General features: G+C 47.8%; 41 protein-coding genes and 3 pseudogenes (2 of these 44 running past the window's edge). 23 read left to right on the top strand and 21 right to left on the bottom strand.

Going from position 1 to position 57,671, the window contains the following annotated elements; genetic code table 11:
• Positions 1-884, top strand: the 3' portion of a protein-coding gene (gene rluB / locus ACTG2W_RS06665; RefSeq protein WP_005347347.1) for a 23S rRNA pseudouridine(2605) synthase RluB. 40 nt of this gene lie to the left of the window's left edge; 884 of the gene's 924 nt are visible here — the last part of the coding sequence; its start codon lies off the left edge, out of view; its stop codon occupies positions 882-884.
• 153 nt (positions 885-1,037) lie between these two features.
• Here the strand turns inward: rluB and ACTG2W_RS06660 are convergent, their stop codons facing one another.
• A complete protein-coding gene (locus ACTG2W_RS06660) occupies positions 1,038-1,772 on the bottom strand; it encodes a substrate-binding periplasmic protein (RefSeq protein WP_159163172.1) in 735 nt (244 codons plus the stop codon).
• 172 nt (positions 1,773-1,944) lie between these two features.
• On the opposite strand from ACTG2W_RS06660, the gene tesB reads away from it, so the two are divergent.
• Complete coding sequence (gene tesB / locus ACTG2W_RS06655) at positions 1,945-2,811, top strand: acyl-CoA thioesterase II (protein WP_005359146.1); 867 nt, start codon at positions 1,945-1,947, stop codon at positions 2,809-2,811.
• Positions 2,812-2,889: 78 nt separating this feature from the next.
• Here tesB and aceK read toward each other — a convergent pair whose 3' ends face one another.
• The gene (aceK, locus tag ACTG2W_RS06650) at positions 2,890-4,617 is read right to left on the bottom strand and encodes a bifunctional isocitrate dehydrogenase kinase/phosphatase (protein WP_159163173.1); all 1,728 of its coding nucleotides are present in this window, start codon (positions 4,615-4,617) and stop codon (positions 2,890-2,892) included.
• Between the two features lie 206 nt (positions 4,618-4,823).
• Between aceK and ACTG2W_RS06645 the strand changes: the two genes are divergently transcribed.
• From ACTG2W_RS06645 to thrC, 4 genes are all read left to right on the top strand, one after another.
• Positions 4,824-5,531, top strand: coding sequence for a tRNA/rRNA methyltransferase (locus ACTG2W_RS06645; protein WP_021231205.1), 708 nt, complete (start codon positions 4,824-4,826; stop codon positions 5,529-5,531).
• Positions 5,532-5,781: 250 nt separating this feature from the next.
• On the top strand, positions 5,782-8,241 hold the full coding sequence (gene thrA / locus ACTG2W_RS06640; RefSeq protein WP_058057724.1) for a bifunctional aspartate kinase/homoserine dehydrogenase I: 2,460 nt from the start codon (positions 5,782-5,784) through the stop codon (positions 8,239-8,241).
• A 2-nt stretch (positions 8,242-8,243) separates the two neighbouring features.
• Positions 8,244-9,239, top strand: coding sequence for a homoserine kinase (thrB, locus tag ACTG2W_RS06635; protein WP_421275601.1), 996 nt, complete (start codon positions 8,244-8,246; stop codon positions 9,237-9,239).
• Entirely contained in the window at positions 9,236-10,510 is a 1,275-nt protein-coding gene (gene thrC, locus ACTG2W_RS06630) for a threonine synthase (RefSeq protein ID WP_440016124.1), read from the top strand. The genes thrB and thrC overlap by 4 nt, the downstream gene beginning before the upstream one ends.
• A gap of 88 nt (positions 10,511-10,598) precedes the next feature.
• Here thrC and ACTG2W_RS06625 read toward each other — a convergent pair whose 3' ends face one another.
• The 3 genes from ACTG2W_RS06625 to ACTG2W_RS06615 form a co-directional block, all read right to left on the bottom strand.
• A complete protein-coding gene (locus ACTG2W_RS06625) occupies positions 10,599-11,444 on the bottom strand; it encodes a DUF4435 domain-containing protein (protein WP_440016123.1) in 846 nt (281 codons plus the stop codon).
• Positions 11,437-12,687, bottom strand: coding sequence for an AAA family ATPase (locus ACTG2W_RS06620; RefSeq protein WP_440016122.1), 1,251 nt, complete (start codon positions 12,685-12,687; stop codon positions 11,437-11,439). Before ACTG2W_RS06620 ends, ACTG2W_RS06625 begins: the two co-directional genes overlap by 8 nt.
• Positions 12,688-12,915: 228 nt before the next feature.
• Positions 12,916-13,431, bottom strand: coding sequence for an REP-associated tyrosine transposase (locus tag ACTG2W_RS06615; RefSeq protein WP_263718726.1), 516 nt, complete (start codon positions 13,429-13,431; stop codon positions 12,916-12,918).
• Positions 13,432-14,031: 600 nt separating this feature from the next.
• Between ACTG2W_RS06615 and ACTG2W_RS06610 the strand changes: the two genes are divergently transcribed.
• Positions 14,032-14,409, top strand: coding sequence for a hypothetical protein (locus ACTG2W_RS06610; RefSeq protein ID WP_440016121.1), 378 nt, complete (start codon positions 14,032-14,034; stop codon positions 14,407-14,409).
• Positions 14,410-14,635: 226 nt separating this feature from the next.
• On the top strand, positions 14,636-15,217 hold the full coding sequence (locus tag ACTG2W_RS06605) for a DUF1349 domain-containing protein (RefSeq protein WP_440016120.1): 582 nt from the start codon (positions 14,636-14,638) through the stop codon (positions 15,215-15,217).
• Between the two features lie 80 nt (positions 15,218-15,297).
• Here the strand turns inward: ACTG2W_RS06605 and rimO are convergent, their stop codons facing one another.
• Positions 15,298-16,725: a 30S ribosomal protein S12 methylthiotransferase RimO gene (rimO, locus tag ACTG2W_RS06600; RefSeq protein WP_274161762.1), complete on the bottom strand. Its 1,428-nt coding sequence runs from the start codon at positions 16,723-16,725 to the stop codon at positions 15,298-15,300.
• Between the two features lie 1,441 nt (positions 16,726-18,166).
• On the opposite strand from rimO, the gene ACTG2W_RS06595 reads away from it, so the two are divergent.
• Positions 18,167-19,987, top strand: a complete 1,821-nt coding sequence (locus tag ACTG2W_RS06595; RefSeq protein WP_080768683.1) for a recombinase family protein — start codon at positions 18,167-18,169, stop codon at positions 19,985-19,987.
• A 615-nt stretch (positions 19,988-20,602) separates the two neighbouring features.
• On the opposite strand, the gene ACTG2W_RS06590 is transcribed toward ACTG2W_RS06595, so the two are convergent.
• The 4 genes from ACTG2W_RS06590 to ACTG2W_RS06575 are packed head-to-tail and all read right to left on the bottom strand — an operon-like array spanning position 20,603 to position 25,176.
• On the bottom strand, positions 20,603-21,082 hold the full coding sequence (locus tag ACTG2W_RS06590; protein WP_162517109.1) for a Mov34/MPN/PAD-1 family protein: 480 nt from the start codon (positions 21,080-21,082) through the stop codon (positions 20,603-20,605).
• Positions 21,069-22,790 carry a ThiF family adenylyltransferase gene (locus ACTG2W_RS06585; protein WP_164537386.1) on the bottom strand — a complete coding sequence of 574 codons (1,722 nt, stop codon included), beginning with the start codon at positions 22,788-22,790 and terminating at the stop codon, positions 21,069-21,071. The genes ACTG2W_RS06590 and ACTG2W_RS06585 overlap by 14 nt, the downstream gene beginning before the upstream one ends.
• A gap of 2 nt (positions 22,791-22,792) precedes the next feature.
• Positions 22,793-24,091: a CBASS cGAMP synthase gene (locus ACTG2W_RS06580; protein WP_042024857.1), complete on the bottom strand. Its 1,299-nt coding sequence runs from the start codon at positions 24,089-24,091 to the stop codon at positions 22,793-22,795.
• Positions 24,088-25,176 (bottom strand): CBASS cGAMP-activated phospholipase, encoded by a 1,089-nt coding sequence (locus ACTG2W_RS06575; protein ID WP_042024858.1) that lies wholly within the window; start codon positions 25,174-25,176, stop codon positions 24,088-24,090. Before ACTG2W_RS06575 ends, ACTG2W_RS06580 begins: the two co-directional genes overlap by 4 nt.
• A gap of 445 nt (positions 25,177-25,621) precedes the next feature.
• Between ACTG2W_RS06575 and ACTG2W_RS06570 the strand changes: the two are divergent.
• Together ACTG2W_RS06570 and ACTG2W_RS06565 are read left to right on the top strand one after the other, a co-directional pair.
• Positions 25,622-25,855 (top strand): annotated as a pseudogene (locus tag ACTG2W_RS06570) (DUF4172 domain-containing protein); the annotation flags it as partial.
• Positions 25,856-25,921: 66 nt separating this feature from the next.
• A complete protein-coding gene (locus tag ACTG2W_RS06565; RefSeq protein WP_224212420.1) occupies positions 25,922-26,749 on the top strand; it encodes a Fic family protein in 828 nt (275 codons plus the stop codon).
• Positions 26,750-27,146: 397 nt separating this feature from the next.
• Here the strand turns inward: ACTG2W_RS06565 and ACTG2W_RS06560 are convergent, their stop codons facing one another.
• Both ACTG2W_RS06560 and ACTG2W_RS06555 read right to left on the bottom strand, forming a co-directional pair.
• Positions 27,147-27,554, bottom strand: coding sequence for an H-NS family histone-like protein (locus ACTG2W_RS06560; RefSeq protein ID WP_042024860.1), 408 nt, complete (start codon positions 27,552-27,554; stop codon positions 27,147-27,149).
• 595 nt (positions 27,555-28,149) lie between these two features.
• Entirely contained in the window at positions 28,150-28,341 is a 192-nt protein-coding gene (locus ACTG2W_RS06555) for a hypothetical protein (RefSeq protein WP_042083548.1), read from the bottom strand.
• 108 nt (positions 28,342-28,449) lie between these two features.
• On the opposite strand from ACTG2W_RS06555, the gene ACTG2W_RS06550 reads away from it, so the two are divergent.
• The 4 genes and pseudogenes from ACTG2W_RS06550 (at position 28,450) to ACTG2W_RS06535 (ending at position 33,344) form a co-directional block, all read left to right on the top strand.
• On the top strand, positions 28,450-28,905 hold the full coding sequence (locus ACTG2W_RS06550) for an antitoxin Xre/MbcA/ParS toxin-binding domain-containing protein (protein WP_308218861.1): 456 nt from the start codon (positions 28,450-28,452) through the stop codon (positions 28,903-28,905).
• Positions 28,906-29,640: 735 nt separating this feature from the next.
• Positions 29,641-30,825 (top strand): annotated as a pseudogene (locus ACTG2W_RS06545) (SulP family inorganic anion transporter); the annotation flags it as partial.
• Between the two features lie 283 nt (positions 30,826-31,108).
• Positions 31,109-32,380 (top strand): substrate-binding periplasmic protein, encoded by a 1,272-nt coding sequence (locus tag ACTG2W_RS06540; protein WP_080768677.1) that lies wholly within the window; start codon positions 31,109-31,111, stop codon positions 32,378-32,380.
• 301 nt (positions 32,381-32,681) lie between these two features.
• The gene (locus tag ACTG2W_RS06535) at positions 32,682-33,344 is read left to right on the top strand and encodes a response regulator (RefSeq protein ID WP_080768678.1); all 663 of its coding nucleotides are present in this window, start codon (positions 32,682-32,684) and stop codon (positions 33,342-33,344) included.
• Positions 33,345-33,459: 115 nt separating this feature from the next.
• Here the strand turns inward: ACTG2W_RS06535 and ACTG2W_RS06530 are convergent, their stop codons facing one another.
• From ACTG2W_RS06530 to ACTG2W_RS06510, 5 genes and pseudogenes are all read right to left on the bottom strand, one after another.
• A complete protein-coding gene (locus ACTG2W_RS06530) occupies positions 33,460-34,419 on the bottom strand; it encodes a sensor domain-containing diguanylate cyclase (protein WP_257724783.1) in 960 nt (319 codons plus the stop codon).
• Positions 34,420-34,663: 244 nt separating this feature from the next.
• Positions 34,664-36,169, bottom strand: coding sequence for a histidine-type phosphatase (locus ACTG2W_RS06525; protein WP_042083550.1), 1,506 nt, complete (start codon positions 36,167-36,169; stop codon positions 34,664-34,666).
• 287 nt (positions 36,170-36,456) lie between these two features.
• Positions 36,457-38,334 carry a methyl-accepting chemotaxis protein gene (locus tag ACTG2W_RS06520; protein ID WP_042083552.1) on the bottom strand — a complete coding sequence of 626 codons (1,878 nt, stop codon included), beginning with the start codon at positions 38,332-38,334 and terminating at the stop codon, positions 36,457-36,459.
• Between the two features lie 404 nt (positions 38,335-38,738).
• Positions 38,739-39,704: pseudogene (locus tag ACTG2W_RS06515) on the bottom strand (IS5 family transposase).
• Positions 39,705-40,086: 382 nt separating this feature from the next.
• Positions 40,087-40,962, bottom strand: a complete 876-nt coding sequence (locus ACTG2W_RS06510; protein WP_080768715.1) for a LysR family transcriptional regulator — start codon at positions 40,960-40,962, stop codon at positions 40,087-40,089.
• Between the two features lie 99 nt (positions 40,963-41,061).
• Between ACTG2W_RS06510 and ACTG2W_RS06505 the strand changes: the two genes are divergently transcribed.
• Positions 41,062-42,123: a YeiH family protein gene (locus tag ACTG2W_RS06505; protein WP_052447232.1), complete on the top strand. Its 1,062-nt coding sequence runs from the start codon at positions 41,062-41,064 to the stop codon at positions 42,121-42,123.
• Positions 42,124-42,431: 308 nt separating this feature from the next.
• The gene (locus ACTG2W_RS06500) at positions 42,432-42,875 is read left to right on the top strand and encodes a CopD family protein (protein WP_042084603.1); all 444 of its coding nucleotides are present in this window, start codon (positions 42,432-42,434) and stop codon (positions 42,873-42,875) included.
• 152 nt (positions 42,876-43,027) lie between these two features.
• On the opposite strand, the gene ACTG2W_RS06495 is transcribed toward ACTG2W_RS06500, so the two are convergent.
• Both ACTG2W_RS06495 and norR read right to left on the bottom strand, forming a co-directional pair.
• A complete protein-coding gene (locus tag ACTG2W_RS06495; RefSeq protein ID WP_080768714.1) occupies positions 43,028-43,699 on the bottom strand; it encodes a response regulator in 672 nt (223 codons plus the stop codon).
• A 73-nt stretch (positions 43,700-43,772) separates the two neighbouring features.
• A complete protein-coding gene (gene norR / locus ACTG2W_RS06490) occupies positions 43,773-45,299 on the bottom strand; it encodes a nitric oxide reductase transcriptional regulator NorR (protein WP_082037433.1) in 1,527 nt (508 codons plus the stop codon).
• 170 nt (positions 45,300-45,469) lie between these two features.
• Here norR and norV point away from each other — a divergent pair, with 170 nt between their 5' ends.
• From norV to ACTG2W_RS06470, 4 genes are all read left to right on the top strand, one after another.
• The gene (gene norV, locus ACTG2W_RS06485) at positions 45,470-46,951 is read left to right on the top strand and encodes an anaerobic nitric oxide reductase flavorubredoxin (RefSeq protein ID WP_017408675.1); all 1,482 of its coding nucleotides are present in this window, start codon (positions 45,470-45,472) and stop codon (positions 46,949-46,951) included.
• On the top strand, positions 46,948-48,117 hold the full coding sequence (gene norW, locus ACTG2W_RS06480; protein WP_042024864.1) for an NADH:flavorubredoxin reductase NorW: 1,170 nt from the start codon (positions 46,948-46,950) through the stop codon (positions 48,115-48,117). Before norV ends, norW begins: the two co-directional genes overlap by 4 nt.
• 62 nt (positions 48,118-48,179) lie before the next feature.
• A complete protein-coding gene (locus tag ACTG2W_RS06475) occupies positions 48,180-48,521 on the top strand; it encodes a DUF1971 domain-containing protein (protein ID WP_017408673.1) in 342 nt (113 codons plus the stop codon).
• A 108-nt stretch (positions 48,522-48,629) separates the two neighbouring features.
• Entirely contained in the window at positions 48,630-49,847 is a 1,218-nt protein-coding gene (locus ACTG2W_RS06470; RefSeq protein WP_139411149.1) for a 4Fe-4S binding protein, read from the top strand.
• 78 nt (positions 49,848-49,925) lie between these two features.
• Here ACTG2W_RS06470 and narL read toward each other — a convergent pair whose 3' ends face one another.
• Both narL and ACTG2W_RS06460 read right to left on the bottom strand, forming a co-directional pair.
• Positions 49,926-50,603 (bottom strand): two-component system response regulator NarL, encoded by a 678-nt coding sequence (narL, locus tag ACTG2W_RS06465; RefSeq protein WP_017408671.1) that lies wholly within the window; start codon positions 50,601-50,603, stop codon positions 49,926-49,928.
• A gap of 9 nt (positions 50,604-50,612) precedes the next feature.
• Positions 50,613-52,235, bottom strand: coding sequence for a histidine kinase (locus ACTG2W_RS06460; protein ID WP_159143394.1), 1,623 nt, complete (start codon positions 52,233-52,235; stop codon positions 50,613-50,615).
• A 447-nt stretch (positions 52,236-52,682) separates the two neighbouring features.
• Here ACTG2W_RS06460 and ACTG2W_RS06455 point away from each other — a divergent pair, with 447 nt between their 5' ends.
• Together ACTG2W_RS06455 and ACTG2W_RS06450 are read left to right on the top strand one after the other, a co-directional pair.
• Entirely contained in the window at positions 52,683-54,098 is a 1,416-nt protein-coding gene (locus ACTG2W_RS06455) for a NarK family nitrate/nitrite MFS transporter (protein ID WP_042024865.1), read from the top strand.
• 38 nt (positions 54,099-54,136) lie between these two features.
• Positions 54,137-57,671: the 5' portion of a nitrate reductase subunit alpha gene (locus tag ACTG2W_RS06450; protein ID WP_042024866.1), read on the top strand. The gene runs 230 nt beyond the window's last position; 3,535 of the gene's 3,765 nt are visible here — the first part of the coding sequence; it begins with the start codon at positions 54,137-54,139; its stop codon lies beyond the right edge, outside the window.

Here is a 57,671-nt window from a genome sequence, read left to right as displayed (position 1 = left end):
ACGGCTCCCGTCGTGAGATGGAGGCCCTGATCACCGCAGGTCGGGTCAGTGTGGATGGCAAGGTCGCCACACTGGGGGATCGCGTCGAAGTGAACGCCGTGATCCGGGTGGATGGTCACCAGGTCAAGACCCGTGCCGCAGAGGAAGTGATCTGCCGCGTACTGGCTTACCACAAGCCGGAAGGGGAGATGTGTACCCGTCACGATCCGGAAGGTCGTCCCACCGTGTTTGATCGTCTGCCCAAGATGGAAGGTGCCCGCTGGATCGCGGTCGGCCGCCTCGACGTCAACACCTCCGGTCTGCTGCTGTTCACCACCGACGGTGAGCTGGCCAACCGTCTGATGCACCCGAGCCACGAAGTGGAGCGGGAATATGCGGTGCGTGTCTTTGGCGAGATCACCGAAGCCATGCTGCAGCGTCTGCGCAAGGGCGTGCAGCTGGAAGATGGCACCGCCAAGTTCAACAAGATCAAACCGGCTGGCGGTGAGGGTCTGAACCAGTGGTTCAACGTCACCCTGACTGAAGGCCGCAACCGTGAAGTGCGCCGCCTGTGGGAATCCCAGGAAGTGCAGGTGAGCCGCCTGATGCGGATCCGCTACGGTGACGTCAAGCTGGACCGCGGCATCCCGCGCGGCGGCTGGCAAGAGCTGAAACTGCCGGAAGTGAACTACCTGCGCGGTCTGGTCAACCTGCCGCCGGAGACCGAATCCAAGGTCGATCTGCAGCAAGATGGCAAAACCAGCCGTCACAAGCAGGCCGCCCAGATCCGTCGCGCCGTGCAGCGTCACAAAGAGATGCAGGGCAAAGAGCCGCGCGCTCGCGCCACCACCGCCCGTCGCAAGCCACAAGCGTCTACCCGCAACTCCGGTACCGGCAGCAAGTAAGCCGACAACCCGTTGCGTACTGCACGCTGTTCAAGTGCGCAGTAGGCCAAGCAAAGGCCCGCACCAACTGGTGCGGGCCTTTTTCATCTCTTGCGGGTGACCTCCAGCTGCCGGCTGGCTCCGGTCATATGGCATTGATTGCTCTCACACTCCTCAGTTGGCCGGTGTCATCCACTCTTTGTTGAAGTCGCGGATAAACATCTCTCCCTCTTCGTTGCGGGAGGTGACCAGATAGAAGGTGACGTTCTGGCGAAACAGCGAGAGGCGGTAGAGGGCGGCGCTGTCCTCTTCGGATAGGTTCTTTTTCGAGGTGTCGTTGATGGGCACCAGATCGACTTTGCCCTTTTTCAGCAGCTCGACGCACTGGTTGAGGCGGTTGGTGGTTCTGACGATCAGCCCCTGATCGTTGATGACCCGCTCGATGGCGTCGGAGAACCACCCCTTGGGCACGCAGGCGGTTTTTTGCTGCCAGGGCGGGGATTCCAACCCCTTCTTGTCGGGTGTGGTGTACCAGGACTGGATATCGAAGGCGATGGGGGTGCTGAACAGCAGGTTGTTGCTGCGCTCGTTGGTCCAGGTAAAGGGGAATGCCGCGATGGCGTTGCCCAGCTCGATGTTTTTAAGCCCGCGTGGCCAGGGCTGATAGGAGATCTGCAGATCCGGGTGGCCAGCCTCTTTGAGAATGGTGAGCACCTTGCTTGCCAGCTCGCCGCCGTTGGCCAGCTCCGCAGAGGAGTAGGGGGGCAGTTCGCCGGTGATGATCACCGCACTCTGCGCCGCGCTGGCGGGGAGCAGTGAGAGCGCAAGGAGAGGGGCGAGCAGCGGATGGCGCAGGCGCAAACAAGAGGGATGAGCGACAGAGAGGGTGAGTGGATAAGGAATCTGCATGGCTGGTGACCTCGCCTCTATCGACTTTTTTCAGATTAACGGTTTCACCGGGGAAAAAACAGATTCGAAGCGCACTGTTTCTGCGCCTTCCGGGCGACATGAACGGACGCATGGCGGTTGCTCTGCTCCGGTGAGCTTGTTAGCCTGTGCGGCTCTGACAGAGGAGTGAACAATGAGCAAGGTACTTGATGGGCTGCTGGCGTTGCTGGCGCTGGAAAAAATCGAGGAGGGCCTGTTTCGGGGCCAGAGCCAGGATCTCGGTCTGCGGGCCGTGTTTGGCGGACAGGTAATGGGGCAGGCCTTGTCAGCCGCCAAGCAGACGGTCGAGACCGGTCGTCAGGTTCACAGTTTTCACTCCTACTTCCTGCGTCCGGGGGATGTGACCCGTCCCATCGTCTATGACGTGGAGAATATCCGTGACGGCCAGACCGTCTCTACCCGCCGGGTCAAGGCGATTCAGGGCGGCAAGCCCATCTTCTATCTCAACGCCTCGTTTCAGGTGCCGGCCGATGGTTTCGAGCATCAGGCGCAGATGCCCACCGGCATCACCCCGCCGGAGGAGCTCAAGAGCGAGCTGGAGCTGGTGCGTCCCTACGAGAACCTGATCCCGGCCTCTCTGCGCGACAAGATCCTCTGCGAGCAGCCCATCGAGATGCGTCCGGTGACGCTGGTCGACCCTATTCGGCCGACGGTGCAGGATCCGGTGCGCCACGTCTGGTTCAAGGCCAACGGCCAGATGCCGGACGATCTGCGGGTGCACAAATACCTGCTGGCCTACGCCTCCGACTTCAACTTCCTGCTCACCTCGCTGCAGCCCCACGGGGTGTCCTACTGGGAGCCGGATATGCAGGTGGCCACCATCGATCACTCCATGTGGTTCCATCGGGATTTCCGCTTCGACGACTGGCTGCTCTACGTGGTAGACAGCCCGAGCGCCAGCAGCGGTCGCGGTCTGGTGCGCGGCCAGTTCTTTACCCGTGATGGCATGCTGGTGGCGAGCACCATGCAGGAGGGGGTGATCCGCCGTCGCGGCAGTTAAGGCGCAAAGCGGTCAGCAAAACGGGGTGGCTTTGGCCACCCCGTTTTCGTTGCTGCGATGTGCGCGGGCGCTGCGGGATCAGCCGCCGCGCTGGTACTTGAAGCGCTTCTTGCGCCGGTAGGGATAGACATCCTCGAACACCCCCACCTTGATGTTGCTCTGCAGCATCTTCCAGTAGTTGGCGTCGAACATCTCCTTGTGTAGCTGCAACATGATCTCGCGCACCTGCGGCTTTTGCAGCAGGAAGGTGGCGAACTCCTCGGGGAAGATGTCGTTGGGGGCCACCGAATACCAAGGCTCGGCGCTCCACTCATCCTCGGGGTAGCGCGGCGGCGGGATCTGGCGGAAGTTGCACTCCGTCATATAGCAGATCTCGTCGTAGTCGTAGAAGACCACTCGGCCGTGCCGGGTGACGCCAAAATTCTTGAACAGCATGTCCCCCGGGAAGATGTTGGCCGCCGCCAGCTGCTTGATGGCGTTGCCGTACTCCTCCAGCGCGAGGCGGGTCTGTTGCTCGTCCGCCTTGTCCAGATAGAGGTTGAGGGGGATCATCTTGCGCTCGGTGTAGAGGTGCTTAATTACCAGCTTATCGTCGCTGATGGTGAGGGCCGAGGGTGCCACCGTCTTGAGCTCGGCAAGGAGCTCGGGCGAGATGCGATCCAGCGGAAACTCGAAGTTGGTGAACTCCTGGGTATCGGCCATCCGACCCACCCGATCGTGCTGTTTAACCAGCCGGTATTTTGCCTTTACCTGCTCGTGGCTCACATCCTTCGGGGGAGTGAACTCGTCTTTTATCACCTTGAACACCACATCGTAGGAGGGGAGGGTAAACACGCTCATCACCATCCCCTTGATGCCCGGCGCGATGATGAACTGATCCCGACTCTGGGCCAGATGGTAGCGGTAGTGGCGATAGAGCTCGGTCTTGCCGTGCTTCTGGCAACCGATGGCGTTGTAGATCTCGTAATCGGGCTTGTGGGGCATGATCTGGCGCAGGAAGGCGACAAACAGCGCCGGTTCGCGGGCATAGACCATGAAATAGGCGCGGGCGAAGCCAAACACGATGGAGGCGAGATCCGGCTCGAAGATGACGGTATCCACATAGATGCTATGGCCGGTGCTGAGCAGGGGCAGGATAAAGGGGAAGACCTGATCTTTTACCCGGATCAGCCCCACCAGATAGGCCCCCTTGTTGCGGTAGAACACCTCTTTCAAGAGTTCGATGGCAAACGGCTCATCATGGATTATTTGCGGGCCGTTCTCGGCAAGATGGCGGTGGATGTCGACAATATCCCGCTGCTTGTCCTCGTAGGGGAGGGTGAAGCTGTAATCCCCCAAAAGCTGGCTCAAGGTCTGCGGCAGGTGGGCGAGATCGGTGCGATAGATCCGCAGCAGGGCGCTCAGATCCGGTTTTTCGCCACGGCTGACAAAGGGGTGGATATAGAGGTTCTCGTCACGGATATTGCGATGGCGAAAGATCCGCCGATAGACGGAGTTGAAGAAGGACTCCGCCACCTCGAAGTTGTCACAACGGGGTAGCAGGTCGCTGAAGGCGCTTTTGACCCGCTTGAGTAGCTCCTGAGTGGCGTGGTGCTCCCCCATCATCTGGCGGATGGAGCTGGCGGTGGCCCCCACATGGTGGTCATAGAGGCGAATACGCTCGCGCCCGGCGAGCTGCACCCCCAGCCAGTCACTGTTCTCGAAGCGGCTCTTGCTGCCCTGGGTTATCTCGAGAAACCGGCTGTAAAACGACTCGAAGCGTTGCAAGATAGTCTCGGCGACGGCCTGTTCCAATGGCTGCTGCATCTCTCTCTTCCTTGTGATCTGTCGGGCCGATAGCGCGAAGGATTGGGTGTAATTTGTTCACACGTCAGGCCACTATCGCAACATTCAAACGTCTGTTCAAGTGGCAATTTTCGGGGATAAACGGTAGATTGCGCCCCTGTTTTGGTGATGGTTTAGCGACTGTTTGCTGTCTGTTTGAGAGGCCGTACGGCCTGTGAGGAAACCCGATGAAGCTCTATTTTGTCCTGGTGGCACCTGCCCGACCTGCGAACGTGGGGGCGGCTGCCCGCGCCATGAAAACCATGGGATTCGATGCCATGCGACTGGTGGCTAGCCGGGTACACGAAGAGGAGGAGGCGAGCTGGGTGGCTCACGGTGCCCAGGAGATCCTGACTCAGGCCGAAGCGTTCGATACCCTGCCCGAGGCGCTGGCTGACATGGATCTGGTGATCGCCACCACCGCCCGTGAGCGCGGTCGCTACCAGCACTACCTCACGCCGGGGGAGATCCGCGAGCAGATCCGCAGCAAGCCTTCACTCAACAAGGTGGCCATCGTCTTTGGCTGCGAGGAGTCGGGGCTCTCCAACGAGCAGCTGGCCGAGGTCGATCTCATCAGCTATCTGCCCCTCAAGGTGAGCTACCCGTCCCTCAATCTGGGGCAGGCGATCATGCTCTACGCCTACGAGATGAGTCAGCTGATGGATGAGCTGAACGCCGACGGCGCCGCTGCGGTAGCAGAAAATTTTGATAACGCCGGGCAGGTTCGGGTGCTCAAAAGCAAAACAGCAGAATTACTTGGTGAACTCGGAGTTTCGCAGGATGAAAAACTGCATCAATGGGTGATGGACCGGGTGCCCATGCTGCCGCAGCGGGATTTGAACATGCTCCACCTGCTCTGCAAAGACCTTGCGCGCAAACTTGGCAAAGAGGTTTAAGTTGACAGCCCATCGCCCGCCGCGGTATTGCTAAAAGCCAGCTTCGTCAACGAGTGTTCGTCATGCAGTTATTCACCAACGTCATCACCACCACCATTATTACCGGTACCACCACAGGTGGCACTGGGGCCGGTTGATGCGCTGACGAACAAGCACAGAAATCAAAAAAGGCCCGTACCCACCCAGTACGGGCCTTTTTGTTGGATTGGTTTTTAGATTGAATTTCATAGATTTACAGGGAGAGAAAGCGATGAGAGTGTTGAAATTTGGCGGGTCTTCACTGGCCGATGCAGAGCGTTTTTTACGGGTGGCCGATATCGCGGTCAACACCCACGGCCAATCTCAGGTAGCCCTGGTGCTCTCTGCACCTGCCAAGGTGACCAATCATCTGGTGGCGCTGGTGGAGCAGACCAGTCGCGGCATGGATGCCAGTTCCACCCTGTTTGAAGTGAACGGCATCTTCTCCCGCCTGCTGGCCGGGTTGAAGGCGGCCTATCCGGCGCTCGATGACAAGGCGCTGCTGGCCCGTCTCACCGCCGAGCTGGATCAGGTGGAGCGCCTGATGCAGGGCATCCGTCTGCTGGGCCTCTGCCCGGACAACGTGCAGGCGCGCATTCTGAGCCGTGGCGAGAACCTCTCCATCGCCTTTATGCACGAACTGCTGCGGGTGCGCGGTCTGGATCTGGAGCTGATCGTACCGGAAGAGCTGCTGGTCACCGACGGCGGCTATCTGGAAGCCCATGTCGACATCGAAGCCTCCCGCCTGCGCTTTGCCGCCAAGGGGCTGCGTAGCGATTGCCTCTACCTGATGCCGGGCTTTACCGGTGGCAGCGACAAGGGCGAGACCGTGCTGCTGGGTCGCAACGGCTCCGACTACTCCGCCGCCGTGTTGGCTGCCTGCGTCGATGCCGAGTGCTGCGAGATCTGGACTGACGTCGAAGGCTGTTACAGCTGCGACCCCCGTCTGGTGCCGGATGCCTACCTGCTGAAAACCCTCTCCTACAAGGAGGCGATGGAGCTCTCCTACTTTGGCGCCAAGGTGCTGCACCCGAAAACCATCGCGCCGGTGGCCCAGTTCCATATTCCCTGCCTCATCAAGAACAGCTTCAACCCGCAAGGGCCGGGCACCCTGATCGGCCCCGAGAGCGGCGACGATGACCTGAAAGTGAAGGCCATCTCCGACTTGTCCGGCATGTGCATGTTCAACGTCTCCGGCCCCGGCATGAAGGGGATGGTCGGCATGGCCGGTCGCATCTTCTCCGCCGTCTCCCGCGCCGGGGTCAGTATCGTGCTGATCACCCAGTCATCCTCCGAGTACAGCGTCAGCTTCTGTATCCACAGCTACGACAGCGAGAAGACTCGCAAGGTGCTGGAGCGCGAGTTCGAGCTCGAATTCAAAAACCAGCTGCTGGAGCCGCTGGATATCATCAGCGATCTGGCGATCATCTCCCTGATCGGTGACGGCATGCGTACCAGCAAGGGGATGGCGGCCCGCTTCTTCACCTCGCTGGCGCAAGCCTCCATCAATATCGTCGCCATTGCGCAGGGCTCCAGCGAGCGCTCCATCTCTGCGGTGGTGCGGGATCGCAAGGTGGCGGAAGCCATCAAGGCGTGCCACCAGAACTTCTTTGGCAGCCAGCAGTTTATCGATCTCTTTGTGGTTGGGGTCGGCGGCGTCGGTGCCGCGCTGGTGGATCAGATCGCCCGCCAGCAACCGGTACTGGCCGAGCAGGGCACTGGCCTGCGGGTGGTCGGCATCGCCAACAGTCGCCAGATGGCGGTCAACAAGGATGGCCTGAACCTCGCCAACTGGCGCGAACAGCTGGTGGAAGCCCGCGACAGCTTCTCGCTGGAAGGGGTGAAAAAGCTGGTGGAAGATAGCCACATCATCAACCCGGTGATCGTTGACTGCACCTCCTCCGAGGCAGTAGCCGTCCAGTATGCCGACTTCCTCGCCGCCGGTTTCCATGTGGTCACTCCGAACAAGAAGGCCAACACCGGTTCGCTCGATTACTACAAGGCGCTGCGCCGCACTGCCCGCCAGACTCGCCGCAAGTTCCTCTATGAAACCAACGTCGGCGCCGGTTTGCCGGTTATCGAGAACCTGCAGAACCTTATCAAGGCCGGTGACAAGCTGCGCGCCTTCGACGGCATTCTCTCCGGCTCCCTCTCCTTTATCTTCGGCAAGCTGGACGAGGGGATGGCCTTCTCCGAGGCGACCCAAATCGCTCGCAGCAACGGCTTTACCGAGCCGGATCCCCGCGACGATCTCAACGGCATGGATGTGGCGCGCAAGCTGCTCATTCTGGCTCGTGAGGCTGGCATGGCGCTGGAGCTCTCCGATGTCGAGGTAGAGCAGGCACTGCCGCCCGGCTTTGACGCCAGCGGCGACGTGGAAGCCTTTATGGCCCGCCTGCCCGAAGCCGATGGCTGGTTCCGCGACCAGTTCGCCGCCGCCCAGCGTGAAGGCAAGGTGCTGCGCTATGTAGGTTCCATCGAGGGTGGCAAGTGCAAGGTCGCCATCAAGGCGGTCGGTGGCGACGAGCCGCTGTTCAAGGTCAAAGACGGGGAGAACGCGCTCGCCTTCTTCTCCACCTACTACCAGCCGATCCCGCTGGTGCTGCGCGGCTATGGCGCCGGTACCGAAGTGACTGCCGCTGGCGTCTTTGCCGACGTGCTGCGCACCCAGAACTGGAAGCAGGAGCTATAAGCATGAGTTCAGACATGTACCCCTCTTATATGACGGAAGGCGGCAGTGTCGTTGCCTACGCACCCGCTTCCAGCGCCAACCTGAGCGTGGGATTCGATGTACTGGGGGCGGCGCTCGCCCCCGTGGATGGCTCCCTCTTGGGCGATCGGGTGCAGGTAAAAGCGGCTGACGTGCCTTTTGCGCTTTCATCCGTGGGCCGTTACGCCCACAAGCTGCCGGACGATCCGAAAAAGAATATCCTCCATGACTGCTGGGTCGCCTATGGCGAGGCGCTGGAGAAGCGCGGCCTCGGTCTCAAGCCGCTCGAAATGGTGTTGGAGAAGAACCTGCCCGTCGGTTCGGGTCTGGGTTCCAGCGCCTGCAGCGTGGTGGCGGCCCTTGAGGGGCTCAACGCCTTCCACGGCGAGCCGCTCAATGAGCACGACATGCTGCTGCTGATGGGGGAGATGGAAGGCAAGATCTCCGGCTCCGTTCATTACGACAACGTCGCCCCCTGTTATCTCGGCGGCATGCAGCTGGTGCTGGAAGAGCACGGCGTTATCAGCCAGGGTATTCCGGTGTTCGATCAGTGGTACTGGGTTGTCTGTTACCCGGGCACAGTCGTCTCCACCGCCGCCGCCCGCGCCATTCTGCCGGCCCAATATCGCCGTCAGGATTGCCTCACCTATGGCCGCCGCCTGGCTGCCTTTGTCCACGCCAGCTACACCGGGCAGGAGGGGCTGGCCGCGAGCGTCTTGAAAGACGTGATTGCCGAGCCCTACCGCGCGGCGCTGATCGAAGGCTTTGCCGAGGTGCGGGCGCAGGCGGCCCAGAACGGGGCGCTGGCCACCGGCATCTCCGGCTCCGGTCCCACCGTGTTTGTGGTGATGAAGGATCTGGCGCAGGCCGAGCGGATGAAGGATTGGATGGAAGCACATTTCGTGCAGAACGAAGATGGATTTGCCCGGGTCTGCAAACTGGACATGGCCGGGGCACGGGTAACAGGAAGCGAGCTATGAATCTCTACAACATCAAGGACAACAGCGAACAGGTGAGCTTCGCGCAGGCGGTGCGTCAGGGCTTGGGTCGCGAACAGGGGCTCTTCTTCCCCGAACAACTCGAACCACTCGCCGATGTGGATGCCCTGCTGGACTTGCCGCTGGCCGAACGCTCAGCCCGCATCCTGAGCCACCTGCTGGGGGACGAAGTGCCCGCCGCCAAGGTGAGCGAGCTTATCAACGCCGCCTTCACCTTCCCGGCGCCGTTGGTCAAATTGAAAGACGGCACCTATGCCCTTGAGCTGTTCCACGGCCCGACCCTGGCGTTCAAGGATTTCGGCGGACGCTTTATGGCCCAGTGCCTCGCGGCCTTTAGAACCAACGACAAAATCACCATCCTCACCGCCACCTCCGGCGACACCGGCGCCGCCGTGGCCCACGCCTTCTACGGGCTGGAGGGGATTGAAGTGGTGATCCTCTATCCCAAGGGCAAGATCAGCCCCTTGCAGGAGAAGCTCTTCTGCACCCTCGGCGGCAATATCCGCACCATCGCCATCGATGGCGACTTCGATGCCTGTCAGGCGCTGGTAAAACAGGCCTTTGACGACGAGGCGCTGAAAAAGGCCATTGGCCTCAACTCCGCCAACTCCATCAATATCAGCCGTCTGCTGGCGCAGGTCTGCTACTACTTCGAAGCGGTGGCCCAGTTGCCGAAAGCTGACCGCGCCAAGGCGGTGATCAGCGTGCCGTCCGGCAACTTTGGCAACCTCACCGCAGGCTTGATTGCCAAGGCGCTGGGGCTGCCGGTGAAGCGCTTTATCGCCGCCACCAACGCCAACGATACCGTGCCGCGCTACCTGAAAACCGGTCAGTGGGAGCCGCACCAGACGGTCGCAACCCTGTCGAACGCCATGGATGTCAGCCGCCCCAACAACTGGCCGCGGGTAGAAGAGCTGTGCCGTCGCAAAGGCTGGGCGCTGGAGACCCTGGGGTCAGGTATGCGTGACGACGCCCAGACCCGCGCTGCCCTTAAACGGCTGCACCAGCTGGATTACCTCTGCGAACCCCACGGGGCGATTGCCTGGGATCTGCTGGGGGAACAGCTGGCCGAGGATGAAGTGGGGGTGTTCCTCTGCACCGCCCATCCCGCCAAGTTCAAGGAGTCGGTGGACGAGATCCTGAGTCTCGATGTCCCGCTGCCCGGCCCGCTCGCCAAGCACGCCGAGCTGCCGCTGCTCTCCGTTAATTTGCCTGCTGAGTTTGCCCGGTTAAGGGTGTTTTTGGTGGGGTAAGTTGCTGAGCTGAGATAGCAGATAGAAATAAAAATCCCCCGGTGACGGGGGATTTTTAGTTTTTTATATTTTCCCTGCGGATGTGTGGTTATATAGATATTTTCTTTAAGGCATTCTCGTAGTGTAGATACTCGTCTGCGTTAGCTTGGAGAGAAAATGTGTTTTCAAGTGATAATATCAGATTAGAAAAAATCGAGTCGTATGAAAGACTAGTTTTAAGAGAGTTTTTCTTTGCTACTGAAGTCAGGAATCTAGCTGTCCCAGAAAAAAGGAAATGTCCATTTGTTAACTGCTTCGTTGTTTGACCTTTAACTGCTAGCGCCCTATCGACCCCTTGAGAACAATAGTTGTGCATTCTACTTAATATTTCAGACTCATATATTGTTATTTTTTCTTCACAAAGCGAACAAGATGTCTTTGAAGTCATAAATCTTGTTGAATTATCACCAACAACAGAGATTCCAAGGCCTGCAATCTTATTGTGAATTTCCATTCTAACTAAATTTTTTGTCATGGAGTGGAAATTCTCCAACCATTCTGTAGTTTCATTTCTTGGTAATTTTTGTGCAGGCAATCTTGCAATTACCTTTATTACCTTTAAAAGATTGTGTGGTGAGATAAGGGTGTTTTCAATGGAGTAGCCGTAGGTTCTTATGATATTTGGATGTTCAATTCTGTCTATGTCAAAACAACTGAGGTCATTATCACATGCCACAATAGCATTTAATGAGCCATCAGCAATGCTATCCATATAAGGTCTTAATGCGGTGCAAGAGCCAACTTCTTCCACTTCAACGCTTAATGTTGAAAACTTCTTAAACATAAAGTCCCAAAAGGGGATATCGTCAATTCCTTCCACATAAACCATGCAATCAGCATTATAGAAAAGGCTTTTTACCGACTCGGCCTCTAGAGAATAAGAAAACTCAGGCATTAATAATATTCTCCATATTTAATATAGAGCTCTTATATTTAGATGCGACTTCCGGAGAGTGAGTAGCAGCAATAACTTGTGCATTGGGATTCAGCCTTAAAATTGCTGGTATTATTTGACGTTGCCATGCTATGTGCAAGGATAATTCTGGCTCATCTGTCAAAAATACATATGGCTGACATTTTTGTAGTAAAGTCTCAATTAATAGTATGAGTAATTGCTTTTCACCAGAAGATAGAGAATCATAATTCAATCCATCATAAGTATTAGACACCTCTAATTGGCCACCATTAAAGCTGAATTTTTTATCAGGAATAAACTCAGAAAGAATTTCTATGAATTTATCAACAGGTTCATATATTAATGAGGTTTTAAACTCTGAATCTAAAGACAGCTTTATAATTTGTTGTGATCGACGGAGTGCTTCTAAAGCACTGAAGTCAATACGCCCGGCATTAGCTGTTTTCAATTCATTTACAGTCTTATCTATAGCATCAACATGAATATCAATTTTTCGTCTTATTTTGCTTGTCATTGCATTAAGTTGATTGTAAGCAGAGATTAGGCGTGAACGCTCAGTTTCTTTATTAAACTGAAAAAGAGCCTCTGGCTTATAACTCTCAATCGTCTCTTTATTATATAGGATTGATGCTAGAACCTCTCTTTGAAGCTCTAATGCTACATCTCTTGCTTTCTGTGATAGTTCAAGTTGAAAGCGAGTAAGGTTTTGTAGAAGTTGGTTCAGTCTGTAGTCTACGGGTGTTTGATTTATTTGGCGATCTCTGAAGTCTTGAGTGTCACCACTTCTTAATCGGTAAACAGATAAAGAAGATAACGATACAATTTTACGAAGTTCACTCCTTACTTCTTCCGCATCCTCAATGGCTTTCTTTCTATAGTGTGGGGCAAATCTTCTATCATCAGATGAAATTACTCTCACATAATATTTCTTCCTAGTTATTTGGTATTCCACCATGAAGAATGGAGAGTTTAATGACTCGCTTTTTTTTACATTGATAGTTTTTTTGCTTTTCCCATCTTTCAATATAATGGTTGCACTTTCAAAATCACTATTGTTAATACCGTCTATATCAACAGACAAGATGGCGTTTAATATGTTCATGAACGTGGTTTTACCCGTCCCGTTCTTTCCTATAATAATGTTGACGTTATGATTGAATTCACACTCAGCATTAAATCTACGCCAGAAATTATTTATTTTAACACTTTCAATCTTATACATTAATGTATCCTTTATAAAGAAAGGTTTAAATTCTTCATTTTGTCAATATATGTTGCTAACCATCGTAGGTTGGTGCTGAACGAAGTGAAGCCCAACGTTTACCGAGAAAGCTAAATTTGGTTGCTGATTTTCTATTGCCACGATTTTTATCGTATTTTTTGGAGTCATCTGTCCCATTTGTTGGGCTTCGCTGCGCTCAGCACCAACCTACAACATATCCCTAGCCGATTATTCCCGACCCGAGTCACTATCAATGGCCCAATCTGGCCCTATCCATCCTGCGGCGATATGGCGATGAATGGAGGAGTAAGGCCAATCGACAGGTTTGGCACAATAACCATGTTTGACCGGATTGAAGTGGATGTAATCGACATGGGCTTGCAGATCCTTGTCATCCCGGATCAGATGTTCCCAATAACGGCGTTGCCAGATACCGCGTTCCCGTTTTCTGAGTCGGCTCTCCCGTATCCGCTCTGTTTTGGCAATGCCCCGTGAAAAGCCTGCCTTGATTAGAGACCAGCGCATGGGATAGTCACTGTCACCCGGCGGTAGTTGCCAAATGGCATGGAGATGATCCGGCATCACCACCATGGCAATAATCTCGAAGGGGTGTTGCTGTTTGACGTGGCGGAGCACTTCGCGCAGCAGGTCGATATGACGTACCAGCAGATCCTGCTTTCGGTCAGCCAAGTTGACGGTGAAGAACCAACATGCCCCACTGGTTGTTGCTCGGCGATAGCGCATGGTTCTCCTTTCCGGAAATATCCAGTCTGTTCGGTTGCACCGAATGGCCACCAACTGACCGAGGGCTCGCGTGTTGGGCTTCGCTACGCTCAGCGCCAACCTACGCAATGCATCAATCACTGTGCAAAACCCACGCTACCGCCCGTGGATTACAGCTTCCAATATGCTCCATTAACCAGCGAGGGCAGCAGCCCATCACAGATGAATAGGCACCGGATGGCTATGTTAAGCCAATCGAATCTGGCCATACCAGTCAAAAAGTGACGTAAGTGTCAGTAATGACTGATTTTTTGCGCTGGCTCAACAAATCGAACTGAGTGGGCACCGGATTCCCATGGCCCTTGATTTTATTGGGGGTTGGCGGGTGTGGCGGGGAAGAGGGGGATTGGCTTGCCGCTGAGGAGGGGTTTGTTGGGGGCAATCCCGCATGGCCAATCGGCGTTATAGTGCGGGCGATGGTTGCTCTGTGCTCTGTCTCCCAAGCTGGCGAGGCGGGGGATCTGCGGCAACAATCAGCTGTTGCAATCACAGCCATTTGCAACACATCGTCATGCAAAGATGACCATGCAAACACATCACCAGATAGAGAGGAGATCTCCCATGAAGCGTACCATCCTGTTCGGCCTGCTCTGCGGCAGCGTGCTGCTGGCCAATCCGGTCTTTGCCAACGACGCAGCCCAGTTGCAGTGCGAGGCGCAGGCCGCAGCCAAAAAGCTTAACGGCGCCGCCAAGACCAGCTTTGTCGGCAAGTGTGTGAAAGATGCCGCTGGCGCCGCGACCGGCGAGTGCGAGAAGGCGGCAGCCGACAAGAAGCTGGCCGGTGCGGCCAAGAACAGCTTTATCCAGAAGTGCGTGAAGACGGGCGCGGCGATGGATCCGGCGGCCAAGTGCGAGAAGGCGGCGACCGACAAGAAGCTGGCTGGTGCGGCCAAGAACAGCTTTGTCCAGAAGTGCGTGAAGGATAGCGCCGCCAAGTAAGGCATTTTCTCATCCGGTGTGTTTGCGGGGGGCCATCAGGCCCCCCGCGCTTTTTGGGGCGCACTGATGGCGCAACGCACAAGCCTTGTATCGGGGCGGCAATAGCGACACTATTGACTCCTTTTTGGGTTCCGCAGAGGCGCAGCCATGACCTGCCGTGACCGGACTAGGGGTTGGCGAGCTGCATTTGTGCGGGATTATGCGGGATAAAAAGGAGCAGAGCAGGATGATGGAAGTGACGGCGTGGCGTTGGCTCAATGAACCGGTCCAGTGGCACCAGACAGACGACGGTTTGCAGGTGGTAACGGACCAGCAGACCGATTTTTGGCGCAGCACCTGGTATGGCTTCGAGCGCCACAGCGGCCATGTTTATGGCTGCGAGGTGGCGGGTGAGTTTACCTTTCAGGTCTGCGTTGAGGGGGAGTTCACCACCCTCTACGATCAGGCGGGGCTGATGCTGCTGCAAGACGACGAACACTGGCTGAAAGCGGGCATCGAGTACAACGATGCCCAGCCGATGATCGGCAGCGTGCTGACCAATCCGCGCTCTGACTGGGCCACCGGCATCTTCACCGGCAATCCGCGCCGTTTCTGGCTGCGGCTGACCCGGCTGGCCGATTGCCTGCGTTTGCAATACTCCATCGATGGCAAGGTGTGGCCGCTGCTGCGCCTCGCCCCGTTCCCGCCAAGCGAACGCTGCTTTATCGGGGTGATGTGCTGCACGCCGGAGCGGCAGGGGCTGGCGGTGCGATTCTCTGACTTGCGCCTCACGCCGCCCCTTGGCAAGGCGCTCCATGATTTGAGCTAGGCCAGCGGTTTTGCCTGCGACATTGAGCCAATAAAAAAGCGCCCGCAGGCGCTTTTTTCATTTGGCTGGTAGAGCCTCAATTAGCTGATCAGGCTGGCCCACAGGTCATATTCGTCGGATTCGTCGATCCGCACCTTGACCATGTCGCCCGGCTTAAGGCCGGTTTCGCCGTTGAGGTAGACCAGACCGTCGATCTCCGGTGCATCGGCAAAAGAGCGGCCAGTGGCGCCCTCTTCGTCCACCTCGTCGATGATAACGGTCAGCTCCTGACCCACTTTGCGGGCCAGTTTGCGGATGGAGACCTGCTGTTGCAGCTCCATGAAACGCTGGAAGCGCTCTTCCTGAATCTCTTCCGGTACCGGATCCGGCAGCTCGTTGGCCAGCGCCCCTTCGACCGGGCTGTATTTGAAGCAGCCGACCCGATCCAGCTCCGCCTTGTCGATAAAGTCCAGCAGCATCTGGAAATCTTCCTCGGTCTCGCCCGGGAAGCCGACGATAAAGGTGGAGCGCAGGGTGATCTGCGGGCAGATCTCGCGCCACTTCTGGATCCGCTCCAGGGTGCGCTCGACGGTACCCGGGCGCTTCATCAGTTTCAGGATGCGCGGGCTGGCGTGCTGCAGCGGGATGTCGAGGTAGGGCAGTACCTTGCCATCGCGCATCAGCGGGATGACGTCATCTACGTGCGGGTAGGGGTAGACGTAGTGCAGACGTACCCAGATGTCGAGCTTGGCCAGCTCTTCGCACAGGGCGACCATGCTGGTCTTGACCGGCATGCCGTCGTAGAAACCGGTGCGGTGCTTCACATCGACGCCGTAGGCGGAGGTGTCCTGGGAGATCACCAGCAGCTCCTTCACGCCCGCCTCTTTCAGGCGCTTGGCTTCTGCCAGCACGTCGCCGATGGGGCGGCTCACCAGATCCCCGCGCATGGAGGGGATGATGCAGAAGGTGCAGCGGTGGTTGCACCCTTCGGAAATCTTCAGATAGGCGTAGTGGCGCGGGGTCAGCTTGACGCCGTGGGCCGGTACCAGACTGGTGAAGGGGTTGTGCTGCGGCTTCTCCACATATTTGTGGACGTGACCCAGCACTTCTTCGTAGGCGTGGGGGCCGGTGATCTCGAGCACCTTGGGGTGGATCTCGCGGATCTGGTTCTCTTTGGCGCCGAGGCAACCGGTGACGATTACCTTGCCGTTCTCGGCCAGCGCTTCGCCGATCGCTTCCAGCGACTCTTGCACCGCGCTGTCGATAAAGCCGCAGGTGTTGACGACGACCAGCTCGGCATCGTCATAGCTGGGCACCACATCGTACCCTTCGGTACGCAGCTGGGTCAGGATGCGTTCTGAATCGACCAGGTTTTTGGGGCAACCCAAGCTCACAAAACCAATCCTTGGATGGTGAGACCTAATAATGCTGGAAGTCGCTTGTTGGACAGGTTGGTCGTCCGATGGCTGAACCCGCGTAGTTGCAGGTGTCAGGCTGTCTGAGCTAGGGTCAAAACGGTTGACGGTCATAGAGGATCGTTGGTCACTAATGCAAAAAAAGATTGCGGATTATACCTGATGAGCGGGAAAGAGGAAGAAGTGATGTGTGCATTTTTTAACCTGTGATATTAGATTTCAATGCGCGATATTTTGTGTCTTTTCTTGAGAGGTGATGACGATGCGATCATCAACAACAGTGTCCTCGGTCACGAGTTCTGACTCGAATTCCTCATGCCAGTGTCTACAGCCTACAGCATGAGGGGGAGATCTACACTAAACAGTTAGGCAGTGCCGATTTGCTTGCAACCTGCGTCATGGATCGCAGTCTGGTGCTGATCATCCTGCTGGTTGCCGCGAACTTCGCTGCCAGTACCAGGAGTTGCTCGTAAGCAGAGTAACTCTTGACTACACCGATACGGGCACAGGTAATTGTCGATCTGATAGTCTGTATTGAGCATGGGGTTTGTCAATAAGTAATAAGTCGACGGGGGGGATAGGTAAAAACCAGCATTGTTGGTTGTAATTTAGTCAAGGGAGGTGATTTTTAACTTCTTTTCACATCCCCCCACTTGAAAAATTCTAAAAATTGTCCATTTACTAATAATAAGAGAGGTAATAAAATTTTAGCGTTTCAACATTCCGCTGCTACGCAGCGAAGAGAAACCAGTTTTACTACCCCTCGCAGGCTTTTTATTGAAGAGAAAATATGAAAGTCTCTCTTGTATATTAAATTTTATTATGCATGGGGCATGCAATAAGTACGCTTATCACTGATAAGCAGAAAGCAGAAAGCAGAAAGCAGAAAGCAGAAAGCAGAAAGCAGAAAGCAGAAATGTGCCGATCTTCCTTACTTGCCAGTTGGTCAAAGAAGTGACATTCAATATAATTAATATGTTTACGTGGTCACGTTCTTCCTGCTTATTTTGACCAAACTCATCGGCTGACCATCATGTTCTCGGTGCCACACCATCACGGACTTTGGTCAAGTATCTTTTTATCATTGGAGTCTATCGTCATCTACACCGAATATGCGCAACCTTCATTTCGCGCTTGAGCAAGCGTATCTTGAGAAAGAACAAGACATCGCCATGGTGGTGGTATTATTACGGCAGTATGACTGCGAACCCTCGTTTCTCCTTGCTACTTCCTAGCCTGAAATATATAAGTGGAAATTAATAATAGAGAGTATGGATAGTTTATTTCTGATGAGGTGATTATTTTTTGATGGGGGTTGATATCTAGTGTTTTTGGATATAACCTTCCATTTAAATGTTTGCTAGTGGTTATATACCGTGTGTCGGCAATAGTGTTTGTGTTCAGAAAATGAACGGCGCTAAGTGATTGTGTCGTAGCTGGGCATCTGGTCTAGGCATGTCTGCTTTAATTTAATTCAACTGTACCGGTAGCGTACAAGTATAGTTGTGTATCTAGCATATATAGCCTCGTCATAGAATCAATTTTTGGAGATGTTATGGATTTAAGGTCGTCTGCACCAACACTATATCTGTATAGTCGTGTAAGTACGGATAAGCAGGCCGCCGGTAATAAAACTGGCGTACAACGTCAGACTGAGGGGGCTTTGGTTGATGCAACAAAGTTAAAATATAGTAACATGCCTGTTATCTATATGTCAGATAACGGAATGTCAGCCAGTAAGGGGGAAAACATTGAACATGGATGTCTGGGGAGGTTTATTGAACTAAGTCGTTCAGGTCATATTGCACCCGGCTCTGTATTGGCCATGGAAAACATCGATCGTTTCTCTCGCTTAGCGTTAACAAGAGCCAGTGAGTTCTTAACCTGTATTCTCGCAGCCAATATTGTTGTTTATACATGGATTGATGGGGCAGTATATCAAAAAGATAATCTTGCATCCGCGATTTTGTCACTAGTTAAACTTGAAAGCAGCAATGATTATACAAATAAACTTTCTGCTCGGGTTACTGGTGCAGCTCGTGTTGCATTAAAGCGTCATCAAAATGGTGAGTGCGATGCAGATGGTTATCCAGCTGCAATTAATGGCTTCGGTAAAAATAAATTTTGGGTTGATACGACAACTGGGTTTGTACGCCCTCATCCATATTATTTCTCTATAGTTAAAGAAATGATTATGATGATTCGAGAAGGGAGGGGGCATATAGCAATTAAAAAGCATTTAGATGAAAGTTATACCCCCCCTACAATAGCTCAAAATTCTAATAAAGAGGGGTGGGGAATAAATCTTATTAAAAAGATTATAAGTGATCGTGCAGTTTTAGGCGAAAAAATAATTCATATTGATGGTCGCGAGCATCTGTTGGTAAATTATTATCCCGCTGTTTGCACTGAGGCTGAATTTGCACAAGCTAAGCGAGTGCGTAGTGAAAAAAAACAGTTTACTAGTAAGATGAAAAACGCTGCGGGCATTGTTACTGGAATGCGTATAGCCACTTGTGGGGACTGTGGCAGTTCACTACAGGTCTACCGTAGTAAAGCCGGAAAAAAAGATGAAAAGCTCCGTTATAAATGCAGCGGAAGGTCAGACACTTCGGTGAAAAGCTGCACAGCTGCAACATTTGATAATAGATATTTTGAGTATGCACTAATGTTGCTGATTGGCAGCGTGATACTTCAGCCTAAAAAAAATACAAATGAGAATAAAGTTGCTTCGATTAAAAATAAAATAGAATCGATAAGTTCAAAAATAGAAATCATGATTCAATCTGTGGGAGCAACCACAGAGGGAGATATACATATTCTGTTGACTGAACGACTAGATAAATTATCTAGGGAACGTAAACAGTTAAATGAAGAATTGACCATTGAGATTAGTCATGCGGAGGCTTCTATTAACCCAGATATATATATGCTGATACCACCAAACTACATTGACTACAATCAGGCTGATATAAGGAACGAGGTAAGGGATATAATATATAAGACAGTAAAATCAATAAAGGTGCATTCTGTTACTGGCTGTTTCTATATTCAGGTTGAGTTGTTTGGTGGAATGAGTACCGATGGTATTGTTATTGACAATAAGTATATCTCCGACTTCGGTTTTGATATGCACCATCAGCAGGAGAACGAGGAAGCATTCCTGGCTTACAATAAATTTGTCAATAACTTCGAGTGTATCGATAAAGATGGAAAGTTAATTAGAATGTTAGACTTGGTGAATGGCACTGATTTTATAATTTCTGATGAACTATATCTCAATCAAAGGGTAAAGGTTTTAAAGGAGAAGCCTATGACTGAGGAAATGCGTACTGCTATTGAAAAATTTGAAACTTGGGTTCCTAAAATCCAGTAATTAATATGCCGGTTAGTGATAAGGATTTTTGCCATTGCTAATGGTTGATATGTAAAATCACTAAATTATTCTGCTAAGATAAATAATGCTGTATATTCACGGCATGATGTGTAGCGTCATGCATATGAATGAGCAAAAAAATGAAATTTTGTGGTGGCCCCATGCAGCGCAAGCTGCAAGACTGAAAGAATCCACCAAAATGGAAATGAGATTCAACTAAACCACCAATTTCTCTACATATTTTTTGATACCCAACCTAGTATTTTCTAATGCTTGCTGTAGCGCCACCCAGCAGCAATAAATCCAGTTTTTCATTAGCTCCGGTCTGTTATTTTAACCTCGCAGTTCCTTTCCAGTAGGCATACTTGCGGGAACGAACTCTAGGCGTGTCAATTCTCTCTAGAAAACGTTGTTTTTTTTTCTTTAAAAATAGCATCTTAGACTATGAGTGTCTTGTAGCTTGCTCGATGACTACCATATGAATTTACCCTATAGCTGCTTCCAACATTTTTTGAGCTGTGCATGGCAAGGTAAATATGGGAAATGGTTAAAATTACCTTACCCTAGTGCATCTTAATAGTTAGGAAATTAAAATTTCAGATACCACTGTATCTTTCAAATTAGTATATTTTTCAATGCTTCACAGCGACCATTCTCACAGTAGCCCCACCAGTCAGTCTTTTGACCAATGATCGCTACTATGGATGTGCTGTTTTTAGGTAAGCCTTTACGCCAACTAGATACGTCAGTGGCAGAGGGCAAAGGATTCGATTCAGGATGGGTATGCCACTCACCTATGTAAGTAAGATAGCCTCCTGATGTGTGCCAAAGTTGATCAACCATAACTTGATGGTGTTGTTTTTTACGTACAAAACCAAAACGCGATGCTTGGTCGTAGGGACTAGGTTCTGTAACGTGAGTTATTATTATATGAGGTGGCCGAATTTCTCCAATAAATACACCTCCTTGCTCAGGTTGACTGTGATGTAACTGCCGATATCGATTTAAAATATGAAGTACCGCAGTCTCAACGATTATTAGTCCACCAGCTCTATTACTCAAGGTCAGCTCAGCCTTGACGTCAGGAACAAACACTACATTCTCCAAATTTTTTCAGCTTTCTACGCTTATGATGAATTACATTACCTGTCGAGTGTTGAGCATAGGTCCAGGGAAGCTTATCCTGAAGAGTATTCAGCACGGCCTCTTGAATTAGTGCGGCAGTAATTGTGCTGACGCTAGCATCATAGGGTGTAAAAATGCTGCCGCAGGAAACTCGATGAGGAGCTACAGGTCTATCGACCTCCTTGAGGATCTCGAGACGCTTGGCACATTCATAACAGGCTTTTCCATCGTCGATCATAACAACAGACGCTTGACCATAAGCATCATTGTAGCCGTGGATGATGAAGGGAGGACGTTGGGTAGAAGCTCGAGCCAAGTAACTGAGCATTTTACTTGTTGGGGCGTGACCAGTAGCATCGATCACAATATCATAGCCACGAATATTATCTTCATTCATTTCAAAACGATAAGGTTTGACATCTATTCTTGGATTGCCCAAAGAGTCACGCTTTATTAGCTTACTTAGGGCCTCAGCTTTATTCCAACCGATATAAGTGGCTGGGAGAGCATGCCGACTCAGATTGCCTGGAGACAGAATGTCACTGTCACAGAGAACTAGCCGACCGGTATTGCCACGCCCTGCTCCTACCTTGGCAAGCAGCTGAGCAGCAAAGCCACCAATGGTGCCGCAGCCAATTATCAAGATTTGCTTGTTCTCAAGATCAAGGAAAACAGGTCTGTTGCGCCGTTGAAGCTCTTGGTCGCTTATCGAGCTCACATTTAAGCGAGAGAATGCGGTCGTTGCGGATTTTGATCTGAGCATAGGAAGGGTAGAGCCGAGCTTTAGTTTGTGTTTACCTCCCCTAGATTTAGCTCGTTCCGTTGTACGGTGTTTCAGGATCGTCTGGGTGGCTTTACTGAAGCAGACTTCAAAGCCAATGATGCCTTCGTTCGAAATATCGAACAACACCATTTGCCTGCCCTTGGTGAGCCTGGTGAGTATTCCATTGGCCAGTGAGTCATGAGCAGGGAGGTCAGCAGATTTTAACCAATCAAAGACTTCCCTGAGTGATTGAGGCGGCCATTTACTTGGTGCTATCGCAGTGTTGTTAACTCTGACAACGGTCACGTCGCCATCAATGCCCACAGCCGGTTTTTCTCCTCGTAACCTAAACCAGTCATCCCTTTGCCCAGCGTTGCGGAAGACAACATATTCTTTGTCTGTTTGTCCATCTGCTGAGGTTGCCACTTTCAGCGACTTGTATGAGAATTTTGTACCTGAAAGCTTGCCTGCATCACCATAAATGTAAGCATCCACGACCCCATTCCAGTAGTTCACAAACTCGGTTTGAAATTCCTCTTGCCGTTGATGGCCAGCTGTTACGGCATTGTCCAATGCTTGCTGGATCAGGCTGTTTAACATGGTAATTACAGCAGGTGGGTGTTGGGGATCCCAATCGGCAGTGTCCTGGTTCACCAAACATAATCTTTGGAAACTGCTTATGTGAGGTAAGGCCATACCGATTAAGTTGGCAGGGCGACTGATAACGTAAGTTTCCGGCAAGCGACTAAGATCTTCTCTTGGCCTAACTACAGCAATAATGAATTCGCCTGCCTGTGTTTGGTAGGCTTTTATATAGGCTGGACACTCTCTCGGTAGAGAAATTGGTAGGCCGGTGATGTTGCGACTCTCGACATATCGAAAGCCGCTATGTAATAACAAGTTATGGATAGTCACTATCAACCACTCGTCATTGAATCGGTCATTTGGCTTTGTCGTTGAGGTTGTCGTTGTTGTTGGTATGCAGGTATGGCAACCCAAGGCTTGATAAGCTCTTCGTTTACAACACTGTCACCAAAAAGTCCATTTAGAGTTTTCAGTACTTCGTTCTTTGTTGAGAGCCTATTCAGTGCTCGATTAAGTTCTTCGTGCAGAGTCTCTGCTTTCGAGATAATGCTCTGAACCGTATTATCATCCATCTTTTCCTTGGGAAACAACAAGCGACCTTCATCTGAGGCATCTGGACTTTCCACTCCATCCCTTAACTTGGTGGCCAACTGTTCTGTTACTTTTAACAAAAGTTCACCATGATCTTTTGTGTCAGGCATAGGTGTATTATCAAAGGTGTCAACGACGCATTTCATAAGAGCTATGGAGGATAATTCAGGAGATTTCCACTGCACATCTCGCCAAGCCTTCAGGTATCGACAGACCTGCCGCATAGGGTCACCATGTCGCGCTACTGCGCTCCTGAACCAACGCGCAACGATTTCTGGATCTGACTTAATCCACTTATCCTTTCCTCTGACAGCCAAGTAAACACAATTTTCATCAAGCTTTCGAGTGGCTGACTTACTGAGAACACTTTCATTCAGTGAATCCATCCCTGCGACAGAGTTCAATGCCACTTCTCGAGTTTCAAACTGATCTCTTGGGATTGCATACATGGGCACATCTACATGCACATTTCTATCTTCGATGACAATACGTCCACAAGTAGGCTTCTTTAATGCTTTCCAGTTGTAGTTTTCTTCTGCCAAAGATGCTAGCGATGCATCTACAAGTAGGAGAAGAAGCTCATGGCCGACTAACGGTTGCTCTTTGAACATATCCATAGGCATGTATGTACCATCATCAATGTCCATCTGTTGTGGCGGTTTATGATATGGCTTGTTCAGTGTTTTGTACTTGTAACTTCCTTGAACCCAAAATCTTGGCTCTGTATTCAAGAAGGCTCCGCGTGCGTCATCACTCATATCCAAGAGCAGTTTCACAACTCGCTGGACATCTGCATTGTCAAGATAGCGCAGGTTGGTTTTCCTAATTGCACTTTCTACGAGTTGGATATTCGTTGAGCTCCGAGAACGGCTGGCCAGCATTTTGACGACATCTTTTGCTTCTGTGAATACACCCTTTGTCCGAATTCTGATCGTGTCCTTAAGTTTCTCGAGAGAAGCCTTGTCGGTGCTGGTAGGCTCCAGTCTTTTCATGAGACCGTCATTGGTATTGGTAAGATATAGATGTGCTGACCATTTCATTCTGACGCTTCCTTACGGTCGGTGGGGTGAATGAAGGCTGGAGCCTCCGTGCTAAAGAAAGTCTCGATAAGTGCTTTTTTGCCAGTAGCTGTGGTTGCTACAGATTTTCCCCACGCGACAAGTGCTTTCAGTGACTCTTCGCTCGCATTGTCTAACGAGATGACTCGAGCCTGTTGATCAGGCACGGTTTCATCAAGCGAGAAATAGCAAGGGGGCATGCCTTCTCGATTTAGTGCCTTACCGGCCATGAACCCGTGCATTTTCTGCGAGGAGGACATGACTGTCTCAATGAGTGCCTTTCCACCGCCCCAAAGGCCAAAGTACCCAGGGAACCACCTAGAGATGTTATTGGGATTGATACAAAAATCGTTGGAGAGGGTTCCAATATTAAGAATTTTGATATCGTTTGCTGTTATACCCTTAAACTCCTCATCATCCAGATAATTCAGCGCTTCATGATAGGCGACGAATGATGGATTGTTTGCTAGTAAGCCTCCATCGGCAAAATACGCACTCTGCCACTCGATATAGTGAGGTAGGAAGTAGGTGGGGGCAGCAGATGTAGCCATGGCTACATCAACCAAGGTGAATTGATCATCTCGGGTGAACAGGGAGTTATGACAGGTTTTGATGAACAAAGGGCGACCTGTGCTCAGGTTGACCGTTGGGATGAGCAGGCGTCGTTTTAGCGATCTGACCGTCTTGCCGGTTCCCACGATCTCAGTCACTGCTTTTTCCAGGTTGTTAGCCTTATAGAGAGGGCTCAGCAACAGCTTACCTAGCTGGTATATGTTTCGAACACAATTGGGCACCCAACTCTGGCGAGGGAAAATATCTGGAGCTGCTTTGTGAAACTTGCCCTGCAAGTCTCTAGCTTTCTGACCATCAGCCAAAGCAATGGCAATTATTCCGCCGATGGAAGCCCCGGTGATCATGTCGAAGTAATTACCGATGGCCAAATCAGGATTGTTGTTGCGCTCAGCCAGAACCCGTTCTAGTTCCGCTAAAATGGTAATTGAGAAGAGACCACGCACCCCTCCACCGTTCAAAGACAGGATTTTGAATTGCTTGTTAGAGTCGTTCATGGAGCCTCCATTAGAACCGTACACAATATGCGGGGATTCTGTGCTCACTTCAATGGGGAGAGTAAAAAGAACACTGTAACGGCTACTCTACGGCGCTGTTGCCAAAATGAACTGTTCTGATAACAGCTAACCCTGCTCCAAGTTACTGTTACTCTTTGGTCTTTTCTCCACGGGTCACCTGCCTTGGTAGAACCACTCACTGTGCAGTATGAGCGGGCACAGGCCAACATATATCGGCGATGAATGAGGCTAGAAAAGCTTATGAAATGCGTATTGCACGTCATTCCAGATATGTAGTTATGTTGAAGCTCTGCGGGCTAGAGCTGCATCCTCATTACTTGCTCTGATAGTGTGCTGCATGTGTTATATTCAGCTCAAATGTTGAGCCGAATGATGGGATAGGTCGGCTCATTATTGAGACCCTAGCACGTTGGATGAGGAAATAATGGAACCATTTTGGATTTGGCAACAAGCCGACTGGCCCCATTTTCGTTGGCGGGATAGCGAGATATTGCCCAGATTACGGCAGGTGCAACGCAGGCAGGGAATTCTAATCGGTAGTCATTCCAGGTTGGGGAACCCCGACCAAACGTTGGACACGTTATTGGCTAACATCATCGCCTCGTCCGCTATCGAAGGCGAACGCCTCAATGCACAATCCGTGCGTTCATCCCTGGCTAGGCGGTTAGGGAGCCCACAAACTCAGTCCTATCCAGTATCAGAGCGCTCAGAGGGGCTCGCGGCCATGATGCTGGATGCCATCGACAACCATGAACAACCACTGACAATTGAACGACTTTACCAATGGCATCGTTGGCTGTTCCCCGCCAACGAATGGTCGGTGCAGCCAGTGAACGTAGGGCAGTTGCGAGGAGATGAGCCGATGCAGGTTGTCTCTGGGCGTGTTGATCGCCCCACCGTGCATTTTGAGGCACCGCCCAGAGCAACTCTGGACGATCAACTGGCCGAGTTCATCCCCTGGTTTAACCAGACTCGGCATGACCCCACGATGGATCCGCTTCTTCGTGCCGCAATCATCCATTTCTGGTTCGTGACCCTGCATCCCGTTGATGATGGCAATGGGCGGCTCACGCGGGCACTGACCGATCTCGCGCTGTCACAGGCTGACAGCCACAGCATCCGGCTGTATGCCATGTCAGTTGCCATTCTAGAGCTGCGGGGTGACTACTATCGAGCGCTTGAGTCAGCGCAGAGGGGCTCGCTAGATATTACCTCCTGGATCTGTTGGTTCCTCGACACACTGGATTACTCCATAGAGTTGGCATTACAGGTTATTGATCGTTCTCTTGCCAAAAAACATTTCTGGTTGCAGCACTGTCATGATGGTCTGAGTCCAGAGCAAACCAAGGTTATTAACCGTTTATTGGATGGCGGCCAACAAGGTTTTGAAAATGGCATCAACGCCAGCCAATATCAAAAAGTCACCGGAGTCAGCAAGGCGACGGCTACACGCCATCTGGCCGAATTGGTGGGTAGGGGGTGCATTGAGAAATTACCTGGTGGCGGACGCAATACACGCTATCAGATCCGCTTGCACACCGAGGGAGTTTGAAAAAGCATCGCCATGGGGCGTTAATTTCATCTGGTAGATGAAAGCTGCGATTGGTGTACAAATGACGCTATTTAGTTAAATGTTGACGCCATGATGTGTGCCGTCAGGCATATGAACGAATAGACTTAACCGACAGTCATGGCTCTCAACTAATCTTTTGAGTGATAACAAACTATCGAGAATATCGGGATCTATTGCAGGAACATCACCAGGCCCGAGATTTGAAAGCAGTTTGGTCACACTGAGACGTACCAGTTGCTCTTCGGCCAGAGCCTTGGCTCTCTGGACAACCTCGGGTGATTCGGATGAAATCATATCCTCCAATGTCCTCCCCATACGGTGCTCCTACTACAGATAGAATTAAAGGCCCACGCCGAGCTGGCATGGGCTCTCAGCACTAGATCAAAAACTCTTCCAATGCACGACCATTAGCCACTGCTTCTGCGATGGTCTTGGGCATGCGACCTTGGCCAGTCCAGGTTTTCTCCTGACCGTCTTCGGTGTATTTGTATTTTGCAGGACGAGGAGCGCGCTTGCTCTTTACTGTACCCTCTGCTTTTGCAGTGGTTGCAGTACCAACAAGCTCACTCGGATCTATGCCCGCTTGTTTCAGCAGCTCGGTAAACTCAGCCAGTTTTTGCAGGCGTTCAGCGGACTCTTCTCTCAATTTGCTCTCTTGCTGCTCACGCTCAGCAAAAATCTCTTCGAATTTTTCTCTGATTTCGACCAGCTGCTCGAAAGAGAGCTCGCGCAATGCAGCTCGCAGACTACGAATATTCATCAGTATTTTCAAAAAATCGTTCATTTTTATCCTCATGTATCACATTTTTATATCAGGAAAATTATCTCTCAATCCCAGCATCAGCTCCACTGTTTTTGGCACCAAGATGATTCGAAAAAGCATCATTTAAAAATCCTGAGCTAAATTGCGTTTGGATCTACTTATTGGCCTAGCTCCAATCTGCTATGAAAATATGTAGCTAAAAATTAAATCCAAGTGGTAGTGAGCGTTGAGACCACCTCACCAGATGAGCCGATGAAGGATCTTGTTCGGCTCACGAAATGAGCCGATAGGACAATATCATTGGCTCACAGAATGAGTCGATGATAAGAAATTTTAGATTTGCCCCTTGAGGATCCAGACACTTCGCCCCTCTTAACTTAAGAGGAAGTCTTGGATGACTAGGCCACTACACATCCATGTCTCCAGAAAGCAAAAAACCCCGCAACGAGGCAGGGTTTCAGCATTTTTTCAACTTCGCACTCAGGGTAGCGACTCTCCCTTGTTTCAACTTCGCACTTAGGGTAGCGAATCTCCCTGTGCCTTGATTCTATGAAAGGTGAAGCCGCTAGTCAACATTATTACTGGCATAACCAGCATTGAGCACTTATTTGATATGTTATTTTTGGATGCCTTTGCACTCAAATTTTGGAGGTGTTTTCCAACCTGTAACGCGCCCGCTGCGTTTGTTGACCCTTCGGTATTCATTCCCCAACAGGATTTCCCATTCAGAGCCGTTCTCCGATAGAACCTGAAAAGTAGTCCCCAGCTCAATGCCTAAACCTGGTTCAGTACAGACCAACTCGGTCATCAGCCCTCCTCAATGTAGGGGCATTTGGTTGTTAATTTTCCACTCAAAACGACAGTTTGGGGTAGGATAGCTCATGAGAGGTCGTGTTTGTACAATGAGGAGTGCTACATGATGCCCTATGCAACCTATCATCCTAGTAGTGACGCAGTTACTCCGAACCGTCTCCTAGAAGGTCTTGGTATTCCTCGTGACCCACTAGGAGCACATCTATGGATCGTGGCTGGCGTAGCTCCTGGCAGCATTCATCGACTGGCTGAATTGATGAGTGCAGACATAGGTTTGATATGCCGCTTAGTAAGCATTAGCCGCCACACTGTTGCTCGCAAGCTGAGGATTGGGGCTCCCCTATCAATCTCTCAGGGTGCCAGGGTATACGGCGTTGTGCAGGCCCTCGATGCGGCACTATCCCTCAACAAGAACGATACTGCCAAGGCGTTGTCATGGCTAAACAGACCAGCCTGGGGCCTCGGTGGCGTGGCTCCAGCCACATTGTTGACTACAGATATGGGAGTTCAGGCAGTTATCCATTTGGTGGGGCGGATTCAGCATGGGGTGTGCAACTAAATCGAGGGTTGTGGTAGGCGCCCCCCCACAGAATGCTTCAAAAACAACCAATCTCATCATTTTTTGAAATTTATTTCATTTACCCCACTTGAAAAATTCGGAAAACTGTCCATTTACTAATTATGAGAGCTATAAATTAATTTTTTCCATTTCAACATTCCGCTGCTGCGCAGCGAAGAGAAACCAGTTTTACTACCCCTATAAGCTATTTTTATTAAATAAAAGAAGTTTAAAGAGCACTGATAAATTAAAGTTCCTTAACTTGGCTTAAGACATCAATGCTCCATCACTCAGTAATAAATTAGATTCATATAAACAGAAAACAGAAAACAGAAAACAGAAAACAGAAAACAGAAAACAGAAAACAGAAAACAGAAAACAGAAAACAGAAAACAGAAAATATGAGTAAAGGAATAATAAGAGTATGGCTATATTCGCCCTGTAGGGCGGAAAATTAAAAAGATGTTTTTGCTAGACATGATAACCCTGCCTGTGCAGGCGCTTCTCTGTTATCATCAGCAGCCCATGAACAAATCGCATACTGGCGTGACTGTTACGCCGCCTTAACCCCTACCTCTGCGGCTCCTGCCGCCTTACTCTGGTTATCACAACCAGAGCGCTTTTTTACACCCATTAGATCCCAATACAACAATCTGATCCTGTCCGAACTCCATCTGACCCCCAAGTAGATGGATGCGTTGTGCTATGGATCCTAAACAAGCGAGAAAATCCCCCATGCTGGAACGTGCAAGACAAGAATGGTTCTCCAACATCCGTGGTGACCTTTTAGCCGGAATTGTGGTCGCCCTGGCGCTGATCCCAGAAGCCATCGCCTTCTCCATTATTGCTGGTGTAGACCCCAAAGTCGGCCTCTATGCCTCCTTCTGTATCGCAGTGGTCATCGCTTTTGTCGGCGGTCGTCCAGGCATGATCTCGGCAGCCACAGGCGCAATGGCGCTCCTGATGGTGACCCTGGTCAAAGAGCATGGCCTGCAATATCTGCTGGCAGCAACCCTGCTTACTGGGGTACTCCAGATCGCAGCGGGTTACCTGAAACTGGGCAGCCTGATGCGGTTTGTCTCCCGTTCCGTGGTCACCGGCTTCGTCAATGCGCTGGCGATCCTCATCTTTATGGCCCAGTTGCCTGAGCTCACCAACGTCACCTGGCAGGTCTATGCCATGACAGCAGCTGGTCTTGGCATCATCTATCTGTTCCCGCTTATTCCGGTGGTTGGCAAGCTAGTGCCTTCTCCGCTGCTCTGCATCGTCATCCTGACGGCAGTCGCCATCACTATGGGCATCGATATCCGTACTGTAGGCGATATGGGCGAGCTGCCCGATACTCTGCCCATCTTCCTGTGGCCCGAAGTGCCGCTCAATCTGGAGACGCTGGCGATCATCTTCCCATACTCCGCAGGTCTGGCTGTGGTCGGTCTGCTCGAATCCATGATGACGGCGGCCATTGTCGATGACCTGACGGATACCAGCAGCGACCGCAATCGCGAATGCAAGGGCCAGGGGATCGCCAATATTGGTGCGGGCCTGATGGGTGGCATGGCGGGCTGCGCCATGATTGGTCAGTCCATCATCAACATCAAATCCGGTGGTCGTGGCCGCCTCTCCACCTTTGTCGCTGGCACCCTGCTCATCCTGATGGTGGTCTTCATGGATGAGTGGATCCGCCAGATCCCCATGGCAGCCCTGGTAGCCGTGATGATCATGGTCTCTATCGGGACGTTTTCCTGGGAGTCGGTTCGTAATCTCAAGAAGCACCCGCTCTCCACTAATATCGTGATGATCGCAACAGTGGCAGTGGTCGTCGCTACCCATAACCTGGCGCTTGGGGTATTTGTCGGGGTACTGCTCGCCTCCCTGTTCTTTGCCAACAAGGTTGCCCGCTTCATGCTGGTCAAGAGTGACTGAATCGCCCCTGGATTTCTTGACTGATGATATGAGTTAATCTGTCACTCGAGCATCAAGGGGGTTGATTTAACCGAATGTGCCGCTGAATCTCATCACTTTTTGCGCGAGAAGCCCCGTCCTCGGGCCAGGGTATTGCACTTACTATCTGAAATCACGGTTGCCCTAGCCCATAATCAAAACGGCCGCTATATTCAGAAGAGTGATCTCGATTCTGATTCTATGTTGAGTTAGATCACAAAAAACCAGATAAAAACAACTAATTATCAATGGGTCTTATGTGATGAGAGTTACTACAGCCATGCTGTGTGTTTTAATAGTATTATTGCAGGTTGTTTATGCCGCGACTCCGGCTAATTTACGCCTTGAAACCAGTCTAGCACCTCCATACCAAACCGTTGAGGATGGCAACCTCAAAGGTTACGCAGTGGATACTGTAAAATGTGTTTTGGATAAGATAGGCGTTCAATATCAATTTAAGATAGTTCCCCCCAAGCGCGCAGAATTAGATTTAGTTATGGGGCGCTCCAGTGGTTTCTTCAGTTCTATAGATCAGCCTAATATTAATAAATACGCAAAACTCAGTGCGCCAATAGTTTTGGATAAGTGGTACTGGTTTAGTCTCTCGTCAATATCTAGGAAAACTCATGACGCATTAAATAAAAGTAAAATAGGCGTGCTAAGAGGAAGTAGCCAAGAAACATGGCTGTTAAGAAATAATATGCCCATATATCAATCAGTTAATAATTCAGATAGTTTATTAAAATTATTACAGAGGCGACGAATTGATTTATTTCTCGCAGATGAAAGTGTGGTTCGTGAATTAAATAAGTCTGATATAAGTTTAAACTTACTTCTTCATAAACGATTTGAAAAGTATGCACCCATGGGCGTGTATATAGCCAACCATGTCTTACTTGAACACCCGTCAATTATAGATATGTTTAATAGTAAAATATCAGAGTGCAACCAATCAAATCTATTCTTATCCGCCAGTGAACAAGAAACAATTGAAGTTGCTGTAAATAGAATGTATCGTTCACTTTTGAAAAGCCAGGAGTTAATCAATACACTGAAATTAGCAAACTTGAAAAATAAACACATAAAAATAGAAGCTATATTACAACGAGACCAGCTATGGCGTTCTATGGTAGAAAATAACTCATTCGCACCAAGCTGGATAACGAACATACTAAACTCAACCATTTCAAGGTCATTGAAGGGTTTGACAATTCAAACTCCATATATAACTGAAATCATGTTGACGGATGAGCGAGGTGTCTTAACTGCTGCGAGTAACCTAACATCTGATTACTGGCAAGGAGATGAAGAAAAGATCATCGAAACCCTAAAAATGGCCAATGAATACAGACACATCAATTCACTAGGGCGATTCGACCAGAGCAATAATCGGTTTAAAATGCCATCGATTGAGTTTGATGCATCTAGTAAGTTATTTTTATGTCGATTAAATTATCCTGTATGGTATAAAGGGCAAGTAATTGGAGTACTGTCATTTGGCATTAATGTAGAAAAAGCTCTAATTATGCTCTAATATTGTAATGTGAAACTAAATTTCATTTAGTCATAGGCATTATAAAGTCCATGTTCATTAAATATTTATTTGAAATGCATATGAGAAACGGCTGCTCCATTTTTAAAATCCTAATCATGCCGTTGATACTCATATTTTATAGCTAGTATTTCTAGTCAAACGACTGAGGGCGAAATTTTAGAAATACATAGCTATGTGCTATGATATAGCCTCATCCGGCATGCAGGTTAAGAGGTTGATTTATAGTTTTTTGTGCATTCATGGTGTAGTATGAAGCTAACATGGCATTGAGAATGTAGTTATGGATAACATAGTTTCAATCGAAGAAATGCAAGCATTAAAAGTCTTGCTTATAGATGACCATTCTATATTGCGAGCAGGAGTCAAAACTACACTCTCAACAGATTGCTTTATGACCGTAATCGCGGAGGCTAGCAATGGTAAAGAAGGATTAGAGCTAGCAGTAGAATATGAACCAGATTTAATATTGCTTGACCTTAAAATGCCAGTACTTAATGGATTAGACACGCTAAAGAAAATTAGAGCAAAGAAAATAAAAAGCAAAGTTGTTATCTTCACAGAATCAGATTTGGAAATTGATGTTGTAGAAGCGTTTAGGTTCGGAGCCAATGGATATCTTTCAAAAGATATAGAACCGCTTGATTTAATCAGCTGCATTAAGAGTATATGTGCAGATACATCAGTTGAAAGCCCTCAGCTAAACAATAAAACGATGTCAAGTTTATTATCAGAAAGTGATATTGGTATTATTAAATCATTAAGTCATAGAGAAATTGATGTAGTAAAACTTCTTGCTGAAGGTCATTCAAACAAAGTCATTTCAAAATTATTATTTATTTCTCACGGGACGGTAAAAATACATGTGAGGAATATTCTAAGAAAACTAAATTTAAAATCTAGAGTTGCGGTTACTGTATGGGCACATAATCGAACTATTAAGTGATTATAATTTCAAAATGTACATGAATAGGAATTGTCTTGTTATTTCCATTATTGCATATTATTGTCACGCTAGTTAACTGCGCTCTTTAATCATGTGCTAACAGGGAGCTTATAATTCATAAATTGTGCTTACAACGATACATAGCCTCATCCGCCAAACGGAGCAACAAGTTTAGGTCGGGTGGTGTAGTTGCATCATAGCTAACAACACCTATAGAGCAAGATAGGGTATAGGCCTTGCTACAATGTTTATTGAACTCATCGAAGGCTTTAATTACTCTCCGATTAATAGAGTTAATATTGTCAATGTTAGTTTCTGGGAGTAAAACCACATATTCATCACCACCTAATCGAGCACAGATATCCGCATTTCTAAATATAATATTTATTAAGCGAGCTGCTTGACACAATGCATCGTCTCCGACATCATGACCATATATATCATTTATAGATTTGAATTTATTCAAATCTATAAATAAAAGTGAAAGGGGCCGCTTTGTTCTAAATGCATGTTGCAAGCACTGTTCAGCCTGAAGAATAAAACCTCGCCTATTAGTTAGCCCAGTCAATTCATCTATCGTTGCCATTTGGACTGCGCGCAACTCGCTTTCAACAGTTAATGCCAAGTCTGAGAGTAAAGATCTATCTTTATCTCCAAAAACTTTGGGCTTACTATCTATGATACACAATGAACCGATATGCAACCCATCGGTTATTACTAATGAGTGCCCAGCATAAAATCTAATGTATGGCTCACCTATAACCATTGGATTATTATAGTAACACGGGTGTTTAGTAGCATCTTCAATAACAATTATGCGTTCTTTGAGAAAACCATGTTTACAAAAAGAAAAATTAGGGAGGGGTTCATGGATGTTTAGACCATAACAAGGCTTGGCCCACTCACGTTCATTGTCTTCGAATGAGATTAGGGCTATCGGCACATCAAAAATATTGCGAGCCATTCTAGTTATACGAATGAAACGCTCTTCTGTTGGAGAATCAAGCGCTTGAAGATGGCGTAACGCATCTAAGCGAGGGAGGTGAGTTTTAGAGGTTTGATGAAGAGTGTGCATCCTTGCTATCTTTTCTCATATTTGTTCGAAGCAGTAGTACTATGCCAGTCTTTTGAGTACAAAAAAATAGATTATTGTATGACATATGTCTAATTTAAGTGGATTACTCTGCCCTCTAAATAAAGATGCTGAACGTTACACGAAGTTAGCGCCTGTACGAGTGTGAAAAATTGGTGCTTATCCAAGCCAAAGCTAATGAAAAAAGTGAGAATAGGGGAGATCTCAGTCTCCCCCTGATGACCCCTTACTGAGTTATGTTAAAGCCGTAGCAGCGCTTGAGCTCCTCGAAGTCGTAGTAGTGGCTGCCGCTTTGGTAGGGCTGGCAGCCGGTTTTAAAGGCGATCTCTTTTTCGTTGTAGAGCATCTTGACCAGCACCTGCCGCTGTCTGTTCTGATAGATATCCCACTGAATATTGGCGGTATAGGGGGAGACCCAGCCGCCGCGCCACTCGTTGTTCTGCTGGCTGAACAGCTGATCCGGGCTGGCCCCCTGACGGCTACCTTCCAGTTTCATCAGGGCGGCGAGGGGGATAATGGCTTCGGCGTGGGCAAAGCGCAGGGTGGCCCGTCGACTCTGCTCGCCTTCCACCACCTGACGTTGCACCTCGCCAAACAGGCCGTCGAGCAGCGGCTGGGCAATGGCGTAGGGGGCGCTCTGGTTGGCAAAGCTCGGCCCCTTTTCGTAGAAATCTTCCGCATCGGAGAGGTAGGAGAACCAGGCCGACTCCTCCGGAGTGAGGAACTGCTCCAGCGCCCAGGGTTCGCTGCCCTGTGCCTGCGCTTCGCGGATCATGCCGGGGCCGATGATAAAGAGGTTGTAGAGCATCAGGGCGGCATCCACTTCGTCGCGCACATAGGTCATGCCGCCATCCTCCGGGTTGACGGCGACAAACTCGACACCGCCCGCCAGATAGTCGACAAAGTCCTTACTGTAGATACGCTCCAGCATGCTGCGGGCCATCTCTTTGGTCTTGCTCAGGTTCTTAAGCTGATCCAGCGCCTTGGCCAGCTCGGGGGCCGGGGCTATCCCGGCATCCTCGTCGCCGATAAAGCGCTGGTAGCTCTCATAGGCGGGCAGGTAGTGGGCGTAATCCCCCTCGGGCGTAGTCTTGTGGAAGTAGAGCTCGAACTTGTTGACCAGCTTTTTGTCGATCTTCGAGGGGTCATCCTGCGTGAGGTAACACTGCGCCGAGTCGCTGACATAGTTCACGTCGCGCTTGAGGCTCTCCATAAAGTAGAAGGCGCTTTCGTTGGCCCTGTCCTTGCCCGAGGTGACCACCTTGATGCAGTGGGGCTCGCTGCTGTTGAGCAGGGTCGGTAGCCGCACCGCCAGTCGGGTAGCGAGATTGGCGTGCTCCTCCTTGCCCAGCGCCGAGAGTAGGCCATAGCCCAGTTTCTGGTTGGCGGCCGTCACCAGATCGACCTTGCCTCCCAACCCCAGCCCGAGGGTGGTGAGCGCCCCCTGACGCTGCGCCTCTTCCCATACCAGCTTGGTCAGCACGTCATATTTCGGGCTGGAAAGTGAACGTGAGCCGTGGCGCGCCACCATCTCGGTAAAGACCGGGCTGAACCCTTGAGGTGCTGGCTCGTAGCTCTCTGCCTGCTGCTGCGGGCTGTAGACTGCTTTGGTGCTGTATTGGTAGGCTGTTTTGCCTTGGCTGTCGGCAGACGATTCGTTCTCTGACTGGCAGCCGCCAAGCAAGACCAGCGAGACGGCCAAAGCAACATAAGAAGAGCGCGGGAAAGTCATGATAATCCTTATCTATCGTTATGAAAAAATAAGTGAAATATCATAGGAGCCATTAATGACAGTTAGATGTCACTTTGGTGAGGCGGATATTTTTTAATTGTTCAGTGCTAAAGAGTGAGGGAGGCATGATGCCTCCCTCTTGTTATTGCTTGCCGGTCAGGGCTAGAGCCTAGTGAACCCTTTAATTGTAGAAATGTTCTTCGATATTCTGAATTTTGAACATCTAGTCACACAAACGAATACTTAATTTACTGGCATTGGTGTCTGGCGGTCCTCTTTATTGATACTCATATGCGAAACATGCCGACCTGATTACTCAGTTCACCCGAAATGTTTTTAAGTTGTTCAGAGAGATGGCGCGAACTGTCTGCATCCACTGCCAGTTCGTCCGAGACATCTTTGACCGCCTGAATGTTGCGGCTTACCTCGTCGGTGACGGCCCGTTGCTCTTCGGCTGCGCTGGAGATCTGGGTCGCCATATCGGAGATCTGGTTGATCGAAGTGGTGATCTGCTCCAGCGCATGGGTGGCGTTGTTGGCGTCATCCACGCTGTTCTGGGCCAGTTGCTGGCCTTCATGCATGGTGCTGACCGCTCCCTGGGTATTGCGTTGCAGGGTTTCGATCATGCTGCGGATCTCGACAGTCGAGCTGTGGGTACGTTGTGACAAAACGCGCACCTCGTCGGCCACTACCGCAAAGCCACGGCCCTGTTCACCGGCCCGCGCCGCTTCGATGGCGGCGTTGAGCGCCAGCAGGTTGGTCTGCTCGGCGATGCCCTGAATGGTGGAGAGGATGGTGTTGATCTCCTGAGCGTTTTTCTCCAGTTCCTGAATGATGTTGGAGGCCTGTTCCACCTGGGTGGCCAGATCGGTGATGGAGCGCTGGTTGCGGGCGATCACCTGTTTGCCATGCTCGCAACTGCTGGAGGAGCTGCGGGCCGCTTCGGCAGTTTGCTCGGCGTTGCTGGCAACATCGACCGCAGTTGCCGACATCTCATGGACCGCAGTGGCGATCTGAGTGATCTCGTTTTGCTGGCGAGCCAGCCCCTCATTGGCCTTCTCCGCCATGCTGTGGGAGGACTTGGCCTGCTGGTTGAGTTGGCCGGAGGAGTTGGAAATGTCCTGCACCATCGCATGGAGCCGCTCAATGAAGGTATTGACGTGTTTGGCAACCGCGCCCACCTCATCTTCACGCTCGATCTTGAGGCGGCGGGTCAAATCGCCGTTGCCACGGGAGAGATCGGCAATTGCCTCGCCCAGGGTTTTCAGAGGCGCTAGCGAGCTGTTGATGGCGACATAGGAGAAGCCAGCCACGATCAATATGGTGATGAGCCCCTGAATAAGTGAGGAGGTGACCATGCGGCGTACCGACTGGTAAGCGGTTTCGTCATCCACCATCATGCCGTAATACCAATTGGTGTTGGGGATCGCGTTAAAGTCAAAGACCTCTTTCTTACCGCTGATCACCAGCTCGTTGATCGTACCGTCATGAGCGATCTGATTGATGTAAGACGCGGTCAACTCGGGGGCTAGCGTTGTGGCGGGTTTCAGACTCAGGGAGGCATCGGGGTGGGCGATGATGGTGCCGTTGCTGTCGACCAGAATGGCGTAAGTCCCCTCGGTAGTGACCGTCAGAATGTCCGAGATAAGGGCGCTGATAGAGACATCTCCGGCGATAACCCCCTGGGTGTTGCCACGCTGGAATGGCTCGGCGATGGTGACGATCAAACTGCCGTTAGAGACATCGGCGTAGGGCGCAGTGATGACCAGTTTACCGGCGGCAACTGCATCCTTGTACCAGGTGCGTTGACGGGGGTCATAATCGGCTGGCAGGCCGGAGGGGGTACTCTCGAGCATCTTGCCGTCAGCAGTACCGGCATAGACCCCCTCAAAGCCACCGGCATTCATGGCTTGGGCCAGATGGCTGATGGGTTCATCTTCTTTGGTGAATGCTTCCTTGGTGGTACTGACCATGCTGATGCGGGCATCGACCCAGTTGGAGATACCCTTGACGTTGGCCATGGAGCTTTCGTCAATGATGCTCCAGACCAGTCTCTGGGTTTCAGTGCGCAGTTGTGAGGTGTTGTACCAGACTTGCAGGCCGGTGATCACCAGGATGATGATCCCGATAGCCAAGACCAGCTTGTTTTTAATGGATAAGTTCATAGTGACATCCCTGTGAGCGTTAGTCTGAGTGTAGGAAAAAATTTAATTATTGTGGAATTTTAGTGGGTTATTGACTAAATCCGAAATTTTCAGCGAATCCGGGGAGCTGATCCTCTGACTCAACCAACCTAGAGAGTCAGATGGGCAAGTCCCAACAGGAGATCCCCTGTCAGGCGACAAGTGAACTGAGCGGAGCTGTACAGATCTAGTTATCACCTGACACCGGCCTCAAACCGGTGTCTTGTTTACGCTACTTTAGGGAAGGTGCGAATAAGCGGGGAAATTCTTCTCGGCTGACTCAGTCATTTCATTTTTTCAGTTTGAGCCGATCTTTTCTCCCGTAAATGCCTTGAATCAGCCTATTTAGACCGTTTCTTCGCCATTTAAGGCGTTATTCCCAGTTTTTAGTGAGATCTCTCCCACTGACGTATCATTTGGTCCGCCCGAAACAGGTTGGCCAGCGTGAATAACATCGCCAGTTGGTTATCGTTTTTCAGCAACCCCTTGTATCTGGCTTTCACGAAGCCGAACTGTCGCTTGATGATGCGAAACGGGTGCTCCACCTTGGCCCGGATGCTGGCTTTCATGTATTCGATGTTGATGGCCGTTTTGTTCTTGCGTGGATGCTGTTTCAAGGTTCTTACCTTGCCGGGGCGCTCGGCGATCAGCCAGTCCACATCCTCGCGCTGTGGCGCCCCTTGGTAGCCGGCATCGGCTGAGACAAATTGCTCCTCTCCATGCAGCAGATTACCCAGCTGATTGAGGTCATGCTCGTTGGCCGCGGTGGTGACTAGGCTGTGGGTCAGGCCACTCTTGGCGTCGACACCAATGTGGGCCTTCATGCCAAAGTGTCACTGATTGCCTTTCTTGGTCTGATGCATCTCCGGATCGCGTTGCTGCTCTTTGTTCTTGGTCGAGCTGGGAGCCTCAATGATGGTGGCATCGACCAAGGTGCCTTGAGTCATCATGACGCCTGCTTCGGCCAGCCAGCGATTGATGGTCTTGAACAATTGGCGGGCCAGTTGATGCTGCTCCAGCAGGTGGCGGAAATTCATGATGGTGGTGCGGTCCGGCAAGGCGCTATCCAGGGATAACCGGGCAAACAGACGCATGGAGGCGATTTCGTACAGAGCATCTTCCATCGCGCCATCGCTCAGGTTGTACCAATGCTGCATGCAGTGAATGCGTAGCATGGTTTCCAGCGGATAAGGTCGCCGGCCATTACCAGCCTTGGGGTAAAACGGCTCGATGACTTCCACCATGTTTTGCCATGGCAGAATCTGCTCCATGCGGGACAAGAAAATCTCTTTTCTGGTCTGACGGCGCTTACTGCTGAATTCACTGTCGGCGAAGGTAAGTTGATGACTCATGATGAACCCTGTTCCATGGCTCCAGATGACATGCATGATCTCATATCAGGGACTTGTTCGCACCTTCCTTAAGTGCGGTGATACTGAATTTAAGACATGGAATTAGTCTAGAAATGCAAGCTATAGAAAATTAGTATCTATAAGCAGCTTTCCAATAAGTATACATATCTACTTATATCATATTAGATGTTACAGTCCGCATGAAGCTAAAAAACCACCTAAAAGATCTTGAAATAGCAGTAATGACTATATATTCCTGCTCAAATCACACCTTGGATTGAAATATGGATTTCTTTATGCGATAGATTATTTCTTTTAGAAAAATCGTCAACGCAGATAGAGTAGGAAATTCTACAACGCTTATTAGCTTGAAGATTACATATCAACTTTGACTCATCAAGATATTATAACATTTTTCTACAAGAGGAGAAATCGGCCTGTCTTTCAATAAAACGATAAATAATGGGCGAAATCTAATAGAAATAGGCATAACAGAAACATCATCAGCATATCCTGATTCACGCACCACCCGAGAAGACACCAGCGAAACTCCTAGTCCCTCAGCAACAGCTCTGACTATTCCTTCAGTACTACCATATTCAATGCACCGTATAGGGATAATGCCTTGATTTTCTAACCATAACTCTGTTGCTTCTCTCGTTCCTGAACCAGGTTCTCTTAACAACCAAGTGTGTTGTGCCCAATCATGTTCATATGTATCTGATGTTAGGGATGTAATAAGACAAAGCTCATCATCATGCCAATGACATGATAAGAGGCGAGGATCACTCAGTGTTCCTTCGACCAATCCGATATCGATTTGACAGTCTAATAACTGCTGTCCTATATACTGCGTATTTCCCGTAGTTATTTTTAGGTCAATATCAGGAAAACGTTGTATAAGTTTTGATAAATATGGTCGAAACCAATACCCAGCAATTGTGCTACTTGCTCCAATTGTCAAGCGCCCTTTCTTCATTCCAATTCTGGCTTGCATATCATCAATGGCAGCACGCTCTAACATGTATATTGCATGCGCATGGTCAAATAGCACTTGCCCATGCTCAGTCAAATGAATCCCTTTTCGGCTTCTACCTGAACCTCTTTCTAGTAATGGAAGCCCTATCTGACGCTCTAACTCACTAACTGCTTTTGATACCGCTGGCTGGCTAATACAAAGATGTGTGGCTGCATTGGAAAAACCGCCCTCACTTGAAACCGTATAAAAAATGCGCAAAAGGTGTAGGTTTATAACCATAACTGTAGGTTATCCATTGTTAATTATTATGTATTTTTATTATCAATTATCAAGGCATATAATGCTATAACACAGTAAATAAGTATAGAAGACCACTCAATGCCTCATTCGTCTGTTGTACATGATAATAATTCGTTTTTGAAAAGTAGCCTAAAAAGCTACCAGTGGTGGCTAGGCATCATACTCGTAGCGATAATTGCCGCAATGAGTATTTTAGCTAGTAAACTGGATGTTGCAACTCATATGGGCCTTAGTGCGCTTACTTTGGCTATTGTATTTGGGATTTTTATTGGAAACACCGTCTTCCCTCGTGTAGCAAATCATACTGCTATAGGTGTAGATTATGCTAAAAATAAATTACTTAGAGTTGGCATTGTTCTTTATGGCTTCAGAATAACCTTCCAGCAAATAGAGGGGATAGGCTGGGCAGGAATTATCATAGACATATTAATGATCAGCTGTACGTTTATCTTGGCTTATTATATTGGAACAAAACTATTAAGACTTGATAAACAGACAACAATGCTAATTGGTGCAGGAAGTTCCATTTGTGGTGCAGCTGCGATAATGGCTGCTGAACCTGTGATCAAGGGCCAAGCTCATAAGGTTTCAGTTGCTGTTGCTACGGTGGTTGTATTTGGAACTATTGCTATGTTTCTATACCCACTAATTTATCCCTATTTAGATATAAGTGCTGAACAATACGGCATGTTTGCTGGTTCAACAATTCATGAAGTCGCACAGGTAGTGGCAGCAGGCCGTAGTGTCAGCGAGGATGCAGCAAATACGGCCGTGATTGTTAAGATGATTCGTGTCATGATGCTCGCACCATTTTTAATAGTATTATCTACATGCATCGGTAAAGAGACTCATGATACGTCCCATAAAAGCAATAGCATTACTATACCATGGTTTGCGGTATTATTTATTGTCGCCAGTGGAATAAATTCCCTTAACATTATACCTCCACACATTGTCAATTACTTGATTGATATCGACAGTATATTGCTTGCAATGGCTATGGCCGCTCTTGGATTACGTACTCACATTGGTGCAATACATCAAGCGGGTGTAAAACCTTTGATTCTTGCTGCCATACTATTTCTATTCCTTTGTGTAGGTGGTTTTTTTATAAATCTAGCCGTATTAATTTTATTTTGAATATTAAAAGAAAATGGCAAAGATCTCATTTGATAATGTAATCCCACTTTAATATGAAATTTTTTTCCATCATATAAAAATATAAATAAAGAGTGCAATTAAATACATTGCATCCAAATGCAAGATGTATCTTTCAGAGACATCTTGCATTGTGATGTAGAGCATCAATAATAATGCATCACACTTACTGTGATTTTAATTAAATCAGTTACTAACTACTGAATTTTTTTAGTAGAAATCATTAGCAAAAAGTGCTTTAATGAACATCCTGAATGCCAATTTAATGTGTAACATCGAAGGTGTTTGACATGCATGGAGTTGCGTTATTTTTGCATATTTTAGGTGCAACAATCTGGACTGGCGGGCATATTATACTCGCTCTAATAGTTCTCCCTAAAGCACTAAAGGAATCGTCAACGAAAATATTACTAGACTTTGAATCTGTATACGAGAGAATTGGAATGCCTGCCTTAATAACGCAGATAGTCACGGGTATTTACCTGGCATTGAACATTGAGAGTGATGTACTAAATTGGTTTAACATTGATAACAGGGTTACAAATGTTATTCTCATTAAATTGGCATTACTTACACTCACTACCTGTTTTGCAATAAATGCTAGATTTCGTGTAATTCCGAATTTAAATGAGTCTAATTTAGCTTTAATGGGATGGCACATTCGAGCAGTGACGATCATATCTATCCTATTCGTTTTTGTAGGCGTTTCATTCAGAACAGGATGGTTGTATTAAAGTTATAATGAAACTAATAAAAGCAATGTTAGATAAATCATCACTTGGTGCATAATATTATGTATGCCAAGTGGTGATTTCTTCTTAACCCAATACAAGGCATACATATGATGTGATATTTTATAGGAAATATAGGGAGCTATCCCATACACCTAGTTTATAGTTCGATTATGTGCCCACACTGCCACTTCCACTCTTGATTTCAAGCTTAATTTTTTTAGTATATTTTTCACGTGAATTTTGACTGTTCCTACAGATATAAATAATTCTTGAGCGATTAGCTTGTTTGAAAAGCCGTTTGACATAAGCTTTAGCACATCTATCTCTCTATGGCTTAAAGAATTTATCGAGTTAGCTGCTTTTTTTGATTGCTTAATATAATGATCTGAATTACAAATCTTTAATATTGAAGGGCTCGCCACAAATGAAATAGAATAAATTGATCTTATTGACATTATAAAATCAGATGGCTCTATGTCTTTGAGCAAATATCCATCTGCTCCTGCCCTGAAAGTCTCAATTACATCCATTTCAAGGTCGGAACATGTGAAAATTATGACTTTGCATTTCAGCCCATGTGCCTTTATTTTTTTTAACGTTTCAAGACCGTTCAGTATGGGCATATCAAGATCTAATATTATTACATCCGGCTCGTAAGTAATAGCCAGCTCTAGCCCTTGTTGGCCATCACCTGCTTCTGCAACGACTTTAATGTCAGGATCTGTAGATAAAAGCTCTTTTATTCCACTGCGTAGAATGGAATGATCATCAATCAATAAAGTTTTTAGTGGCGATGGTGGTCTGTTTGATTCAATGTTGTCCATAACTAGGGCTCTATTATATTATTAATGCTCTGATTTCAAATCGAAATTTCAAAAATGTAAAAAATACTGATATTTACTTCAGTCCCAACCGCTTGGCTAGGCGGTGTAAATTACCACAATCAATATCTAAGGCTCGTGCTGTTGCAGCCCAATTATCATTATGATCTGCTAGCACCTTCGTAATTAGCGCAGACTGAAATGCATCAGTTGATGCTCTCAAACCCATTTGGTTAGTGGTGAAGCCATCAATATTTTCGGCAGGGCTTATACTAGATTGAGGCATTGGTGGCATAGCTATACTGAAATGATGGGTTGCAAGCGTCAGAACCGGACTTCGTTGCTCTGCTCTAGCCAATACGGCACCACGATGAATGGCATGCTCCAGTTCGCGCACATTACCAGGCCAGTCATAGCCCTTCAAAAGATGCAGTGCTTGAGGTTGGATCCGCAGTTGCTCTAACCCCATACTCACTCGACAGCACTCGCAAAAGTAGCCAGCCAACAAGGAGATATCATCCTCTCTATCTCTCAAGGCTGGTACATGTATAGGGAAAACACTCAGGCGATGATAGAGGTCTGCTCGAAACTTGCCATCGATGACTGCTTTCTTCAAGTCTCGGTTCGTTGCAGCAAGCACACGTACATTGACTTTCAGTGGGGTATCATCACCAATGCGCTGCAAGTCTCCATATTGAATGACACGTAGCAATTTTGCCTGCAATGATAAGGATAATTCACCAACTTCATCCAGGAACAACGTGCCCTTATCCGCTAATTCAAATTTACCCGCACGATTATGAATAGCGCCTGTAAACGCTCCCTTTACATGCCCAAATAGTTCACTCTCTGCTACGGATTCCGGTAGGGCTGCGCAATTGAGATATACCAATTTGCGATCTGCACGTGGCGAGCCAAGATGTACAGCTTTTGCTATTAACTCCTTACCTACACCCGTTTCGCCCAAAATCAGGACGTTTAAATCAGTATTAGCAACTATATCTACCTCATGCTTTAGCTGCTGCATCGCCTGAGAATGCCCGATTATCTCGAACCTATCTGCACCTGTTGGTGTTGAAGGTATTAATGGCTCACTGCTCTGGCGAGCTAAACGCTCTAGTAGTAATGAGTTACTTAACGCCGCTGCCGCTAGCGCACCAATTAAACGCAACTCTTCATCGCTAATGTCATCAAACTGAGCAGGATTCATTCCATCTATGGTCAATGCACCAATCAAGACTTGATCGGAGAACAGAGGCAAACCAACACAAGCATGCACCTTAAATTCTGCATGATCAGGGATCAAGCCATCATAGGGGTCTGGCAAGCTACTATCTGCCGGAAAGCGTACTACGTCACCAGCACGGGCAATTGCCTCCATGCGTGGGTGCTCCTTGATGGCGAAACGGCGTCCTAATACGTCCTGCATTAAGCCATCGATGGCGAGCGGGATGAACTGGCCTCCTTCGTATCGTAGCAAGGCTGACGCATCTGAGTTCAGTAGGCTGCGAATACTCTGGATAAGGCGGTGGAATCTGTCTTGATGTGAAATCCCCAGCTGTATGTCTATAGCAATACGAGCCAAACTGTCTGTCGAAATCATTGTTAGTGTCCAAATGACATTAATGCTGTCATTTAAACAATATCAATACTATGTCATTTTAACAAGAAAATAAACTAAGCCTCATAAAAACAATGAGTTATGAGTTGGCATGTTAGCTGCAATAGTTGATATCAAGAAATACCAACTATTACATACTGAGGAATTGCCAGATGACCATTCATGTCAAAAACAACATTCACTGGGTCGGCCAACGGGACTGGGAAGTTCGAGATTTTCATGGTACTGAGTACAAGACAAACAAGGGGACGAGCTACAACAGCTATCTCATCCGTGAAGGGAAGAACGTGCTGATTGATACAGTCGATCATAAGTTCAGCCGAGAGTTCGTTCAAAACCTTGCAGCAGAGATCGACCTTAACCTTATCGATTATGTGGTGATCAACCATGCTGAGGAAGATCACGCAGGGGCACTGACCGAATTGATGGCTCGTATCCCAGGCACTCCGATTTACTGCACTCACAACGCTATCGACTCAATCACGGGACACCATCATCATCCTGAATGGAACTTCCATCCAGTCAAAACAGGCGACAGTCTCGACATCGGTAATGGCAAGCAGCTGGTGTTCATTGAAACACCTATGCTGCACTGGCCCGACAGCATGATGACCTACATGACTGAGGACGCAGTGTTGTTTTCTAACGATGCCTTCGGTCAACACTATTGTGATGAGCATCTGTTCAATGACGAAGTAGATCAAACCGAATTGATGGAGCAGTGCCAACGGTACTACGCAAATATCCTCACCCCATTCAGCCCACTTGTGACAGCTAAAATCAAAGAGGTGCTTGGATTCAACCTGCCAGTAAGCATGGTGGCAACCTCCCACGGTATTGTCTGGCGTGAGGATCCGACCCAAATTATTCTCAAGTATCTGGAGTGGGCAGACCACTACCAAGAAGATCGTATCACCCTGTTCTATGACTCGATGTCAAACAACACCCGTATGATGGCCGATGCCATCGCACAGGGTATTCACGAAGTTGACCCTGGGGTCGCAGTCAAGATCTACAACGTAGCCCGCCACGATAAGAACGAGATCCTGACACAAGTGTTCCGCTCCAAGGGAATACTCGTGGGCTCATCCACAATGAACAACGTCATGATGCCTAAGGTGGCAGGCATGCTGGAGGAGATAACTGGCCTGCGCTTTAGAAACAAGCGTGCTTCTGCATTCGGCAGTTACGGCTGGACTGGTGGTGCAGTAGATCGTATCCAGACCCGATTGATGGATGCAGGCTTTGATATCAGCATTTCTCTGAAAGCCAAATGGCGACCAGATGGTTCTGCACTGGCAGAGTGCCGAGAGCATGGACGCCAGCTCGCTCGTCAATGGGCGTTACATCCTATTGAGGTGCCTCGCCCAGAAAAAGCAGCCCATCAAGTGCCATTCACTGTTGATATCTCCCCTGTAGAGGAGACCACCCAGTCAGTTGTAGCCGGAGTAGACGATGAGCAAGCAATGCTTTGCACAGTCTGCCAGTGGGTTTATGACCCCGCCTTAGGTGAACCGGATCAATTGGTTGCGGTTGGCACTCCCTGGAGCCTTGTACCGGAGAGTTTCCTTTGCCCTGGCTGCGGCATCGGCAAGGAGGTATTCGAACCATGCGCAGTGGAGGCATGTGTATGAGCGCATTAAATGAGCATTATGCTGGTTCCAGCCAGGATATAGTCATCATCGGTAGCGGCTTTGCCGCTCAGCAGTTGGTAAAAAGCTTGCGTAAATTAGATGGTGAAAGACCGATCCGTCTTATTACCGCTGATAATGGCAATGAATATAACAAACCGGACTTGAGTCATGTGGTCAGTCGTGGTTACACCGCCAGCGCAATGACAAAGTTGACGGGGGCTCAATTTGCTGAACAGCAACGTATCATTCTGTCACCTAATACGATTGTGCATAGCATTAGTCCGAATAACAAAATGGTACACACAAATAATGGCGATTTTTCTTATGGCCAGCTAGTGCTGGCAACTGGGGCCAGTTCTATACTGCCTCCCGTTCCCAACTCGGATAAAATGGTAACCCTCAATAGCCAAAATGATTATGCCAATGCCGAACAATTAATTAAGAATGCAAAACGCATTATGGTACTCGGAGCAGGTTTGATCGGCTGTGAGTTGGCTATGGATATGGTGGGCCAAGACCGAATTGTGACGCTTGTAGATCTGGCGGACAGCCCCCTAAGTACATTAATGCCAGCTGCATTGAGTCAACCGTTACTGCAAGCCTTACGGGAGCAGGGGGTTGACCTAAAACTTGGTCGAGGTATCAAGTCGATACAAAGAGGAGATGCCAACGAATCCTTTACGATAGAGCTCACTGACAGCAGTTTCAGTGAACAGGATCTTGTCATTTCAGCTATAGGTCTACAACCGAATCTATCCTTAGCGATGAATGCGGGACTGGCTGTAAGGCGTGGAATTGTAGTGGATGAATACCTGAGAACATCGAGTGAGCACATTTATGCGCTTGGCGATTGCGTTGAGTGGAAAGGTGAATTACGCCCCTTTTTGCAGCCAATTGTTCTCGGTGCCAATGCATTATCTAAAACTCTGATTGGTAAGCCAACACCACTAACGCTTCCTCCAATGCTAGTGAAGGTAAAAACACTTCAATATCCTTTGCAGTTAGCTGGTAGAACAAAAGGTACAGACCTTTCATGGCAGTTTAAGTGGAATAAAAATGGAATGGTCGCAGAAGCTCGCAGCGAGGATGGTGAAATGTGCGGCTTTGTCGTAGGTGGAGACCAAATGGGAGCTGCATTCCCACTTCTACGCCTTCTTTCTAGATGAATAATTGCTGGCTGAGCATATGCTCAGCCTTACTTAATTTCATAGATTATTAAGGATAAAACATGTCGCTACTGCATAGTATACCAGCTCATTGGGTTGTTCGCCGTTCAACCCCATTCTTTACAAATGAAAACGTACCACAGGCTCTATTAACCCATCACAATACAGCTGCTGGCGTATTCGGTCAGTTATGTGTAATGGAGGGGACGGTAACATATTACGGTTTTGCTGATGAAACAGCGGAGATACCTGAAATTACGCTTGTAATCCGAGCCGGAGAGTTTGCAACCAGCCCACCTCAGTATTGGCACAGGGTTGAACTGTCTGAAGATGCTAGATTCAATATCCATTTTTGGGCTGAAAACGTAAGCTCAGACACCCCACTCATTAAGACAAGAGAATAAATTACAATCTGGTCATCGCCACAAACTAGGCCAACTGCCCATCCAGATCAAAATGAATAACTGTAATGTTGTTTATGATTGGCTGTTTTTGCGATGGGAGTTGGCTAGATGAGTGGGATTGAAACCATAACCATGCTGAGTGGCTTGGTGTATCTGTTGTTGTTCCAGTGGCATGAGCGTTCAGGCTGGTCTTGGCAGCTGTTCATGATGCTAACCGCTGCTGTATGGTTGACGGTAGCAGCCAAGCCACCACTAAGTAGTTTAATCGTGTTTGCTGTCGCTATTGGTATGCTTTATAGATATAAATTAATATCCGCATTTTATGATTCAAGTGATCAACAACTTCGTAGTTTAGTTAGATATTTCTTAGTTATATCGTGGGGATTTGTAACAATACAGTATGGCGTTTATATTTTTCAACTCCACCAGGGTGACCTACCTTGGCTGTCTAGACCTGATATCGTAGATGGCTTTCTACCTATAGCGGGCGGTCTTGGCTTGCGGGCGTTGTTGAGTTTGGGCATTACTGATTACCACCATCCAGCTGCAACAATCACAGTCTTGGTTATTTCCTTATCTGGACTCATTTTAGGTCGTGCCTTCTGCTCATGGTTTTGCCCTCTTGGGGTTGTCGGTGAATGGCTGCATCATTTTCGAAATTTGCTGCTACCTGGTGAGTGGACTCCGCCAAAATGGTTAGACCTACTGCTCAGGTCTCAGAAATGTCTAGTTCTATCATTTCTGATGTTCATAGTTATTCTTGCTGTTCCAAATGTTGCACTGCCAGGGTACTTGATGAGCCAGTATCACCAAGCTGCTGACATGAAAATGGGAGCCTTCTTTTTCAACTTGAACTTCATATCAGGCATTTTTGTTGCCTGGGTATTATGTATCACGATGTTTTTCAAGCAAGGCTTCTGTAGATACCTATGCCCTTATGGTGGATGGCTTGCCTTGTTAGGACTTCTGACACCATTACGTATTCGCAGGTCTTCCAGCAGCTGTTTACGAAGCAAGGGATACGATTGTGATAAATGCAGTAGAGCATGTCCATCAAGGATACAGGTTCATGAACTTATATCTGTCAGAAATATTGAGTGTACAAACTGTTTAACTTGTATCTCTGCATGCCCAAAACAAGCTAATGCGATTCATTTTGGTACTGCGAATAAAAAGGTTTCAGCAAAGAAACTGCTTGCAATGTTGTGTGTTTTACTTCTCTTAATGCCATTGCTAGCTCATGTGATTTTCGATTTTTGGACAAGCAACACACCATTAGAACAGCGCCGTTATCTATTGGAAATCCTTCCTGGCCTTTCACATTAGAGTGATAGCTATTAAAGCGCCACTTTTCGGTGACGCTTTATTTCTGCAAATGATTAAATAACGCAATAGTTATCACTACTAGTCGAAAATAATCTTCTCATTATGAACCCACACTGCAACTTCAATTCTTGAATGAAGATTTAATTTTTTAAGAATGTTTTTTACATGAACTTTAACTGTTCCTTCAGAAATAAATAAACGTCTTGATATAACCTTATTAGGCAAGCCTTGAGCAATAAATTTCAAAACATCTATTTCGCGATGGCTTAACACTTGGAGATTTTTGTCTTTAAGGCGGTTTTTTCTTCTTGACTGCATACTTTCAATAAGGATTGCAGTTAGTTTTGGGCTTATCACAAGCTTTCCCATGCACGCCTGTTCAATCGAGCTAATCAGGTCTTCAGGTTCCATGTCTTTGAGTAGATAACCATCTGCTCCAGCAAGTATAGCATCCGAAACATCATCTTCATAATCTGATACTGTGAAGATTACGATTCTGCTAGATACATTATGCGCTCGTAATGACTTTAATGTGTCTATACCACTAAACTCAGGCATATTAAGATCTAACAAAATTAAGTCAGGTTCATAATCTAATGCTAGCTGAACACCATCTTGTCCTGTACTGGCTTCAGCTACAATAGTTAAAAAGGGATTTGTACGTAAAAGTTGCTTAATCCCGCTCCGTAGGACAGGATGATCATCAATTAGTAAAATTGAAAAAACATCTGCGTTGGTTGTTAAAGCTTTTTCCATGTGTGTTCCTCAAACTACGTGAAGATCAATTTTCACTTGCGTCCGTTCATTAATGAATGAAATATTTTCTGATTTTAGAAAAACAACTAAGCTCGATATTGAATCCTCGAACTCAGCTTCACCCTTCAGGATGATAATGACATATTCAGCTAGGGATTTTATATGCAGCTCAATCCGTGATGGAGGCATACTTATCCTTAAACATTCGAATAATTTATTGAAGAAGTTCAGTATGAGTATTTCCTGCTCATGCGAATAGTCTTCATAAAAATCTTTATATTCCAACCTAATGTTAAAACCATATGTGTCATTAAATATTGCTATCGCATCTTTTAATAAAATTAACGTTTCGATTTTCTTATATGGAATTCTAAAAGTAGAAATTAGTTTTCTGATGTTTGAGTAAGCTTCATTTAACTCACACCTCATCTCTGAAACATTATCAACCTGAGAAGAACTAATGATGATTGGATCCCTTTGAAGAAGGCTAATCTTTATCTTTAAGTATGATAAAGACTGTGCTATCGAATCATGAAGTGTTTGAGCAATTGTGTTTCTTTCTTTAAATAATAATAGTTGTTGTTGTTGTTGCTCTTTGTAGTAAAGAGATAAGGATTGAGACAGCAAGTTGCAAAATGCAAATATTAATTGTTCTGTATCATGTAATATAGTGACTTCATTTGAAAAGAAAAATTCTATGTAACCATAATCATTATGCGCATCTCCAATGTTCCATAACCTATTATTATATTCACTCTCAATAGGGGATGTGACATCTGCATTATTAATACATAATGAGCAACGCATAGAGGCACAATGTAATGGCCTCACGTTCTCACCAAAGGTGTATAAATGTTTGACCGAATTTTTATGTGGATCATGAATATATACTTTTATTTTTCCAGCCCCAGTGTATCCGATTAATTCTTTCATGAAAGGAGCTAAAACTTTGCAGTTGAATTCTTGATTTTGAAATAATCTACAACTGCGATAAAGGAATTCTAAATGCAAATTCTGCAAGTTAAGTTTATGCGTTTTTTCAGCTACCATCTGTTCCAGATCGCTGTAGGTATGCTTAACAACCTCTGACATATTGTTTAATGCATTGCCAAGCTGCCACATCTCATCGCGGTAATCATGTGATTCAGAATCAAATTTTGAACTAAAATCACCATGCTGAATGTTTTTAGCCATTAACAATAATTTTGACCACGGTCTAAAGAAACGCTTATTTAAGCTATAAATTGCGATGAAGGAAAACAATATAACAATTAAAGAAGATGCTTTTTGAAGGCCATTAATCACTACGATCTTAGATTCTGTTTTGTTCTCAATGCTTTTGATTATCTTCTGTAGCAAACTAATAAACTCTTTAGAGCGGTTAATGCTTAATGGTGTTGCTACATCACCAGATTTTAAGTGGGAAAGAATGTTTTTTAATTTTGGATCCCACAAACTGTTGAGTTGTATGTATTCTTTATTAAGGTTGTGCTTTTCAGCCGTGTTAATAAAAAAAGGATCATGCAGAATTGATTCAACGCTATTAACCGCTTGCACTTTTTCATCAACAGACAGTGTTCCTGAGAGGAGTGCATAGACTTTCATTCTAATTGAACCAATACTATTTATCACATATGCATTCCCTTGGATGCTTGATGACAAATAAATCGATGCACTCATATTAAATATAGATATGAGGCATAGTGTACATATAATTGACGTTATAGAAATTGTAATAGACAGTTTCTTCCAATACTTCAATAGTATGTTCACGAATTTGACACTTCCTAAGATTGTCACTACTGATGTTTATACCTTTTAGATACCCTAATAAAAATACCTCAAAGTAAATACCTACAATATTCCAGACATTAGCCAGCTCATGATAAAGAAAGTCTTGTTGAAGCTAAGTGCATGATTTTGTTGTGGTTAATTTCAACCCGCCCCCCCCTGTAGTAGGTAGTTATCGAAATATTCATCATTTGTAATACATATGTTCAGTTGATCTAAGTCAATAAAAAATATCCATTTAAATTGTTTATTGGAAATTGTGTACCCCAACACTAACCGGTGAGCAAAATGTCCATATATCAAAAATACAAAGATGGATGTGAAGACAGTCACACAAATAAAAGAAATAACAGCAAAACGCTCGTTGACTGGAATCCTGATGACAAGTGCTTTTGGATTGAGAATGGTTCTCATATTGCCAGAAGAAACCTACTGATATCTATCCCTTGTCTACTGATCTCATTCTCTGTGTGGATGATATTCAGCGTAGTAGCAATGAACTTGCCTTTAGCTGGTTTCACCTTTACAACAGACCAGCTGTTTCTGCTGACTGCACTCCCGTCACTTACTGGAGCTTTAGGACGGATTCCTTACTCATTTGTGATCCCAGTTTTTGGTGGCCGGAGATGGACAGCATTCAGTACCTTGTTGCTTATGATACCTATGTCATGGTTGACCATTGCATTGCAAGACACCACAACGCCGTATTCAACATTTCTAATAATCTCTTTGTTATGTGGGTTTGGTGGTGCCAACTTTGCATCTAGTATGGCTAACATCAGCTTGTTTTATCCAAAAACTCAACAAGGAAAGGCTCTTGGTTTAAATGGGGGGCTAGGTAACTTGGGTGTCAGTGTCATGCAGATGCTTGTACCTATCGTAATTTCTGTAAATATCTTTGGCCCTTTCGGTTTAGGTCAAGGAAATCCTGATGCATCAATATGGCTCAGCAATGCACCCTTAATATGGATGCCAGTAATATTGATATTGAGTATTGCAGCGTGGCATTTTATGAATGATATTGCAGCACCCAAAGCCTCGTTTAAAGAGCAATGGGTAGTGTTAAAACAAAAACATCTTTGGATTATGAGTGTTTTATATTTGGCTGCCTTTGGTTCATTCATTGGATTCTCTGCGGGGTTTGCAATGCTCGCTAAAACTCAATTCCCTGATATTGAAATAATGAAATATGCTTTCATAGGGCCATTATTCGGCGCATTGATGAGGCCAGTTGGTGGCGTTTTATCAGATAAGCTGGGCGGTGTTAAAGTCACCTTTGTTAGCTTTTGCTTAATGGCTACGTTAGTTGCGGTTTTGTTTTCAACTCTTCCATCAGATGCAGGGCATGGCAACTTCACCTATTTTCTAGCTGTCTTTATGGCTTTGTTCTCATGCGCAGGAGTTGGGAGTGGTTCTACATTTCAAATGATCGCCGTTTTGTTTAGGGGGATGATGATAAAAAGGAATCTACAGCGATATGATTCAGAAGCTCAAGCCTTAAAAAAATCAGCAAATGATACAGCAACAGCATTAGGGTTCATCTCAGCAATAGGTGCAATTGGTGGTTTCTTTATTCCAAACGCATTCGGCTTATCAATAGCTCTCAGCGGAACACCAATTAATGCGATGAAAGCTTTTTTAGTCTTCTATGTTATTTGTGGGCTAATAACATGGTTTGTATATGGAAAAGAACTCAATAAATAGAATGTTACTATTAATGCATATGCATATGGAGCAGTAAAATGAGCAAGTTTCTTGACAGGTTTAACTATTTAAAGACATTAGGTGAAAAGTTTTCTGGTGAACACGGCCAAACGTACAATACGAACAGAGATTGGGAAGATGGTTACAGAGACCGCTGGCAACATGACAAAATTGTACGCTCAACACATGGCGTGAACTGTACTGGTTCATGTAGTTGGAAAATCTATGTAAAAAACGGCTTGGTTACATGGGAAACGCAGCAAACTGATTACCCTAGGACAAGGCCAGATCTCCCAAACCATGAGCCTCGCGGCTGCCCAAGAGGGGCAAGCTACTCGTGGTATCTGTACAGCGCCAATCGACTGAAGTACCCAATGGTCAGGAAAGCGTTGATTGAGCTTTGGCGAGACGCAAAAAGTAAGCACAAAGACCCTGTTCTAGCATGGGGTGCGATTGCTTCCGATCAGAATGTATCCAAAAAGTATAAGGCTGCCCGAGGTAGAGGCGGTTTTGTTCGTAGCACCTGGAATGAAGTTAATGAGATCATTGGAGCGGCAAACGTTTACACCGTAAAAGAGCACGGCCCAGATCGCGTTGTTGGCTTCTCACCAATTCCAGCGATGTCTATGGTTTCCTATGCCGCAGGTGCAAGATATTTATCGCTCATCGGTGGCTCTTGCCTTAGCTTCTATGACTGGTATTGTGATCTTCCTCCCGCATCACCGATGACTTGGGGAGAGCAAACAGACGTACCAGAGTCAGCAGATTGGTACAACTCCTCATACATCATAGCCTGGGGCTCAAATATTCCTCAGACTCGTACTCCTGATGCTCACTTCTTTACTGAAGTTAGATACAAAGGCACCAAAACTGTCGCCATAACTCCAGATTATGCTGAAGTAGCTAAGCTTTGTGATCACTGGCTTAACCCCAAACAAGGTACAGACAGCGCGTTAGCATTGGCTATGGGCCATGTCATTTTGAACGAGTTCCACGTTCAACATAAAAATGAATATTTTGTTAGTTACGCAAGGAAATATACCGATTTTCCGATGTTGGTCAGATTGACCAAACGACCAGATGGTAGCTATGAAGCAGGACGCTTCCTGAGAGCATCAGATTTGGTCAATAACATAGGTGAACAGAACAACCCTGAATGGAAGACCATAGCGATTGATGAGGTTTCTGGTGATCTGGTCGCGCCACAAGGGTCGATTGGCTATAGATGGGGAGAGGATGGAAAGTGGAATCTTGAAGAGACCGCTGGGCAGTCCAAGACACCAGTCACTTTGTCTGTTGGAATAAAGGAACCTCAACATTTAGTTGAGGTGGCTTTCCCATATTTTGGTGGATTGGAAAGTGAGCATTTCACACCTGTTGAATTAGAAGAAGTTATCAGAAGAAAAATTCCAGCTAAATCCATCGTGTTGGCAGATGGAAGCCAAGAATTTGTGACCACCGTCTACGATCTCACCGTGGCTAACTATGGTGTAGAAAGAGGGTTTGATGACCCTAGCAGCGCACATACCTATAAGGAAGTGAAGGCATATTCACCCGCTTGGGCAGAAAAAATAACGGGTGTACCACAAGATGAGATTATCCGCATCGCTCGTGAGTTTGCTGACAATGCAGCCAAAACACATGGGCGCTCAATGATCATCGTTGGTGCAGGCATGAACCACTGGTATCACATGGATATGAATTACCGTGGTTTGATTAACATGCTGGTATTCTGTGGTTGCGTAGGACAGAGCGGTGGTGGATGGGCTCACTACGTAGGGCAAGAGAAGCTTCGTCCCCAGACGGGCTGGCAACCGTTGGCATTTGGCCTAGATTGGCAAAAGCCTCCACGCCACATGAATGGTACGTCTTTCTTCTATAACCACTCTAGTCAATGGCGATATGAGAAGTTAGATGCCCAAGAATTGCTTTCACCTTTAGCTGATGCAAGTAAATATAGTAAGCATCTCATTGATATGAACGTGAAAGCAGAGCGGCTGGGTTGGCTTCCTTCAAGCCCTCAGCTGAATACTAATCCACTGAGTATTGCTGAACAGGCAAAAGCGCTTGGGGTAAGCCCTGTAGAGTTCACGGTTAACTCGCTGAAGGACGGCAGTATTCGTTTTGCTGCTGAGTGTCCCGAAGATCATTATCCACGCAATATGTTTATTTGGAGATCAAACCTTCTTGGGTCTTCAGGTAAAGGTCATGAATACATGCTCAAGTACCTGTTGGGCACAGAACATGGCATTCAAGGAAAAGATCTCGGCTCATTCAGTGATAGCAAACCATCTGAAGTTGATTGGAAAGATACCCCAACCCAAGGCAAGCTTGATCTCGTTGTGACTCTAGATTTTCGGATGTCGAGTACCTGTCTGTTTTCAGACATCGTGTTGCCTACTGCAACCTGGTATGAAAAAGATGATATGAATACCTCGGATATGCATCCATTCATCCATCCATTGTCAGCAGCTGTAGATCCAGCCTGGGAAGCAAAATCCGACTGGGAAATTTATAAGGCAATTGCAAAAGCGTTTTCTGAGCTCTGTAAAGGACATCTTGGCGTTGAAACCGATGTGGTTACATTGCCAATGCAGCATGACTCTCCAGCAGAAATAGCCCAAGCGTTTGAAGTAAAAGACTGGAAATTGGGTGAATGTGATCTCATTCCAGGAAAAACTGCACCACATATAATGACCGTTGAGCGCGATTATCCTAACACCTACGCAAGATTTACATCGTTAGGCCCACTCCTTGATAAGCAAGGAAATGGTGGCAAGGGTATTAATTGGAACACAGAAACCGAAGTAGACCTTCTTAAAAAACTTAACTACACACACCATGATGGCGCGAATGCTGGGCGGCCAAAGATTGACACTGCAATTGATGCGGCTGAAGTAATTCTTACTTTAGCCCCAGAGACTAATGGTCATGTGGCTGTTAAGGCTTGGAATGCATTAAGTAAGCTGACTGGCCGAGAACATGCACATCTTGCTATCAACAAGGAAGAGGAAAAAATTCGTTTCCGTGACATTCAGGCTCAGCCGAGAAAAATCATATCTAGCCCAACATGGTCTGGTTTGGAAGACGAGCATGTCTCGTATAACGCAGGTTATACAAACGTTCATGAGCTAATTCCATGGCGAACCATTACTGGTCGTCAACAGCTGTATCAGGATCACCAATGGATGCGTGATTTTGGCGAAAGTCTCATTTCATATCGACCACCAATCAATACCCAGACTATTAAAAATATTATGGGTAAGAAGGGTAACGGTAACAAAGAGAAAGCTCTGAACTGGATCACTCCGCACCAGAAATGGGGTATCCACTCAACATACAGCGAAAACTTGTTGATGCTTACACTGTCTCGGGGTGGGCCAATTGTTTGGATAAGTGAAGATGATGCTAAAGATCTAAAAATTGAGGATAACGACTGGATAGAGGCATTTAATATCAATGGTTCATTAACTGCTCGTGCAGTGGTGAGTCAGCGCGTCCCTGCTGGAATGGTAATGATGTATCACGCTCAAGAGCGCCTGGTGAATATTCCAGGCTCCGAAATAACAGGAC

Source organism: Aeromonas sp. 96A, assembly GCF_051919165.1.
Taxonomy (GTDB): Bacteria; Pseudomonadota; Gammaproteobacteria; order Enterobacterales; family Aeromonadaceae; genus Aeromonas; species Aeromonas veronii.
Note: the sequence above shows the minus strand (reverse complement) of the source record. Positions and strands in the feature narration are given on the sequence as shown.

Excerpts from the sequence above, each read along its gene's own strand:
- ACTG2W_RS06540 (WP_080768677.1), top strand. The coding sequence starts at position 31,109 with ATGAGAGTTACTACAGCCATGCTGTGTGTTTTAATAGTATTATTGCAG.
- ACTG2W_RS06645 (WP_021231205.1), top strand. The coding sequence starts at position 4,824 with ATGAAGCTCTATTTTGTCCTGGTGGCACCTGCCCGACCTGCGAACGTG.
- ACTG2W_RS06535 (WP_080768678.1), top strand. The coding sequence starts at position 32,682 with ATGGATAACATAGTTTCAATCGAAGAAATGCAAGCATTAAAAGTCTTG.
- ACTG2W_RS06475 (WP_017408673.1), top strand. The coding sequence starts at position 48,180 with ATGTCGCTACTGCATAGTATACCAGCTCATTGGGTTGTTCGCCGTTCA.
- ACTG2W_RS06550 (WP_308218861.1), top strand. The coding sequence starts at position 28,450 with ATGATGCCCTATGCAACCTATCATCCTAGTAGTGACGCAGTTACTCCG.
- ACTG2W_RS06530 (WP_257724783.1), bottom strand. The coding sequence starts at position 34,419 with ATGCACACTCTTCATCAAACCTCTAAAACTCACCTCCCTCGCTTAGAT.
- ACTG2W_RS06625 (WP_440016123.1), bottom strand. The coding sequence starts at position 11,444 with ATGCCTGAGTTTTCTTATTCTCTAGAGGCCGAGTCGGTAAAAAGCCTT.
- ACTG2W_RS06575 (WP_042024858.1), bottom strand. The coding sequence starts at position 25,176 with ATGAACGACTCTAACAAGCAATTCAAAATCCTGTCTTTGAACGGTGGA.
- ACTG2W_RS06500 (WP_042084603.1), top strand. The coding sequence starts at position 42,432 with ATGCATGGAGTTGCGTTATTTTTGCATATTTTAGGTGCAACAATCTGG.
- ACTG2W_RS06595 (WP_080768683.1), top strand. The coding sequence starts at position 18,167 with ATGGATTTAAGGTCGTCTGCACCAACACTATATCTGTATAGTCGTGTA.
- ACTG2W_RS06615 (WP_263718726.1), bottom strand. The coding sequence starts at position 13,431 with ATGCGCTATCGCCGAGCAACAACCAGTGGGGCATGTTGGTTCTTCACC.
- thrB (WP_421275601.1), top strand. The coding sequence starts at position 8,244 with ATGAGTTCAGACATGTACCCCTCTTATATGACGGAAGGCGGCAGTGTC.
- ACTG2W_RS06520 (WP_042083552.1), bottom strand. The coding sequence starts at position 38,334 with ATGAACTTATCCATTAAAAACAAGCTGGTCTTGGCTATCGGGATCATC.
- ACTG2W_RS06620 (WP_440016122.1), bottom strand. The coding sequence starts at position 12,687 with ATGTATAAGATTGAAAGTGTTAAAATAAATAATTTCTGGCGTAGATTT.
- ACTG2W_RS06455 (WP_042024865.1), top strand. The coding sequence starts at position 52,683 with ATGTCCATATATCAAAAATACAAAGATGGATGTGAAGACAGTCACACA.
- ACTG2W_RS06555 (WP_042083548.1), bottom strand. The coding sequence starts at position 28,341 with ATGACCGAGTTGGTCTGTACTGAACCAGGTTTAGGCATTGAGCTGGGG.
- ACTG2W_RS06510 (WP_080768715.1), bottom strand. The coding sequence starts at position 40,962 with ATGGTTATAAACCTACACCTTTTGCGCATTTTTTATACGGTTTCAAGT.
- ACTG2W_RS06565 (WP_224212420.1), top strand. The coding sequence starts at position 25,922 with ATGATGCTGGATGCCATCGACAACCATGAACAACCACTGACAATTGAA.
- narL (WP_017408671.1), bottom strand. The coding sequence starts at position 50,603 with ATGGAAAAAGCTTTAACAACCAACGCAGATGTTTTTTCAATTTTACTA.
- norV (WP_017408675.1), top strand. The coding sequence starts at position 45,470 with ATGACCATTCATGTCAAAAACAACATTCACTGGGTCGGCCAACGGGAC.
- ACTG2W_RS06610 (WP_440016121.1), top strand. The coding sequence starts at position 14,032 with ATGAAGCGTACCATCCTGTTCGGCCTGCTCTGCGGCAGCGTGCTGCTG.
- ACTG2W_RS06505 (WP_052447232.1), top strand. The coding sequence starts at position 41,062 with ATGCCTCATTCGTCTGTTGTACATGATAATAATTCGTTTTTGAAAAGT.
- thrC (WP_440016124.1), top strand. The coding sequence starts at position 9,236 with ATGAATCTCTACAACATCAAGGACAACAGCGAACAGGTGAGCTTCGCG.
- ACTG2W_RS06525 (WP_042083550.1), bottom strand. The coding sequence starts at position 36,169 with ATGACTTTCCCGCGCTCTTCTTATGTTGCTTTGGCCGTCTCGCTGGTC.
- ACTG2W_RS06495 (WP_080768714.1), bottom strand. The coding sequence starts at position 43,699 with ATGGACAACATTGAATCAAACAGACCACCATCGCCACTAAAAACTTTA.
- norR (WP_082037433.1), bottom strand. The coding sequence starts at position 45,299 with ATGATTTCGACAGACAGTTTGGCTCGTATTGCTATAGACATACAGCTG.
- ACTG2W_RS06470 (WP_139411149.1), top strand. The coding sequence starts at position 48,630 with ATGAGTGGGATTGAAACCATAACCATGCTGAGTGGCTTGGTGTATCTG.
- rimO (WP_274161762.1), bottom strand. The coding sequence starts at position 16,725 with ATGACCGTCAACCGTTTTGACCCTAGCTCAGACAGCCTGACACCTGCA.
- ACTG2W_RS06605 (WP_440016120.1), top strand. The coding sequence starts at position 14,636 with ATGATGGAAGTGACGGCGTGGCGTTGGCTCAATGAACCGGTCCAGTGG.
- tesB (WP_005359146.1), top strand. The coding sequence starts at position 1,945 with ATGAGCAAGGTACTTGATGGGCTGCTGGCGTTGCTGGCGCTGGAAAAA.
- ACTG2W_RS06580 (WP_042024857.1), bottom strand. The coding sequence starts at position 24,091 with ATGAAATGGTCAGCACATCTATATCTTACCAATACCAATGACGGTCTC.
- norW (WP_042024864.1), top strand. The coding sequence starts at position 46,948 with ATGAGCGCATTAAATGAGCATTATGCTGGTTCCAGCCAGGATATAGTC.
- aceK (WP_159163173.1), bottom strand. The coding sequence starts at position 4,617 with ATGCAGCAGCCATTGGAACAGGCCGTCGCCGAGACTATCTTGCAACGC.
- ACTG2W_RS06560 (WP_042024860.1), bottom strand. The coding sequence starts at position 27,554 with ATGAACGATTTTTTGAAAATACTGATGAATATTCGTAGTCTGCGAGCT.
- thrA (WP_058057724.1), top strand. The coding sequence starts at position 5,782 with ATGAGAGTGTTGAAATTTGGCGGGTCTTCACTGGCCGATGCAGAGCGT.
- ACTG2W_RS06660 (WP_159163172.1), bottom strand. The coding sequence starts at position 1,772 with ATGCAGATTCCTTATCCACTCACCCTCTCTGTCGCTCATCCCTCTTGT.